The following is a 57,671-nucleotide window of genomic DNA, read 5'->3' as shown; positions in this document are numbered from 1 at the left end:
CTTCGCGCGACTTCGCCGAGGGGCACCGCACTATCCGGATCTTCACCTGCGAGAAGGCGATCGAGCTCGGGGGGCAAGCGGACAGACTTCGCCGACACGGCGGAGCTAGACACCTACCTCGGGGACAAATTGTCCCGATGCGAGGTCGTCCTGGAAGAGCTGGCGGACGTCGCGCAGGCCCGGGCCTTCGTCACCTGCAGCTACCAGACGAGCAACTCACGCACCGTGGTCTACGCGAAGGAGGTGGAAACATGGGATTCGCGCCCTTCGGAATAGGGCTCCTCATGGGGCTCCTCACACCCACGGCCTACGCCTGCTGCGCAGCCGGCGACGACCGGGGCTGAGCACGGCGCAAACAACAAGCAGCAACCGAACACAGCGCTCAAAGCCCCTCACAACGCAGCAACATCCATGCTTGTTGGCGTCCATAAGATGCCAACACCCTCTGTCTGGTATGCGCCCGTCGCATACGGTGGGATAATTGCAAATGAAACAGATTCCACACGAGAATTGCATCCCCTATAGAGAATGCAGCTCTCGAAACCAGGAGGAGAAGATGGATGACAAAACAGTCGATTCGGGCCACACGAAGAATAGCGGCCTTTTAGGCAGGTTGGCAGCTGGTGTTGCAGATGCCGCGGATGCGGGCGCAAAAGCCATGAACGCCGGCGCCGAGGCAATCAAGGCCGGAGCAAAAAGGACCCACCAGGCATTCGGAGGCGAATACGGAGAGACATTCGAGGGGAACCTTGTCGCCGAGGACGGCTCGTACATCATGCCGGATCCCGTACTCGACGAGCGAGAGTTCAACGAGATTGAAACCCTCGCGAAACGCTACGAGAAGCTCACCTCGCCCGGTGCCCTCGCGAAGGCCGGTAAGCAGATTGGCGAGGCGGTGCCCACGCCCGTGAAGGACCTCGTCAATAAGGCCGGGAAGGCCGCGAAGGACACCCTCAACGGGTTGACCGAGCAAGAGCTTATGGCAAACGCCATCAAGGTGGCAGCGGAGGGATTCGGGGAACTCGAGAAGCAGGCGGCGAAGGCGAGCGTCAGCAGGGAGTACGTCATTTCCCGCATCAACGAGGGCAAGCAGGAGGAGAAGGTCTCCTCGCTCTCCGAGATATGCCTGCTGCGCGCCTACGACGTCGCCGCAGTGACTGCGAACGAAAGGCTGCACCACATGGGCATAGCCCTCGCCGAAGGCGGAGGCACGGGCGCCGCGGGCTTCTGGGGCCTGCCCGCCAACCTCGCCCTCAGCATGCTTATCTACTTCAGGGCTGTCCAATCGGTCGCCATGTTCTACGGCTACGACGTTAAGGACGACCCGTCCGAGCTCGTCGTCGCGAGCGAGGTGTTCCAGAGCGCCCTCGCTCCCAGGGCCAAAGTTGACGCCACAAGCGAGTACATCGGCAAGGTCCTCGTCTACGCGGAAGCAGCCGCTGTCAAGCAGACCGCGAAGAAGGGCTGGTCGGCGATGGTCGAGCAGGGCGGCGGCGCCCTCGCGATAGCCCAGATCCGCGCGCTTGCCAACGGCGCTGCCCGCAAGGCAGTCGAGAACGGCGGCAAGAAGGCGCTCGAGGCCGGAGTCTTCAAGAAGGCGCTCACCCAGATTGGGCAGAAGATGACGCTCGAGACCGTCGGGAAGATGGTCCCCGTCATCGGCGCGGGCTTCGGGGCGCTGTTCGACACTGCGCAAATGAAGAGAATCCTGGACTTCGCGGATCTTTTCTACCACAAACGCTTCATCATCGAGAAAAATCAGCGCGCCCGCGACCTAGTGGAAAGGAAACCCGAGCCGCTAGCGTCCGAGGACCCCGCGGAGATGGAAGACGTCGACGAACACTAGGGTCCCGTCCTCGTCCACCGCCACGAAGTCGATCCCGTCGAGCGCAATGCCATCAAGGAACTCGTCCGACTCACCGTACACACGCTCGACCTCAAGGCAATCGTCGTCTACGGCGTCTGCTCGACCAATGACGCCGTAGACGACATCTTCTCCTACGCGAAAGAGAAGGGCATCGAGATAGCCGTCCCGGCGAACGCCCTCAAGGAGCGCAACGTCGCGCGGAGGAGGGCCATGCGAAGCAGCAACGGCAGGCTCGCCTACGGCACAAGCGGCAATCCCCAGACTCACATCATGCAGGAGACCTACGCCGCCAAAGTGGCCGAGAACGAGGCGAAGCTCAAGGCTGAAGCCAATGCCGCACCTTTAACCGATAAGTCCCATCTTGCCGAACTGGAGGCAAATAGCGTCAGGTTCACGCGCGAGGACGTGATATTGAGATTCGACCGGGCAAATCGTCTGGTTGGAAAAAGGAGCAGGGCTGCAGGATATGCCCATTCGGAATCGAGGGGCCATGTGGGGCAAATCGCCAAGAAGTCCAGCCTCTCCGAGTCCGAAGTGCCGAGACTCCTGCGCAACATAATCCGGGATGGACGCATCGTATCGAACAAGATCAGGGAAACCAACGGCGGAAAGGGCTACGAGCGGATTTACGAATACGATAACGAGCGTATTCTTCTTACGGGCATAGGCATAAACGGCTTCATAGTCAGCGCCTACCCATTGAAGAGTAGAACGGCAAAATAATGAAAACTCTCAAGATTTCACTCGACTTCCCGGCCGGCCCTTTGTGGAAGGACGAGTTCATCGACGGCGAGCTCCGAACCGGCATTCCCGCGATTGATAATGACAAGGCTTTGCAAACCCTCAACGACCAAATTTGCGAGCTGTACTCGTCTTGCTACGAGTTCGACTCGCACGACCAGCCCTGCTGGTTCAACGAGGAAAAGGAAAAGGCCGACAAGCCTCGCATGCTCGAGCTCTTGGGCAAACTCAACACCCGCATCGCAGAGCTGAACGACGGCTCCTTCGTCGTGGACGACTAGGAAACGCCGCGCGTTAAGGCGTTGTAGCCGGCGAGCAAGACAACGTTATCAAGGCCAGCGCCCCGTTTGGAGCGCTGGCCTTTTCCAGCTCCCACATCAAGTTGCCGTCTTGTTCTCCTCATTCAGACGGCCCTTTTCGTTAGCTTCAATGAATAGCAAATATGCTGAGAAATGACGATACGCAGTACCCGAGATTCCCGCCTTGCCCTCGGGGACAAAAACCGAGTGCCTACTCACTCGGGATAGATCCTTACTCCCATTCCTCCGAACACCGCCTTGTGCCTTGTTGTCTCGAAAACACGGGAGTAAATAGCGAAATCGCATGTGAACGGGTTGTAAAACGACGAAGTAAAAGCCTCCGTTCCAGCATGGTAACGGAGGCTTGATAATCGGGTTTACTCACCAATGTCGCTGGTGGCTTTGCCGTGAGTCACATACGAAACGAAACTCAGCGGCACAGCGCGGCACTCAAAAGTGCAGGTTAGAACCCTGTCGGCCTATTCCCACTCAATAATCACTCTACCTCTATTAACAGCGGTTTTCTTACCATTTTGAGTATTTGCAACTCATTCTTACAACTCTCCAAGAGAGAAAGGAAACGGCTGTGAGCACGAGCGGCTACGAACGGCTCAACCATACCATCCAAGAGTGCCAAGACGGACTTGCGCGGGATATGACGGAGTTCAGTGAGCGCTGCACGTTTCTTGGCTTTGCCTTCGAACCATAGGACACAATCCAAGAATACAGGAGCTTATGCAGCTTTGTTCATCGAGCGCACGCCGGTAGTTGACACAGCCCCCATTAACGCATGACAAGCGCCTAGGGTAACGAATGGCGGCATTGAATAAACTTGATAAACTCCTATCAGAGATACCTTCAAGAAAGGATGGGGCCATGCCGCGAAAGAACGCAGAGAACGAGAAGACCTACGCTGAACTCACCGCAGACAACCTTGCTACTCTTGAGGGGCTTTGCCGCAAGCTGAAAGACTTTGACTTGTTTGAAGCCTTGTGCGGCAGGGACATCACCGAACGAAAGATGTATGAGATTCTCTGGGGCGTGTACCAGAGTTACGCCAAGAACGACAAGACTGAAGTTTCCACCGACAAGCGCTCAACTCTCTCCACCCGCTGCAAGCAAAACTTCCAACGTTGGAAGCAGCTCACAAATTGGACAGACACAGACACCAATTCTAAGTATGCAAACTTCTGGGCACAGGAGAAGGAGATGTTGGAGTGGTATCTAACTGAATCTCTTGTGGACATCTTTACTGACATTGCCTCTGAAGAAGAGTAGCCGCGTACCGTACACCTGATTTGTTAGGGCGCTCCCCCAACGGGGAGCGCTTTTTTCATCCCGACCTAATACAATTTACTTGCCACACTGCCGCCCGGCAACGGGTGGTGTCTACAACAGATTCGTAAGCAGTTAGTCAGGGGGAGTCTTCTCCCTCCCTGAGACTGCTTGCGCATACGTAGGCACCGAAGGCAGTGTGGCAACTGTGGGCGGAGACTCCCCCTCACTACCTTTTGCGGGGCTTCTTCCACAGTACCTATTGGGCTGCGCCGGAAAGGAACCTCGATGAGCAGCAAAGGCATAACACGCAAAAGCTTTATCTACTCGTGCGCCCTTGGAGCGATTGGCGTTCTTGGCCTTTCCGGATGCTCTGTTTCAATTGAGACAGAGCAGGAACAGAAGGATGAAAAGTCCAATAGCAACGCCTTTTCATTGCTCGGGACTTTTTTAGTTGAGCCGACGGATGAGCTTACACAACTCGGCGTTGACTTCTCAGCCATTCCCGACACCCGTAAACTACTCATTTGCTTATTCGATATAACAAACTCAACGAAACAGAACTGGGATGCTCACCCGCAGTGTTCCATCTCATATGATTCTGGGAATCAATATGAAATTGACGGCTACAGCCTTCCCGCTCAGGTCCAAACTTTTATTGCGTATTCAGGCTATCTACTTGCCAGCAAGAACCTTGTAATTGATGCGGGGGGCGCAGCGCAGCGCGCAATCGCCCCATTCCTCGTCAACACAACCGACCTCGAGGAAAAGGGCACCCTCAAGATTGACATTCCCGGATGCGCCAGCACTGAGATTGGAATCGAGCCTGACGCAATCGAATCCGTCGCAATCCCGGATGCCATTTTCAAGGTTGAAGAGAACCCGGACGGATACCAGCTTGCGCATTCAGTTTCTGCTCGGGCAAATCTCGCATACACTCTCACTGATACAGCCGCGCAATCATCACGGGCGGGAGATAACGCCAGCGCGGCTGCCGGTCTTGTGGCGGCTTCAGCCTTGTTTTCGCAAGATACGGTCTGGGGAGTTTCTCTTATGTCGGGCCAATCGATTATGGATTCAACGCTCATCTCAACAGAACTCTGTCCCAAAATGGACTTCTCTAAGATTGCGTCGATTGACCAACAACTAGCATCAGACGTTGAGCAAATCGGCCAATACCTAACGGCTATGGGCTCAGCATTCGATAACCAAGATTACTCAACACTCAGCACAAACGCGAATTCTTTATCTTCGCTTCTTGCCAAATACGTCGCAAGCGCATCTATCTGATTTAGAGCGATTAGAAAGGAGTGTTATTGAAATGGCTCTTATCAAATGCCCCGAGTGCGGCAAAGAGGTGTCAAGCGAATCTAAGACGTGCCCAAACTGCGGCAAGCAGCTAAAACGTCCTGTTGCCCCAACCGTACTGACAGTTCTCTCTGTCCTGATGTCCGTCTGGCTGGTATACGTTGCTCTTGTACCGGCTGTAAACTTTTATGTAAACGTTTATTTTCAGCCTCACGGCGTCCGTGATCTTTCAAGCGAAAGATATATTTGGATGTTCTTTCCGGTTGTGGGTACCGCCTTGGTGTCAGGCGTACTTTTGCTGATCAATTCTCGGATTGATTCCAAGCGCCTGAACACCATAGGAATTGTCCTGTCTATAGCTTCTCTCGCAATCTATGTCATATTCTTTGGGCTCGACCCCGCGCGGTCGACACTCTTTCCCCTCTTCATCACCCCGCCAATCCTCAGTCTTGTAGCAGGGTTCAAGCTTCGCAAGTAAACAAAACACGGGCACCTACCTTGCGGCGGGTGCCCGTTTCGTTATGGAAGGCCCGTATCAATAGAAGCGTTATTCTAAAAGGAGTAAATATGACAAACCTAACCCGCAGAGACTTTCTCCTTGGCTCTCTTGGAGTCGCCAGCACGTTTAGCATCGCAGGATGCAACAATGACACAAACAGCCAGGATTCTAATACCCAAGAGTCTACAGAAGAATCACAAGAGCAAGCGGAGGTAACCAAATACGTCATTGGGGATACCGTTGAAACTGATTTGGTGAGACTCACCCTCAACAATGCTGCCCTTACCATTGCCCTCAACAATTCCCTTCGAGCTGGGACGGGATTCAGCATCGACAACGACTACTTCTGCCCCAAAGAATACGACGCAAAAGAGGACTCTAACAACCCATTTGTCGCGCCGAAAGGTAGCACGCTTGTTTTCTACGAATTGCTGCTTGAAAACCTAGATAGAGATTTCTTGGAGCTTGACCCCGTTGGCAAAAGTGATTTTGTTTCAGTCACCTACAACGGCACGACTTATACCGGAAACGACTTTGAAGAGAAAGAATATGGTTGGATTATTAAGGACGTTGAAGGGGAGCAAGACTGGAATAGCGAGCCGCAAGATTATATCTACCTAGGAGTTGGAGTCAAAGAACTTTACAGGGGATACGTCGAAGCTCCGTTTGAACCGGAATCACTCACCGATCCTTTTGAGATTACGTTCCAACTTCCCAAGTTGGGAGATACAACTGAATCCTTCACATTTGTAGTAGGCCAGTAACGATTGCTGGGAAAGAAGGGATTCTATGCCAGAGTACGTTGGTTCAAAATTGAAGTCAGAGGAGTGGGGCGTAGACCAAAGCAAAATCAGCAAATGGTGCCGAGAGGGAAAGATTCCGGGAGCAAATCAAGATAAGAAGGGCAGCCCTTGGAGAATACCAGTGAATGCCAAAAAACCTGAGTAGCCTACGGGATTACCCTCCACTGGTTCACTTTGACCAAACCGACGAAAGGGAAATGGATGATTTCACGGAGAAGCTTTTTGCTTGCCACATCCTTCAGTCTCATTGGATTGCTGGGACTTACTTCCTGCGATGGAGCATCGCAGAGCTATGTCAAAATCAATGGAGAGGAGCTGTCCCTGGATAAACTCGGTGAGATAATTAAGGACAACGAGCTTACCGCAAGGAAAGACTACGTTGGCAAAGATATTGAAGTTTGTGCTCCTTTGGTCTCTGTTTCCAGCCCCGGCAACATCTCGGTAGAACTTGATTCGTCAAGCTACTATTCCCACGATTGTCCCTACGGCTGGGTTTCAATAGGGACGAAAACAACGCGCTATCTTGTGGAGCTTGAGGAGTCAGATGTTGAGATTGCGGCAGGGTTCGCCGATGGAGACACTATACGCGCCACCGGCGTATTCAGCGGATTTAACGCCCTTGGCTACATTACAGAGATATGCCTCTTTACCACCAGCTCGACACAGTTTGATGGTGGACCCGTGAATGGGGCAGCTACCCATCTGGAAAAGCTAGACTGACGCTTATGCTCTCAGAGAGAGTAGACCAGCTTCAAAGTACGAATAGAAAAGCCATCGAGAGCGGGCACCCGCCACTAAGGTAGGTGCCCGTTTCGTTAATCCTGAACGCATTTGTATTCCTTCGATTACTCTACGAAACCGCTTGAATAATGAGGCTTGTTACGCCGTTATAGGTACGAAAAACCTCTAGCACCTACCAAGCAGAGAGTTGCCCAATTTCATTGCTTTATCGGGCTAAAGCAATCATATTTTTCGGGCTAAAGCCGCAACTTTACGTTCACCTTCTCAGGCACCTTCTTTAGCTCGTCCTGTATTGCGTCTAGCAGCAATGTATCCTCGAACTGCTCTTGGGTTATCGGTGCGTCCCAATCAGAGCGTATCTGCTCGCTGCAAGCTTGGTGTACCTTCTCTATCTGCTTATCCCCTACGTAGTCTGCTTGCATCGCCATATCATCTGTTTGCTGTCTTAGCTGCCTTGTCTTCTTGCTTAGCCTGTTGTCAAAGTCCATCGCATTCAGAAGATACTCCGCCATCTGCTTGCTTGTCGCGTGTTCGTAGCCGTCTATCATTATCTGCCGCTGGGCGTCCTTTAGCAGCGTGTGCGTATTCCAGACCCTGTACCAGAGGAAGTATTCATTTACCAAGCTCATGCACTTTACCTTTCTTCTTGGGAGCGTGTGTTTGTCCGGGGCGAAAAGATTTTGAATGCCGCTTCTGTCGAAATCCCAAAACTACCCTCCCCTATCGATGCTGGAGGTATTTGCGGGCTATCTGCTCGTCCGTCATATCGCGGTCTTCCGCCTCGTACTGTCTGAGGTATTCGCTTTCCTCTCCGTATGTGTCAGCCCAGCAGCGAGCGCAGAACAGTTCTGCACTGCGGTGTTGCTCGATAACCATTGAGAAGAACTCCTCTTCCGTCATCTTGTCTATTGGCTTTGAGGATGCGGGTCTTGATTTGATCAAAAACGTCTCAGTGCCAAGGTGAACCTCTCTGGAGTTACCGCCATCGAACGCAACCTTTCTGACGATATTCTCTGGATGTTCTGGTTGCTCGTCCTCTGACCAAAGTCCGCCGACCTCTTGGCTCTTCTGTTTGTTGAGCTTCTTCTGTACCTGAGCGCGGAAACTGTCGGTGAACATAAGGCCGAAACCATACTTTGACCAATCCTCTTTGCTCTTAATATTGAGCGCGGTTTCGAGCCATTCCCAACTTGTACCGTTCTGGCGCAACTCCTTGATAGCTGTCTCCCCGATGAAGCGTGTTTCGTTCGGTAGGCTCTCGATGAAATCTCTTACATTACTCATTGCTGACATACTTACTCCAATCACTTCTTGGGACATTAAAAATGGCTGTCACGCCTAATGGCGTAACAGCCGACAAGAGAGATTGGAGAAGAGCAGGCGGAGTTATCCCTTCTGCTCTTCTCTTCCCTCTCTTTTCTTCGCTTGGTTTTGGTTACCACCAAACCAAACGTCTTCTATCTCTCTCTTCTCTTTTCTGCCTCTACTATCTATGAAAGTTGTGGATGTGTATTTACAATCATTTGCCCATGCTTTTTTGTATCTTTCCATCAACGCAACTAGAGATATAGCGTGACAGATTCATGCCGCTGTTGGCTGCTGCTTCAGTCCATTCGGCCTTTTTTGACGGTTCGATTCGTAGAATTACATTGTCGGTTTTAAGTTCTCTTGATTCCATTAGGAAGCTCCATTTCATTCTTTCTGTTAACTTAACTTTATGTTGTCAAAAGTACACTTTTGGCAATGATTTCTACCATCCAATGGAGAGTAGTAAATGCGCAGGATATTTCTTCATTGTGATTGTCAAAACTATTGCCAAAACCTACTCTTTGTCATAACATCTCTACAGCACCTTTTGATAACGTTTAGAAAGGCGGCGTGACTTATGGCAACGTTCGGGTATGCGCGAGTGAGTACCAAGAGTCAGGAACTTGCTAGACAGATTGATGCTCTGAGGGCGGCGGGCGTAGAGGATAAGTATCTCTATGCGGACAAGGTAAGCGGTGCCAAGGCTTCTCGTCCCGCTCTCGATGAAATGCTCGGCAAACTCCGCGAGGGTGATACGGTTGTTATCGCTTCTCTTGATAGGCTCGCACGCTCAACCAAACAGCTTCTAGACCTTGCGGAAAAGTTCAACGCCGAAGGTGTCTCTCTTGTGAGTCTCCATGAACAACTAGATACCAGAACGCCACAAGGCAAGTTTATGTACACCGTCCTTGCCGCTATGGCGGAAATGGAACGCTCTCTTATTCGCGAGCGCCAACGAGAAGGTATAGAAGCGGCAAAAGCACGCGGTGAAACTGGCGGCAGACCACGTGCCAACAAGAACGCGGTTAGAAAGGCTTTGGCACTCTACAAAAGCGGGCAATATAGCGTTTCTCAGGTAGCAGCTGAGTCCGGGATTTCAATAAGCACACTCTACCGCTATCTCAGGATTGAAAAGAGCCAGGTCTTCTCGATCGAACCGCTCGCGAAAAGAAAGGGCGTTTCCGTCCCCCTCTCTCACAACTTGTAGCATTCGTCTTGTGACTCCAAAAGCCTAACCAACTTCCGCATATCCTCTGGTATCTCCTCGCCGCTCTCGTTGAGCCTGTCTATGTAGTCCATAGCGTCAAAGAACAAGTCCTGAAAGCCCTCAGCATTTAAGACACGATAGAACTCCGTCTCAAACGTCTTTTGGAGTACAGCGCCCTCAACCTCCTCGGGGTTTTTCTCCTTGATGAACCGCATACGTTCGGGAAATCCGTACTTGAACAGAACCATCAACAGGGCTTGCCCCAGTTCCGATTCTAGGAACTCGTCGTAGTTCTCCGGCGTAGGCGTGAAGTACGTAACGAGTGCGGCCTGAACGTCCATCGTAGGGTTGTCTAGATAGTCCCTTATGTCTTCCACTTGCTCTTGGAATACCTCGTCTCTAATGTCCTCCAAGTCCATCACACGCTTCTTCCAAGGCTTCACCAAGAGATAGCAAAGCATCTCCCCACTCAGCATGTACTTCATCCTGAACTTGCCGTCTCCATCGAACAGAGTGTCATGGAGCTGGTTGTAAGTGTCTATAACCCAAGCGTCGAACTTCCGCCTTGTCTCGTTAATCATCGCGCTCAGTCCTCTGCTTGAATGCCTTGCCTATCTCCTGCATACCCTGATACTTCAAGTCATCGTCACCAACGCCCGTGTACGTATCGAGAACCATCGAAACCGTGTCCCCGAGGATGGAGGCGAGCGTTTTTACATCTATCGCCTTGGACTGAACCGCAACGGTGGCGAAAGTATGCCTAAGTCCGTGCATAGTGAGGTAAGTCCCGTCGCTTGCCTTCACGTTGTTGCGGCGGCAGAACCTACCGAAGTTCTGGGTAACCCATTGGGGCTTTCTAAACTTGTCCTTGTCCCCCACCACATACCAGTTCGGCTCAGGTTCCTCTATCCTGCCGTTCATCCAGCAAACCTTGTCGCACCATTCCTCCAACTTGGGGCGAAGCTCGCTCATTATGGGAATAGTGCGCTCGCTGTTCTCAGTCTTGGGGCCTTTGGCGTACGGCTCGTTGCCGTTGCGGGCAATGACATTGCGGATGATTATCTTGTTCTGCGCAAAGTACACGTCACGCCATCTCAACCCACATATCTCCTGTCCCCGCATACCCGTATACAAGGCGAGGTAGTAGCACAACGCGTGTACGTCACCATGCTCCTTGTTCCATCGCTTCTCAAGGGCTTCTGTAAGCCTACGAAGGGATTCGTCCGTGGCAAAAGCCTTCTCCCTCTTGTTCGCTTTCGGGGACTTCAAGAATCGGAACGGCGTGTCCTCAATTCTTCCGTGCTCAATGTCGAAGTTATATATGCGTCGAAGTAGCGAGTAAGAGTTCGTCATAGTGGAGTTGGCTATGCCCCTAGCCCTCAAGCCGTCCTCCCACCCCTCTATGTCTCTCTTGGAGAGTTTGGAGTAGGGAATGTCCGCTATCGGCTCCTTGAGCAAGTAAAGTTCAGCGTTCTGGGCCTTCGCGGTGAGAGTTGACTGTTCCATGTGTCCCGCCGCAACTTCAGTCTCAAGGTACTTGAGGTATTCCCGCACCCTCTCGCCCACGCTCTTTCTGTTCGGCTCTTGGACAAGCTCAACCGGGTTGGTGAGCCTTGCCTTGCGGTTCAGCTCGTGCTTCCATTCCTCGAACTGCTCTTGGGACTCGCGCTTCTTGGTTGTGAACAGCTTCGTCTTCTGGTGCCGCTTGCCGTTCTCGTCGTACCAGAAGAGAATCCCCTGATATTTCTTGGCGTTGTCGCGCCAAGTGACGCTCGTTCCCCTATAGAAGTCCTTAGCCACGAGAAACCCCTTTCGTCGCTGTTGCAACTCCCACTCGATGCCTCGGAGTTTACAACATTCTTGCGATAAAAGGGGTTTGAAATCTGTCTATGTTGCAACAACACTTCTGCAAAACAGCTGGTAGTTAGTGGTGGAGTTCTGGTATCCGTCACTCCCACTCGATCGTTGCGGGCGGCTTCGGGGTGATGTCGTAGACGACGCGGTTCACGCCGTCGACTTCGTCGACAATGCGGCTCGAGATCTTTCCGAGCACATCGTAGGGAAGCTTTGCCCAGTCTGCCGTCATTGCGTCTGTGGACTCCACGGCACGGACGATGATCGGACGCTGGTAGGTGCGCTCGTCGCCCATGACGCCGACGGACTTGATGTCGGGAAGCACAGCGAAGTACTGCCAGCAGGCATGCTCGGAGTTCCTGTCTCCTGTCTCCTCGAAGAGGCGCTCATTGTAGGCATCGAGCTCCTCGCGCACGATGGCGTCTGCCTCCTTCAAGATGGCAAGCTTCTCCGGCGTGACCTCGCCGATGATGCGGATAGCAAGGCCGGGACCCGGGAAGGGCTGGCGCCAGACGAGCTTTGCCGGAAGACCGAGCGCAATGCCGAGCTCGCGCACCTCGTCCTTGAAGAAGTGGTCGAGCGGCTCGATGAGGTCGAAGTGGACCCCCTCGGGGAACGGGATCAGGTTGTGGTGGCTCTTGATCGTCGAAGCCTTGCCGCCGGTCTTTCTAGCGCCGGACTCGATGATGTCGGGATAGATCGTGCCCTGGGCAAGGTACTCGATGCCGTCGAGGTCCTGGGCGATGGAGAAGAACTCCTTCCAGAACTGCGTGCCGATGAGACGGCGCTTCTTCTCGGGGTCCGTCACGCCAGCAAGGAGCTCCTCATAGCGCTTCTCTGCATGGTCGTGGATCAGCGGCACATTGAACTGCTTGCGGAAGACCTCTTCGACCATCTCGGGCTCGCCGCGGCGCAGCATGCCGTGGTTCACGAAGACGCAGGTGAGCTGGTCGCCGATGGCACGGTGCACGAGCGCTGCCGTGACAGAGGAGTCGACGCCGCCGGAAAGTGCGAGGATGACCTTCCTGTCCCCTACCTCGGCACGAATCTCCTCCACCTTCTGGTCGATGATGTTGTCCATCGTCCAGGTGGCGGAGAGTCCTGCGATATCGAAGAGGAAGTGTTCGAGCATCTTCTTGCCATACTGCGTATGGCGGACCTCAGGATGGAACTGCGTCGCGAAGAGGCGGCGAGAAGCGCACTCCATGGAGGCGACGGGGCAGGTGTCGGTCACCGATGTGACGACAAAGCCTTCCGGCACTTCCTTCACGGCATCCCTGTGGCTCATCCACACGGTCTGCTCCTCGGGCGTGCCATCGAGAAGCTCAGAGTCTCCCGTGCGCTTGAGCTGCGCCGGGCCATACTCGCCCTTCTCGGTGTGGCCGACCTTGCCGCCAAGCTTTGCTGCCATGATCTGCTGGCCATAGCAGAAGCCAAGGACCGGAAGGCCAAGCTCGAAGACATCTGCATCCATGTCGGGCGCATCATCTGCATAGACAGAGGCCGGACCGCCCGAAAGGATGATGGCCGAAGGGGCCATGGCCTTGAGCTCCTCTGCCGAGATGTCGCAGGGGACAATCTCGGAATAGACATGGAGATCGCGGACACGCCTTGCAATCAGCTGCCCATACTGGGCGCCGAAGTCCAAGACGACGACGAACTGCTTTGGCCGAGCACTCTGCATTGCTGCCTCCGATAAGCGAGAGGTTCTTCTTGTCCACGTTCCATGATACGGCAAATGGAGACACCTCGCGTGCCGTGTATGGATGCCAAGCTTTTCTGCATACCGCTGCCCCGAATACACGGATGCCGCTCACCGCCAAAATGTTACCATTCAGGATATCCGCAGGTAGGGGCATTTGATGAACTTCAGTGCCTATTCAGTAAGCCGGTGGGTGACATGTCTAAGATGTAAGATTGCACAATGCCAAACGGTGGTGCATCCACCCCTACAAGGGAGACTTCTTTTGGCACACAGGAACAGAGGGCAGCTGGAACCTACAGCCGGTGCCCTGTCGCGCGATAACGGTCCGAGCCACTACGTGGCAAAGCGGGCCACGAAGAAGAAGCATTTCATTCTCCGCACGGTCCTCATCTGTGTGGTGGCAGTCATTGCCGTTGCAGGCGTCGCGTTCGCGAAGTTCTACAGCGATATCAACAGCAAGATCAAGGCGAACATCACGCCTGAGCTCGAGGCGCAGCTTACGGACTCCAAGGAAGTGTCGGAGCCGTTCTACATGCTGCTGCTCGGCGTGGACAAGAGCCAGGAGCGCGCCGATGAATGGGGCGACGATTCGTCGAACTTCAGGTCCGACACGATAATCCTCGCGCGCATCGATCCGAAGGACATGAAGGTCACGCTTGTCTCCATCGCCCGCGACACGATGGTGGACATGGGCGACTATGGCATGCAGAAGATCAACGCAGCCTATGCCCTGGGCGGCCCGAGCTATACGGTCCAGGTCGTCGAGAAATATGCCGGCGTCGATATCTCCCACTACGCAGAGGTGGACTTCGAGGCCCTGACAGCAATAGTCGATGGAATCGGCGGCATCGAGGTCACCGTACCGACCGACGTCGTGGACCCGCTCGCCAATGCGAACATCCAGGCAGGAACGCAAACCCTGAACGGCGAGCAGGCGCTTGCCCTCTGCCGCTCGAGGCATGCCTACGATGATTACGGTGCCGGCGACTTCTACCGCGCTGCAAACCAGCGTGCCGTCATCACCGCCATCATCAAGAAGGTTCTCTCCTCAGACCCGCTCACCATTGCCAACACCATCTCCAACCTCGCTGACGGTGTCTCGACCGATCTCGACGCCTCCCAGATCATCTCCCTTGCCCTCCAGATGAAGGACCTCGACGTGGACAACAACGTCTACTCCGGCCTGAATCCGACGGAGGGCGAGATGATTGACGGCATCTCCTACCAGGTCACCATCGAAGACGAATGGGAAGAGATGATGGAGCGCGTCGATAGCGGCGAGTCCCCCTACAAGAATGCCTCGGACGATCCGACAACAGGCGTCGCTGCAAGCGCAGGCGATGGCACGACGACCACGACGACGTCGACCGGCTCTGCAATGGACGACGTGGATGCCGTCCACAAGGGCGATATCGAAGTGCTGAACGGCTCTGGCGCGAATGGCGCTGCTGCCGCAGCCGCGAACCTGCTCGAGAAGGCAGGCTACACGGCGACGACCGGCGTCGCCGATTCCTCTGACTACCAGGAGATCACAATCGTCTACCGCGGCGACGACAGCATGGCCATTGCCAAGGGCGTCGGCGAGACGCTCTCCTCGCTCGGCACGATCAACTACGTGAACGACTCTTCGCACACCTACTCGTATACGGGAGACGTCCTCGTGATTCTCGGCAGCGACTAGCACCGAGACGCAGAGCGTCGACACACAAGAGGCTCCGGCATGATGCCGGAGCCTCTTTTCGTGGCTAGCAGGCCAATCTCAGCCCATCTCAGCTGCCCAGCTCCTTCATACGAATGAGGGGCCACACCCTGCGATGCAGCCCCTCAGAAAGTCTCTGAACCGTCTCTAGACGTTGAAGCGGAAGTGCATGACATCGCCGTCCTGGACGACGTAGTCCTTGCCCTCCATGCGCAGACGTCCTGCCTCGCGGGCCCCTGCCTCGCCGCCGAGCGTGACGTAGTCCTCATAGGAGATCGTCTCGGCCTTGATGAAGCCCTTCTCGAAGTCGGAGTGGATGACGCCTGCCGCCTCGGGAGCCTTGGCGCCGATGCGCACTGTCCAGGCCTTGACCTCCATCTCGCCGGCCGTGAAGAAGCTCTGAAGGCCCAGCAGATGGTAGGCAGCCTGCGCAAGCGTCTCGAGGCCGCTCTTCTCGAGGCCCAGAGACTCGAGATACTCCTTCGCCTCGGCAGGATCGAGCTCGGCAAGCTCTGCCTCGACCTCTGCGCAGATAGGGATGGGCTCCTGCCCGTCGATGGGCGCAAGCTTCTCTCCGAGCTGGTCCTCGTCGACATTTGCGACATAGAGGATCGGCTTCATCGAAAGAAGGAAGAGGTCATGTGCAGCCTTCTTCTCGTCCTCTGTCATATCGAGGTCGGCGGCACGCTTGCCTTCGTTGAGCCAGTCCTGGAGGCGCTTTGCGATAGCGAGCTTCGGGGCATTCTCCTTGTCGCGCTTGGCCTCCTTCTCGAGCTTCGGGATGGCACGCTCGAGCGTGCCGAGGTCGGCGAGGATGAGCTCCGTTGAGATCGTGTCCACGTCTGCTGCCGGATCGACGAACTCGCCGACACGCCCGGTCTCGCGCATGACATTGGGATCGGTGAAGTAGCGCACGACTTCGCAGATGGCATCGCAGTTGCGGATGTTTGCGAGGAACTGGTTGCCGAGGCCTTCGCCTTCGTTTGCGCCCTTTACGAGTCCTGCGATATCCACGAACTCGACGGTTGCCGGCACGATGCGGCCCGGATGCACGATGTCTGCGAGCTTCTGGAGACGCTCGTCAGGCACGTCGACGATACCGACATTTGGGTCGATCGTCGCGAACGGATAGTTGGCGGCAAGTCCGCCCTTCTTCGTGAGGGCAGTGAACAGTGTGGACTTGCCGACGTTCGGCAGGCCGACGATTCCGATGGACAGAGACACGTTCTATCTTCTCCTTCTTCTGGGGATGGCTTTGTGCGTGTTTGCTACTTCTTCGAGGAGGAATCCTCGCCGAAGGTATCGCCCAGGGCCTTGAGCGAACTGTCGAGGACCTTCTTGCCCTGCTGCTTGAGTTTCCTCACTTCGGCACGTTCGCGCTCGATCTCCTCTGCATGCGGATCGGGCACGACGAGGGCGGAGCCATCGGTGGGATGCATCTCGAGGGCGCCTTCCTTGCAGACCCTCGCGCAGACGCCGCAGCCGACGCAGTAGGCAGGCTCGATCTGGATCTTGCCGTCACGGTCGAGCTCGATCGCATGGAGGACGCAGGCCTCCGTGCAGTCGCCGCACATCGTGCACTTCGACATGTCGCAGGTCGGAAGCTCGCTCTTCATCTGCTTGGCAGGCTCGGGCCACTTCTGCAGCGCTGCCATGACAAGCTCGCGGCGCTGGGTGAGCATGCGGCGGTGGTGCTGGCTGTTCTGGACGCCGACTGCCTGCTCGAGCGAGCGGGTAAGCTCGTTCACGCGCTTCGTGTGGTTCTGAATCCTCTGCGCGACCGCCTGGGCACCATTGATTGCGGCATTGTGGCCGGCAACGAGGCTCGTGCCGGTGCGTGCGACCTGGCCCAGGAACTGGCTTCTCTTGTAGGCACGGGAGTACTCGTGGTCGAGCGCCTTCTCGTCCACCTCGAGGCCGCAGGCAGCGCCTGTGAGCTCCTCGGCGTAGGAGATAGCGTCGGTATAGGCCTCCTCGCCTGTCGTCGTGCGACAGCGGTCGCAGACACCGAGCGGCAGGTACACGGAGATGTTGTCATACTCCATGAAGAGGGAGAACCACAGCTCCTTCGAGAGTGCGCCGACGCACGGCAGGACGATCTCGTTTTCCTTCGGGATGCGCCCCAGAGCACGCGTGCAGGTGATATAGACATGGTCATGCGATGCTGCCTGCTTCGCGATGCTGTTGTAGAGCGTCTTCGGCATGAGCTTCTGGATCAGGAAGGCCTCGGTCGGGCACACAGCCGCGCAGAGTCCGCACTTCCTGCAGGACTCGTTCACGGTGAGCGCCGTCTCCGTGATCGAGATGGCATTGACCGGGCAGACATCCTGGCACTTCGTGCAGGCCTTCGGATCCTTGGATGCAACAGAGAGGCAGCGCACGGAGTTCGGACGCGGACGCTCCTTGTACTTCGACGGATCCCACTGCGGAGCCGTCTCCGGATCGAACGATATCCCGTTCATGACGGTCTCGACAGGCTTCGAGACAGCGCCCCAGTTGTTCGTGATATCGATGATGTCGTCCAGAAGATCGTGCTTCTCTGCCATGTATCCCCCTCTACGCATGAACCTGCTTATTGTACCGCGGAGGATGCCCGTTCTGCCGCTGCATTCACGAGCGCCCCTGCAAAGCGGGAAAAGAGCAGGAACGTCCCCCCTAACATGGGAAAAGGCTCCGGACGCCTTGTGGCATCCGGAGCCTTCCGAGTCAGATAGAGCTGTTCTGGCTGCAGCTATTAGTACATGCCGCCGCCCTGGCCGCCCTGAGCTGCTGCTGCAGAGATGGCCTCTTCGATCGTCGTGTCCTTCGGCACATCCGTGACCGTAGCCTCGGTGATGAGGATGAGGGAAGCGACAGATGCTGCGTTCTGCAGCGTGACACGGGTGACCTTGACAGGATCGAGGACGCCCATATCGATCATGTTGCCCCACTCGCCGGTTGCGGAGTTCAGGCCCTCGCCCTCAGGCAGGCCCTTGATCTTCTCGACGACGACAGAGCCTTCAAAGCCAGCGTTGGATGCGATGGTCTTGACAGGAGCCTCGAGAGCCTTGCGGACGATATCGACACCGATCTTCTCGTCGGCATCGGCGCACTCGACATCATCGAGCGCAGAGGCTGCCTCGAGGAATGCGACGCCGCCGCCGGCGACAATGCCCTCCTCGACTGCTGCACGGGTTGCCTGAAGAGCATCCTCGATGCGGTGCTTGATCTCCTTGAGCTCGACCTCGGTAGCAGCGCCGACCTTGATGACTGCAACGCCGCCAGCGAGCTTTGCCAGACGCTCCTGGAGCTTCTCCTTGTCGAAGTCAGAGGTCGTGTTCTCGATCTCGTTCTTGATCTGTGCGACACGCTCGTGGATAGCATCCTTCGAGCCATAGCCGCCGACGATCGTGGTATTGTCCTTCGTGATCTTGACGGACTTTGCACGGCCGAGCATCTCGGCGGTGACATCGGAGAGGTTGACGCCGAGCTCCTTCATGGCAACCTGGCCGCCGGTCACGATTGCGATGTCCTCGAGCATCCTCTTGCGGCGGTCGCCGTAGCCAGGAGCCTTGACGGCAGCGATGTTCAGCGTGCCACGGAGCTTGTTGAGGATGAGCGTGGCCAGAGCCTCGCCGTCGACGTCCTCAGCGATGATGAGCAGCGGAGCGCCCTGCTTCGAGACAGCCTCGAGGATCGGCAGGATGTCCTGGATGTTCGAGATCTTCTGGTCGGTCATGAGGATGTAGGGATCCTTGAGCTCGGCCGTCATGTTCTCGTTGTCCGTTGCGAAGTACGGGGAGATGTAGCCCTTGTCGAACTGCATGCCCTCGACGGTGTCGATGTCGATGCCGAAGGTCTGGGACTCGTCGACCGTGATGACGCCGTCCTTGCCGACGATCTCCATTGCATCAGCGATCTTCTCGCCGATCTCAGGGTCGGCAGCAGAGATGGTGCCGACAGCAGCGATCTGCTTCTTCGTGGAGATGGTGGTTGCGGAGGCGACCATCTTCTTCACGACAGCGTCGACTGCCTTGTCGATGCCGCGGCGCATTGCAATCGGGTTTGCACCAGCTGCGACGTTGCGGAGACCCTCGTTGACGAGGACCTGGGCAAGAAGCGTAGCGGTCGTGGTGCCGTCGCCGACCGTATCATTGGTCTTCGTGGCGACTTCCTTCACGAGCTGGGCGCCCATGTTCTCGACAGGGTCCTTGAGCTCGATCTCCTTGGCGACGGAGACGCCGTCGTTCGTGATGGTCGGAGCGCCATAGGAGCGCTGAAGCGCCACATAGCGGCCCTTCGGGCCCATCGTCGTGGTCACTGCGTCAGCCAGGGTGTTGACGCCCTTGGCAAGGCGGGCACGTGCATCCGTACCGAAGTTAATGTCCTTTGCTGCCATTTGTATCTCCTTGAAACCGGATAGCGTCCGCTATCCCTTTATCCTTCTGGATACGAAGCCTTAGGCCTCGATGATTGCGTAGATGTCCTCAGCACGGAGCAGCAGGTAATCCTCGCCGTCGAGCTTGACCTCGTTGCCGCCGAACTTGCCGTAGTAGACCTCATCGCCCGGCTTGACCTCAGGAACGATGCGCTCGCCCTTCATGTCGATCTTGCCAGAGCCGACAGCAACGACAGTGCCGCGCTGCGGCTTCTCCTGTGCACCGCTGGAGATGTACAGGCCGGAGGCCGTCTTCTCCTCCTTCGGTGCGGGCTTGACGAGTACACGATCTCCCAAAGGCTTCAAAGTCATGATGTTTGAACCTCCTCTATCGACGTCTTCATCAGACGTTGGAGGGTGTTCGGCCCTCCCTTTGCGAACGTCTAGAATCATACCCACATGCACGAAGTTATACCTTCAAAGAAGAAAAAATCTTCTATACGGCGCTTAGATTTTATGCCCCATAGATACTGACGCCCCACTGATTGCATATCCAGACATGGAGAAAGGGGCCTCGCGGTCCCCTTCTCCATTCCTTCAATGCATGGAAACTAGGCTTCTGCCTCTTCGAGCTCGGCAATCTGGCGCTCCCAGAGCGTCCAGACAGCATCCGAGGGCATGCGCAGGTCTCCTCTGGGCGATACGGCGACGGTGCCGACCTTCGGTCCATCCGGCAGGCAGCTGCGCTTGAACTGCTGCGCGAAGAAGCGGCGGCAGAAGATGCGCAGCCACTTCAGAATTGTCTTCTCGTCGTAGACGTCACCGAGTGCATAGACAGCAAGCCTGAACACCTTCTTCGGTGCAAAGCCGCATCTCAGCATCTGGTAGAGGAAGAAGTCATGGAGCTCATAGGGTCCGACAAGGTCCTCTGTCTTCTGGCTGATTGTGCCATGCGCCGTAGCGGGCAGAAGCTCGGGCGAGACCGGCGTTGCGAGCACATCGAGAAGCACTGCCGACTCCGTCTCGTTTCCGCAGGTATCTGCCACATAGCGCACGAGGTGGCGGACAAGCGTCTTCGGGACCGAGGCGTTGACGCCGTACATCGACATGTGGTCGCCGTTGTAGGTGGCCCAGCCCAGTGCCAGCTCTGAGAGGTCGCCCGTTCCGATCACGAGGCCGCCCTCCTGGTTTGCGATGTCCATCAGGATCTGCGTGCGCTCGCGGGCCTGCGAGTTCTCATAAGTCACATCCTGGACGCGCTCATCGTGGCCGATATCGGCGAAGTGCTGGCGCACCGCCGCATCGATCGAGACTTCCTTCAAGGTGGCACCCAGAGACTTCGTGAGCTCCGTCGCATTGGAATGCGTGCGCTTCGTCGTGCCGAAGCCCGGCATCGTGACCGCGATGATGCCTTTATGGTCGAGACCCAGGATATCGAAGGCACGGGCCATGACAAGAAGGGCAAGGGTGGAGTCGAGGCCGCCCGAGACGCCGACGACGGCGCACTTCGAATGCGTGTGGAAGAGCCTCTTCGCAAGACCCATGCTCTGGATCTGGAAGATGTCCTCGCAGCGCTCTGCACGCGTCGCCTCGTCGTCCGGCACGAACGGATGCGGATCGACGGCACGCGTGAGGCGTACTTCCGTCTTCTCGAGCGAGAAGCGCACCTGCCTGTATCCCGAAAGGGCCGGCAGCGAGCAGCTGAAGCTCGACATGCGCTGGCGCTCCTCTGCGATGAACTGGCAGTCGATCTCGCTCAGGCAGAAGCCGTCACCGAACGGCTTTGCCTCTGCGAGGATGTGTCCATCCTCGCAGATGAGGTTGTGGGCAGAGAACACGAGGTCCTGCGTCGACTCTCCCCAGCCGGCATTTGCATAGACATAGCCGCAGATGAGGCGGGCACTCTGGCCGGAGACGAGGCTGCGTCTGTAGGCAGCCTTGCCGACGATTGCATTCGAGCAGGAGAGATTGCAGATGAGGGTGGCGCCTGCCTGGGCATGGGCCACAGAAGGCGGCTCCGGCACCCAGAGGTCCTCGCAGATCTCTGCTGCGACGACGAGCTCGGGCATGGTCTCGCAGGAGAAGAGCTGCCGCGTGCCGAAGGGCACATTCACGAATCCCGCCACATCGATGGGTGTGACCTCTTCGGGGCCTGGCACGAAGTGCCTTCCCTCATAGAACTCGTTGTAGGTCGGAAGGAAGCGCTTCGGAACGATGCCGAGAAGATTGCCTGAATTCATGGCGCAGGCACAGTTGTAGAGCTTGCCCGAAATCCTGAGTGGCGCTCCACAGAAGATGAGGGCATCGAAATCTGCCGTCTTCTCCACGAGCTCTCTGAGCCCTGCCTCTGCCCCTTCGAGGAGCGCCTGCTGCAGGAACAGGTCTTCGCAGGTATAGGCCGTAAGGCATAGCTCGGGCAGGACGATGACCTTGGCGCCGGCAGAAGCGGCGCGCTCCACCGCCTCGAGGCACGAGCTTACATTGAACGGGACATCCGCCACGCGCACTTCGGGCGTCACGGCAGCTACCGGGACAAAGCCATCGGTCATGGTCATCCTCTCTCTTGGATGCCTAGCATCCTAGCATGAGAGCGCCTGGCATGGCACGCAGCCTCGATATCTTCCGTCAGAGGCCTGCTGCAGCTGCCCGAAAGCCATCGGCATGCAGCGGAGCCTCCCCGTACGGCACAAGACAGCCTCATGCAATCGTCTGCACGGCAGCTATGCGGCATCCTGCCAGATTCGCTTCCGTTATTTCTCTCTTATTGAAGTGAAGTGCGATTCGCTTCAATAAGAGCAACACCACGCACAAGAAGAAGGCAGCCCGGAGGCTGCCTTCTCGATGCTGCATATAGGTCTGTGCCGCTACTCGGAGAGATAGCGTGCGAGGAACTCGCGCGTTCGTGGCATCTTCGGATGCGTGAACATGTCCTCAGGCTTGCCCTGCTCGGCGATGACGCCCTGGTCCATGAAGACGACCTTGTCGGAGACGTTGCGCGCGAAGTCCATCTCGTGCGTCACGACGACCATCGTCATTCCTCCCTTGGCAAGGTCGCGCATGACGTTCAGGACCTCGCCGACGATCTCAGGGTCGAGAGCCGAGGTCGGCTCGTCGAAGAGCATAAGGTCCGGCTTCATGCAGAGGGCGCGCGCAATTGCGACACGCTGCTTCTGGCCGCCGGAAAGAGACACCACAGGAGCCTTCGCGAAGTCGGCAAGACCGACAGCCTCGAGGTTCTTCATGGCCTCCTTCTCGGCATCTGCCTTCGTGGCCTTCTTGAGCGTCACAGGCGCGAGCGTGCAGTTGTCGAGCACATTGAGGTTCGCGAACAGGTTGAAGCCCTGGAACACCATGCCGATCTTCTCGCGCAGGCGGTTCACGTTCACATGCTCTGCCGTCAGGTCCTCGCCGCGGAACCACACATGGCCCTCATCCGGCGTCTCGAGCAGGTTGATGCAGCGCAGGAGCGTCGACTTGCCGGAGCCCGAAGCGCCGATGATCGTGACGACCTCGCCGGGCATGACATCGAAGTCGATGCCCTTGAGCACCTCATGCTCGCCGAAGCTCTTGCGGAGCCCCTCGACGCGCACGACAGGCTGCGTCTTCTCTTCGCTCACTTCTCATCGCCTCCCTGGGCCTTGGCAACAGGCACATCGGACGTGCCGAGCACGACACGCTCGCCCTTGGCATCGAAGTGCTCGCCGAACTTGTTCAGGAGCTTCGTCGCGATCATCGTCAGGATCAGGTAGACGACGGCAGCAGCGATGTAGGGCTCCATCTGCTTGAAGTAGACGCCTGCAATCGTGCGGACAGCAAACGTGAGCTCGAGAACACCGATTGCCATGAGCACCGAGGAGTCCTTGATGTTGATGACAAGCTCGTTCGAGAGGGCAGGAATCGCATTCTTGATGCCCTGCGGGAAGACGACCTTGCGCATGGCCTGCCACTGGGACATGCCGAGCGAGCGTGCTGCCTCGGTCTGGCCCGGATCGACCGCCATGATGCCGCTCCTCAAGACCTCCATCATGTAGGCCGTGGAGTTCAGAGACACCGTCACGAGGCCGGCATTGAAGGGCGACCAGACTGCGAGGATCTGCGTCGGCGTCATGCCCTGTCCCGTCAGGAGTCCTGTTCCTGCATAGTAGATGATGAGGCCCTGGATCATCATCGGCGTGCCGCGCATGACGGCCGAATAGACCTTTGCGAAGCCGACGCCCACGACCTTCCAGAAGCGGACGAAATCGTTGTCGGAACGGTCGATCTCCATGAGCCGGAGGAACACGAGGCCAAGGGACAGGAAGAAGGCGACGACGGTGCCGATGACGGCAATCTCGATCGTGCCGAGGATGCCCTGGATGAACGTATCCCTCATCTGGTAGAGCATGTAGAACATCGACGCGAGGAAGTCCGTCGGATTCGAGTCCGATGAGATCGAGCTGCTCAGCAGATCGGAGAGGCCGATGATGCCACGGTCGACGAAGAAGATGCCCACAATCGCCCAGACGATGTAGGAGCAGATGCGCTCTGCCTTCTTGGCTTCAGGCTTCGTGAAGGGCGAGGTCTCGGCGTAGGCCGTCCCCTTCCACTTCGCAAGCTTGTTCACAAGTGCCACAGCCGACACGGCAAGCCATGCCAGAAGCACGTAGTAGAGGATGGATTCGACCGCGTAGGACCTGAGCAGGAAGCTCGATGGGGAATGGGGCTGGTTTGCCAGCGCCAGGCCCACGCAGGCGATGGCGGAAGTGCCGAGGAAGACATAGCGGTGGTCTTCCTGCACGAACCGCGCGAATCCGCGTTTTTTGGCCATTGAGAGTACGCTCCTTTGCCGCAAAGGCATCCCCTGCAGAGAATGTGCAGAGGATGCCTGCCTTGTTGGTATCTTGTGGTCTTCCTACTCCGGAAGGCGTGCCTGCACGTCGTCCCAGACCTTCTGGCGCTCGTCCTGGGAGACGCCGTCGATGAGGTCATTGATCGTGGCAAGCGTGTCGTCGTTGCCCTTGGCGATGCCGGCGTTGATCGGTGCATCCTCCTGGAAGAGAATCTTGGAGCCGTTGATCTGGACAGCGACAAGGCCCGGGTTCGAAGCGAGGATGCCCTTCTCGTTCTCGACGTCGAACGTGATGGCGTCGCAGGCGCCGGAGTTCAGGCTCGAGATCTGGGCAGGGACGGAGTCGACCGGCGTCAGGTGATTCACGCCGTCGATCTCGTCGATGACATCATCCAGCAGCGTATCGCGCTGGCCGAGGACGGCGGCACCGGCGAAGTCGGAGAGGCTCGTCGCGTTCTGGTACTTCGAGCCCTCCTTCACGAGCAGGCCGTAGTGGCCGGTCCAGTAGGCATCGGAGAAGTCGATGGACTGGCGGCGCTCATCCGTTGCCGTCATGCCGGCGCAGATGAGGTCGATCTGGCCGTTCTTCAGGGCCTCGACGAGGCCGGAGAACTCCATCTTGACTGCGACAGGCTCGAGATCGAGCTTGTCTGCGATGAGCTTCGCGAAGTAGATGTCATAGCCGTCAGCATAGGCACCGGACTGTCCCTCGACGGGAATCGTGTTGTCCGTGGCCTCGGAGACCTGCCAGTTGAACGGAGGATAGGCGACTTCCATGCCGACACGCATCGTGCCGTTGTCGCCGAAGCTTGCCTTGGACGAGCTGGAATCGGAGCTTGAAGAGCTCGTCGTGGCGGTCGACGGGCCGCAGGCAGTCAGAAACGTTGCGCCACCGAGAGAGATGGCGGTAAGGCCAGAGGCCTTGAGGAAATTGCGGCGCGTGAATGCATGGCTTTCGAACATGGCAGATCCTCCTGTGGTAGATATATCCCTTCTGTACACGCAACCGGAGGGGACCCATTCCCCTCCCCCTTGCAACTGAATGCGAGAAAGCTACGGGTACCAGGCTCAAAGGATACAGCCCTTTTCAGGATGCGCCCAAAAAACTTTGATGAGGGAAACAACGCTGTAACTGCCTGCACAGAAAAGGGGCTGTCTTCCTGCGCAAAGAGGGGACCTCCCGCTTTCCGCCGGAAGTCCCCTCCATAAAAACCATCACATTCCTGATATATGTGCGCTGCTTCTGCGCTACTTCTTGGCCTTGAGCCACGCCTGCTCGCCCTGCCAGACGACCGGGTGCTCCGGGCTTGACCAGTCGCCGAGCTTCGAGTTGGGGTGCGCATCGAGCGAAAGGTCGCCGAAGGCGCCTGCCTTATAGGAGCGCAGCGCCACAAGCGCGATCATCGCGCCATTGTCGCCGCAGGCACGAAGGGGCGGCACCGTGACGCGCACGCCCATGCGCCCGAACGTCTTTTTGTAGGCCTCGCGCAGCTGCGGGTTCGCAGCGACGCCGCCGCCGACGCAGAAGTCGGAGACGCCGGTCTCCTCCACAGCCTGCTTTGCCTTTGCGACCTGCACATCGATGACGGCAGCCTCGAAGGAGGCAGCAAGATCGGGCAGGTTGATGGCGCGGCCTGCCTTGTTCTCGCCCTCGATGTAGGTGATGACGGAGGTCTTGAGGCCGGAGAGGCTGAAGGCATAGTCGCCCGAGTGCATCATCGCACGTGGGAAGTGAATGGCACGGGGGTTGCCCCCTGCCGCAAGGCGGCTGATGACAGGGCCGCCCGGATATCCCAGGCCCAGGGCCTTGGCAACCTTGTCGAAGGCCTCGCCCACGGCGTCGTCGATCGTCTGGCCGAGCACCTCATAGTCTCCCCAAGCCTTCACGTGCACAAGCATCGTGTTGCCGCCGGAGACAAGGGAGGCCACGAACGGAGGCTCCAAGTCGGGCGTCTCGAAGAGGTTTGCAAAGAGATGCCCCTCGAGGTGGTTCACGGGAATGATCGGCAGGCCGCAGGCAGCGCAGAGGCCCTTCGCGAAGGCGACGCCGACGACAAGGGCTCCGACCAGGCCTGGTCCCGACGTCACGCCGACCGCAGCCAGATCTGACGGAGCAAGCGTATCTGCGCCGTAGTGCGCACCGGCGCGGGCAAGCGCCTCCTCGTAAACGCCGACCAAGGCCTCGACGTGCTTCCTGCTTGCGATCTCCGGCACGACGCCGCCGAAGCGGGAGTGGAAGTCGACAGATGTTGCCACGACGTTCGAGATGATCTGTCCCTCGTGGTCGATGACGGCCATGGCGGTCTCATCGCAGGAGGACTCGATCGAAAGGATCAGAGGGGATGCGGCCTTGATGGCTGCTGCCACATCTTCCGTCCTCGGCGCGACCTGGATCGGCCACGGGCGGATCGATGCAGCCGGCACGGGTGCCTTCCCCATGCCTTCGGGGTCTGCTGCAAGCGGGAGCGCCACCTTCAGGATCAGTGCTGCCGTATCAGGCCCATAGTAGCCAGGACGCCTGCCTGCCTCCTTGAAGCCAAGCTTCGCATAGCAGGCACGTGCAGCCTCATTTGCCTCGTCGACCTCGAGCGATGCGGTCTCGGCGCCGAGCATCTCGCCGTCGTAGACGACACGCGACACCAGACGCGACGCGATGCCTTCATGGCGACGATCCTTCGCTACCGCCACATCCTCGATCTCGAAGTCGGCACCGGCAAGCACGCCTCCGGCATAGCCGATGATCTTCTCCTGGTCATGGGCCACCCACCAGCTCCTGCCAGGCTGCGAGATCTCCTCGAAGAAGGCATGCTCGCTCCAGGGCGTGTGGGAAGATCCTCCAAAGATCTCTGCCTCGAGTGCCGCCACAGCGCCGCAGTCGTTTACCGTCATCGGACGCAGCTGCGTATGGATGGAGCCGAGCATATCGTCGACGCCCGTGATATCCACGGATGCCGGCTTCTTGAGGCCGAGCCGCTTGCGCTCGTTCTCCTCTGCATCGGAAAGCCTTGTATAGAGCGGAAGCACGAGGGCAGGATCGCCATCGCCGCGGGCGGCACCTTCCGCCGCTGCTGCCGACATGAGGCCCTCCCCCGTCGGGAACCAGAGTGCCTCGTCGACGAAGCGGGCAAATCCTGCCTTCTCGAAGAGGCCCTTGTACTTGATGAGGCCGTTTCCTGTGAGCTGAAGCTCGTCCTTGCCGGCAAGCCCTGCCCAGGCATCTGCTGCCGCATCGGCCTTGAGGACGGTCTCGCGCACGAACGTGCGCTTCACGCCTGCCTCGGTAAGCTCATAGATGCCAGGGTAGACCTCATGGCGCATCGCATCGTTCACGACGCCGAGCATGCCACGGACTCCTGCGTGCCAGGCAGCCCAGGCTGTCGCATCGAGCGTCGAGGCACCCCAGAGGGCGCACCCAAGCCCCGAAGCGATGCCCTTAGCCGTGGCGATGCCGATGCGGACGCCCGTGAAGGAGCCAGGACCGCGTCCAACGATCACGGCGTCGACATCTTCCATCGCAGCGCCCGCCTCGGCCAGGACATCGAGCAGGGTCTGCACCAGCTCGACATTGGCCTGGCGGCGGCACATATGGTCACCTGTGGCAAGAAGCTGGGCCTGAGGCGTCTTCCCAGGCTCCTCCTTCCAGGCAGCCGCTGCTGCGGCGAGCATGTCCGTCGATGTATCGAGCGCCAGCACAAGGCGCCCTTCTGTCTTCTCGTACCTCATGAAGAAGCTCTCTTCTGTCTCGTTCTATTCTGTGCGGGCACAGGCATCTTGAAGCTCGCTCACGAGCTCGTCTGCACGCGTGCCATGCGGCGCGAATGTGATGCGCCTTGGGGGCTCCACGCCTTCTGCCACCTCATCGTCGAGGCGCTCTATCGTCACATCGAGCCTCTCGTCGCCGAGTTCGCTCTCGAACTGCTCGCCCCATTCGATGAGGCAGGGGCCGTCGCCGCCGAGCACATCGAAGAGGCCCGTATCCTCGAGCTCGCCTGCATCATCGAGGCGGTAGAGGTCAAAGTGGTAGAGCGGAAGCTCTTTTCCCTCGTAGACCATCTCGATCGTGAAGGTCGGGCTCGTGACGTCGTCCTCAATCCCCATGCCCCGGGCTACGCCCTTCGTGAGCTGGGTCTTGCCAGCGCCGAGGTCTCCCGTGAGCACGAGCACGTCTCCCGCCCGGAGCAGATGTCCGAGCACCTCGCCCAGCCCCTGGGTCTCCTCGGCAGAGGCGCTCTTATAGGTCTTCTCATCTATCGTCTGAGGCAGCATCGCTAGCCCCTTCCTATTTCCTGCTTCTCGGGGCTTGCCGGATGCTCGCGCAGCCACTGTCCGAGATAGGCGAAATCCTCGTCGAGATACTGCTGCCACTCGCGGTGGTAGAGCGCCGCTGCCGGATGGAAGACCGGCAGCACGTTGAAGTGCCCGGTCTGATGCATGCGGCCGCGGAGGCTCGATATGCCCTCCTCGGTCCTGAGCACGAAATGCGCTGCGAAATTGCCGAGGCAGACGATCACATCAGGCCAGATCGAACGGATCTGCTCGCGCAGGAACGGCGAGCAGGCAACGATCTCTTCCGGCTTCGGATTGCGGTTCGAAGGCGGCCTGCATTTGAGGACATTGGCGATATAGACGTCCTCGCGCCTGAGCCCTGCCAGAGAGAGCAGATCGTCGAGGTTGTGTCCGGCAGCGCCGACGAACGGCTCTCCCTGGAGGTCTTCATTCCTGCCAGGGGCCTCGCCTATGAACATGACGCGGGCATTGGGATTGCCGACACCGAAGACGATGTTCGTCCTCGTCTGGCCCAAGGGACACCGCTCGCAGTCTCCGAGCACGGCCTCGATCTCCTCGAGCCGCACCTCGCGGGGCTTCTGATGCTCATGCCCCGGAATCTGCATGATTGCCATCCTGCTCTCCCCATCCAAAAGGCTGGGGCGCGGCTTCTTCGCACGGGTGCGCCGTGCCTGGGGCCGTGCCTCAGACATACAGCTTTTCCAGACGCAGGCCGAAGTCGCAGGTGACCTCGTAGTTGATCGTGTGGCGCCTGTCTGCCATCTCGTCTGCTGTGATCTCTTCCTGGCCGTCGCGGCCAAGCACGGTCACGACGTCGCCTTCAGAGAGCGGCACAGCATTGCCGAGCGTATGGGCACCCGGCGCGTCTGCTGCGAACATGAACTGGTCCATGCAGATCTTGCCAACCTGCGCACACCTCTTCCCATGCACGAGCACGTCCATGTTGTTCGAGAGCAGGCGCGAGAGGCCATCGGCGTAGCCGATGTTCACAGTCGCGATCTGCGTGCCCTTGTACGGGATGCGGTAGGTCATGCCGTAGCCGACACCCTCGCCGACCTCAGGCATCGTAACGCGCGTGATGCGAGCCTTCACGGACATGACAGGCTCGAGCGAGATATAGGGTGCCGTCGACTCTGCCGGCTGCATGCCGTAGAGGCCGACGCCGACACGGCACATGTCCATCTGCAGTTCCTTGTGGAGGATCGTGCCGGGCGTATTGTCGCAGTGCACAAGGCCGCAGGAGAAGCCTGCTGCCTTGAGTGCATGCACGGTATCGGAGAACCTGCGCGCCTGGAGCACGAAGTCCCAGTCATCCGGCACATCGGCCGTGGCGAAGTGCGTGAACGTGCCTGCGCACTCAAGGCCGCGATGGAAGTCGATCGAGCGGCGGAACTCGACGGCATCCTCCGGACGCACGCCGATGCGGTTCATGCCGGAATCGATCGCGAGGTGGTACTTGCCTACCTTGCCAGCAGCAGCTGCTGCCTCGCCAAAGGCAAGCGCGAAATCGGAGGTATAGACAGAGGGCATGATATCGTAGCCGACAAGCGTGTCCACGGCCGTCACCGGGGGCTGCGCAAGCATGAGGATAGGCTCCTCGATGCCGGCGCGCCTGAGCTCGACGCCTTCCTTCACGGTTGCGACGGCGAACTGCTGGGCTCCTGCCTTTGTCATCTCCTTCGCGCACCTCACGGCGCCGTGGCCATAGGCATCGGCCTTCACGACGCACATCATGCGCACGCGCGGGTCTATCTGGGCGCGGAAGGCACGGACATTCTTCTTGAGGGCCGAAAGGTCGATCTCGACCCAGGCCCACCGGTCATCGGGACACGCAATCTCTGTCATAGCGAAGGCTCCTGGTCCTCGGCGGCACCAGCGACAAGCGAGGAGACATGGTCCTCGAGCTCGTCGACAGCCAGGCCGACTTCGTCTGCAATATCTCCTGCCATCACGCCGCGGCTGCCATAGCGCTTTGCGGCACGGCTGCCGGCAACGGCGTGGACCTCGCAGCCAAACGCTGCGATAAGGGGCAGATCCTCGATGTCATCCGGCATGCGGGCAAGAAGCGCGCAGATGATGCCGCCAAGCACATCGCCCGAACCTGCCGTTGCAAGGCTTGCTGTGCCCGGCTCAGGCAGAAGCGCTGCCTCGACGCCGACACAGGCTGTCGCTGTGCCCTTTGCGACGACGCAGAGTTCAGATCCGCCATCTGCCCAGACGATGCGGCGTGCCGCCTCGAGGGCAGCAGTCAGCGAGTCAGGCGGCGTATCGGCAAGGCCGACAAGGCGTCCGAGCTCGCGGCGGTGCGGCGTGAGCACAAGCGGGGCGTCTCGCCTCGTGACCTCCGGGAACTCATCGAGATGCCCATTCGTGAGGCGTGCGAGGCAGTTGAGGCCGTCGGCGTCGACGACAAGCGGCGCCTTGGAATTGATGAGGGCGGAGACGACCGCAACCGTGCCGCCCGTGACACGCATGCCAGGGCCCACGAGCGTGGCAGAGCTGCGCTCTGCGAGCTTCAGGATCACCGGGCGTGCTGCTGCGGAGAATGTGCCATCCTGCTCTGCTGCGACGCCGACGACCGGCACCTCGGGGAGCTGCATCTGGATCAAGGGTGCGATCGTCACCGGCACGGCAAGCGTCACGTAGCCAGCACCGGCACGGGCTGCTGCCTTTGCTGCCATGACGGCAGCACCGGGATAGCGGGAAGATCCTGCAACCACAAGTACGGATCCCCTGCTGTATTTGTCCACATTGTTCGTATGGGGGGCAACGACATCTGCGTAGTCGGCGGGCTCGACACGCCAGGCCGTGGGGTCATTGTCGAGAACCGTGCGCTCTGTCTGCTCTGCGAGTGGCGCCACGATGATGCCGCCTGTGACATCCCTTCCCTCATCGGAGATGAGGCCCGGCTTGAGGCACAGCATCGTCACGGTCTCGTCTGCCACGATGCAGGCGCCGGGTGCATGCCCGGTCTGTGCAGAGAGGCCAGATGGCACATCGATCGAGACGACTGGCACGCCGGCGGCGTTCACGGTGTCGATCCAGATATCGAAAGGCGGCTTCGGCTCCCCGTGGAAGCCCGTGCCGAGCATGGCATCAAGGACAAGGTCGGACGAGGAGAGGATCTCCATGAGGTCCTCGCGCGGAGGCCCGACGACGATCTCGACGCCGGCATCTTCTGCGCTCTTGGCGACGAGGCGGGCAAGATCGCTCTTGATCTCTTCGGGCTCGACAGGAGAGACGACCGTCACGCTGTAGCCATGGCTCTGGAGCACCTGCGATGCCACCCAGCCGTCCCCGCCATTGTTGCCGAAGCCGACAAGGATCGCGACCGCACGGACGTCTTCGAGACGCATGACCTCTTCGGCAGCGGCTCCTCCCGCACGGCGCATGAGCTCCGATATGCTCACGCCCTGTTCCGAAAGCCCATTCTCGACGGCCTTCACGTCCTCCACGTTCAGGACTGGTTGCACGATGATCCTCCTTAGCCCAGGCAAGGCGGGCGCCTCGCTGGTCAAAGATTTTAGTGCATATAGGCCTATCTGTCCTGAACCTTCGTCTCCTCGCCAGAATTGGCAGCGCCTTGGGCCTCCACAGCGTCGAGCTCATCGAGGACGCTTCTGGCCTTCCTGAAGGATTCCGCAAGATCGCGCTGCGGATCGGGCGTCTCCTCCTTCTTGGGACGCACGGCCTCGGTCACAGCCACGGCATTCGCAACCGCAAGCTCGCGCGTGAACGAGAGCGAGAGCGCGACCTCCTGAATGCCCTGCTTCTCTGCAATCTCCCTGGCACGTCCAGCAAGGATGCACTTCGGACGCCCCGCTGCATCGCGTGCGACCGAGACGTCCGCATATCCTATGCCCTGGGAAAAACCAGTTCCCAGGGCCTTGAGCACAGCCTCGCGTGCAGCGAAGCGTGCAGCATAGTGCTCGGCAGGGCGGGCCGACGAGTCGCAGTAGTCGCGCTCTTCCTTCGTGAAGAGCCTTGTCCTCATGGACGGCGTGCGCTCGAGCGCCCGTGCCATCCTCGGAATCTCTACGATATCGACGCCGATCCCCGCCAGTGCCATATGCCTACTCCACTGTCACCGATTTTGCCAGGTTGCGCGGCTTGTCCACATCGCAGCCGCGATCGAGCGCGACATAGCGGGCAAGCATCTGCAGGTGCACGACAGCAACGAGCGGCACGAGGAACTCCTCGGGCACCGGAGGCACCCAGAGCACGTTCGAGCACAGCGGCACGACGTCCTCGTCGCCGTCTGTCGCGACCCCTATTACAGTAGCACCGCGGGCGATGCATTCCTGGATATTGGATATGGTCTTGTCGTGGACATGGTCGGCAGGCACGATCGCGACGACCGGGAAGCCGGGCTCGAGAAGGGCGATCGGGCCATGCTTCATCTCTCCTGCCGCATAGGCCTCGGCGTGGAGGTAGCTGATCTCCTTGAGCTTCAGGGCTCCTTCTGCGGCGGTCGTGGAGTTCACGCCACGGCCCAGGAAGAGGGCCGAGTGGGCGCGTCTGAAGACGCGGGCGGCCTCCTTGTCCTGCCAGCTGCGCTTGAGCACGGTCTCCATGAGGCTGGGCACGCACTCGAGGTCATGGAACTTCTTCTCGACCTCTTCGGCAGAAAGGGCGCCCCGTGCCTGTGCAAGGCGAAGTGCCAGGAAGGCCGCACCCACCATCTGTGCCGTATAGGCCTTCGTCGAGGCGACGCAGACCTCAGGGCCCGCCTGGATATAGAGCGTGCCGTCAGACTCGCGCGCAGCGGTCGAGCCCAGCACGTTCGTGATTGCAAAGATCTTGCAGCCAAGGCCCCTGAGCCGGCGCGCTGCCGTCAGGGTATCTGCCGTCTCACCCGACTGGGTGATGATGACACAGAGAGTATGGTCGGTCACGAGGACCGTGTCCTTGTAGTTGAGCTCAGAGGCCTGCTCGACGACGACCGGAATCTTTGCCCAGTTCTCGATGAAGTCGCGGGTGATGAGGCCGACATGGTAGGACGTGCCGCAGGCGACGACGTAGACCTTGTCGATCTGGGAGAGCTCCTCGCTCGTGAGCGTCAGCTCGTCGAGCTCGATGCCATGCTTGCCGAGACGGTCCTTGAGAAGGCGGCGGATTGCCTCAGGCTGCTCTGCGATCTCCTTTGCCATGAAGTCCGGGTATCCGCCAAGCGTGGCTGCAGAGGCATCCCAGTCGACCGCAAGCTTCGTCGGTTCTGGCACCGGCGTGCCCTCCGCATCGATCACATCGCAGGTGCCATCCTCGTGCAGGCGTGCAAGCTGCCCATCCTCGAGCTGGATGACCTCCTTCGCCTTGCCGGCAAGCGCTGTGATGTCAGAGGCCGCATAGCAGCCGTCAGGCGTCTCGGCGATGACAAGAGGAGAGCGGCGGCGTGCGCAGACAATCTCTCCCGGCGCCTCTGCCGAGATGACAGCAACCGCCCAGGAGCCTTCAAGGCGCGAGACTGCGATGCGGGCGGCCTCGAGGAGGTCATGCCCCGCAGGTCCTGCCAGGGACTCCTCGACGAGGTGCGCTATGACCTCGGAGTCGGTATCGCTCTTGAACTCATGGCCCGAAGCGATGAGCTGCGCCCTGAGCTCACGGAAGTTCTCGATGATGCCGTTATGGACGATAGCGGTACGGCCAGTGCAGTCCACATGCGGATGGGCATTGCGGTCGGACGGCGCCCCGTGCGTTGCCCACCTTGTATGGGCAATGCCCGACGTGCCGACGAGATTTGCGCACTCTGTGCGCTGGGCGAGCGTCGCGACGCGTCCTGCGCACTTGACGCCGTGGAGCTCTCCATCAGGAGAGAGCACCTCGACGCCTGCCGAATCGTATCCACGGTACTCGAGGGACGCGAGTCCCTTGAGGAGAAATGGTCTTGCCTGCTTGGTGCCGACGTAGCCGACGATGCCGCACATGGAGAGCCTCCTTGCTGACAGTGCATGCTCATTTGGTATGAAGTCTAACTTGCAGACAGACCAATTCTAGCAGAGCAGCTGCTGCGTTCCCATATGGTATGAAGCTTTCATGCAAGACATACCAATTCTAGCCCTTCGGCACGCTATCAATCGCTTCAGGCGTTTCTGCCCGCGAAGAGCTCATGCGCCTTCGCGACGGCGGTCTCGGCCATCTCTTCGACCGTCTCCGCCATGCAGAACGCCATGTGCTGCACGAGCACGGTATTCGGGAACTGCCTGAGGCATGCCATGTCACGGTTCGTCCCCCGAACGGTTGAAGTGGCAGATTCCCTGCTCCCCCTCGAAGACATCCATCGCATGGGCGCCGATCTTGCCCGATCCGATGCCTCCTGCAAGGGCAGAGACATCCATGAATCGGGGTGGGCTATATTCACGAGCATCACCCCATCCTCCATCTCGGCAAGCGATTCACGGGACACCAGCTGGTGGTTTGCAGGCGTTGCCGGCACATGGAAGGAGATCGCGTCGGACGCACGGAAGAGCTCATCCTGCGATACATAGGCAGCGCGCTTCGCGACTTCAGGGTTCACATGATGGCCTGTGGCCCGAATCTCGCAGCCAAAGCCGGAGAGCCTCTGCACGACGGCAGCGCCGATGGCGCCGGTACCGACGACGCCCACGGCAAGAGAGGAGAGCGTCCTGCCTTCGAGCCCTCTGAGCGAATAGTCGTTCACGTTCTGCTGGCAGACCGCAGCCTTGTGGTGCCTGAGGGCCACGAGCATGGGCATGAGCGTGAAGTCAGCGACAGAATCAGGCGCATAGTGCGCATTGCCGACCGCAATGCCGAGACGTGCAGCAGCATCGAGGTCGATATGGTCCATGCCGATGGTGCGGGTGACAAGCACATGCACGCCACGGCCTGCAATCTTGGAGAGGAGCTCCTCGCCGTAGCGGCACTTGTCCCAAGACCAGCGCTGCATCGGCCCCATCGAGCACGTCCAGATGGTCTGGCAGAAGGCCGCACTCGAGCGTGAGCGCATCCACAAAGGGAAGCTTCTCCACACGCTGGAATGCCTCGGCCTCGTCCGGTCTGGCCTCGAATGCCGCAATCTTCATGTCTCCCCATTCTCATGCTATTCCGAAGCATACGAAAAGAGCCCGCCTCCAGGTGGAGACGGACTCTTGAATGGAGCAAGCCAGAAAGCTTTAGCGCTTCGAGAACTGCGGGCGCTTGCGTGCCTTCTTCAGGCCGTACTTCTTGCGCTCGACAGCACGTGCATCGCGCGTGAGGTAGCCAGCCTTCTTGAGGTCAGCGCGGTACTCGCCAGCCGTGAGAAGTGCGCGGGCGATGCCCAGGCGCAGTGCGCCGGACTGGCCATTGATGCCGCCGCCATCGCAGAGAGCGATAACGTCGAAGTGGCCCTCGGTGTCCGTCACGCGGAACGGTGCCAGTGCGTTGTCGACGAGCTGCTGGCGGCCGAAGTAGTTGAGTGCGTCACGGCCATTGACGGTGACCTTGCCGGTACCCGGAACAAGGCGGACGCGGGCGGTTGCCTCCTTGCGGCGACCGGTGCCGGTGTAAACAGCGGTGTTGTCAGCCATCGGTTAGGCCCTCCAATCGATCTTCACAGGGTTCTGAGCGGTGTGCGGATGCTCAGGACCAGCGTAGACCTTGAGCTTCATGGCCTGCTGGTGACCAAGGGTCGACTTCGGGAGCATGCCCTGAACCGCGTGCTCAATGACACGCTCGGGGTGCTTCTCCATAGCCTCCTTGAAGCTTTCGGTCTTGAGGCCGCCCAGCCAGCCGGAGTAGCGCCAGTAGGACTTCTTGTCTGCCTTGTTGCCGGTAAGCTGGACCTTAGCGGCATTGATCACGACAACGAAGTCTCCCGTGTCTACATTCGGGGTGTACTGCGGCTTGTTCTTGCCACGGAGCACATTGGCTGCCGTCGTAGCAAGACGACCAAGGGTCGCACCGTCGGCGTCGATGAGCACCCACTTGCGCTCGACTTCGCCGGCCTTGGCGTAATGAGTCGACTTCTTCACTTGACTCCTCCATGTACCTGTAACGAAATGCTTATCCTATGAGATTACGGGGCTCAGTGGAAAGCCTTCAAAGTATACAACGGCTCCACATGACCTGCAAAGATTCTTTTGTTCCCACAGCTCGTCCACATAGATCCGACACTGCTAGAAGCGGCCGGGATGCGCAGGCTGCCAGGTGCTCTCAGGCACGAATGCGCAGATCTCATCCAGATGTCTGATGGCCTCCTGTCTGCCCTCGATATAGAGGTCGAGGAGCTTTCCGCCATCCGACTCGTTGACGCCGACATCGACAGGCTCAGGCGGTGCGATCACGAGGCAAGAACCCTCCTTCTCGCGGCGCCACAGGTCTTCGCGCTCACCGTTGTACATGTAGCGGCGATCCTCGAGCGCCTTTATGAAGTAGGGGTAGTCATCGTAGCGGTGGGAGCGCAAGACAAGGCCTTCGTTGCCAAGGCCCTTCACATAGCCGCGGTCGCGCGTGAGGACGACAAGGACCTTTTCCGCCGGCTTGAAGTCCTCGATGTAGGGAAGCTCCTTCTCCCCCAGAGCTGCTGCGAAGGGGATCGAGTCCGTCGTGCCGCCGTCGAGCATCTCGTGGCCTCTGACCTTCACGGTATGCGAGAAGAGCGGAAGCGACGAGGAGGCACGGATGGCTTCGATATCCTCTGGGAGCTCCTTCACCTCGAGATAGGCAGGCGTGCCGAAGATTGCGTCAGAGGCGACGCAGTACATGCGCATCGGGTTGTCCTTGAACGTCTCGTTGTCGAAGGGATCGAGCTCGTTCTGCACCTTGTCGTAGAGGAAGTCCTCGGCCGCGATATTGCCGGTCTTCACATACGACCACCAGGACATGCAGCGAGGATCGTCTCGGTAGGCAAGCATGATGCGCATCGCACGGCCGATCTGGCGGCTCTTGTAGGTCGCTGCATTCATGGCGCCAGCAGAGACGCCCCAGACAGCGCTGAACCCATAGATGCCATGCTCCATCAGGACATCCGTCACGCCCGCCGTGAACATGTCGCGGAATCCGCCGCCTTCGAGCACCAGTGCCACGCCTGCCATATATCCTCCTCCGTTATCCATTGAGATGGTTATACCCATCATTGGGCACTTGAGCCCTAGCTGAGATAGCGCCAATGCCTGTCCGTGAGGATGCGGGCAGCAGCCAGGCCTATCGGCAGGAACACGACAATCAGGGCTGCCCTCACCATCCACGTGAGCGAGTCGGCGATGTTGTAGGACGCAAGATAGAAGATTGCGCGATACATGTAGAGACCAGGGACCATGATCACGATGGAAGGCACGGTAAGCGAGATCCTCGGGAACGTGAGCTTTTTCCTCACGGCCGAGGCGATGAGGCCTGCCGCAAGGGCTCCCAGGAAGGCCGCTGCCTCGGGCGGCACGGCAGCGAGATCGACGAGCTCGAGCCTGAGCGTATTGGCAACAGCGCCGATCGCCCCTGCCGTGGCTGCCATGGGCACCGGACTCGAAAACATGATCGAGAAGCCGAAGACGCCGCAGAAGCTCATGGCTGCCCTCATGAGCGCCAGAGGCGCCGGCGCTATTCCCAGGGGCGCGAAATCATCCGGCGCAAGATGGACAATGCTTGCAACAAGCCAGCCGAAGAGCGTCGCGACAAGGATGACCGTAAGCGCATAGCACAGGCGCTCGATGCCGCTCTTGAAATCCATCTTCGCGATATCGAGCCCGCTTGTGATCAGCGGAAAGCCGGGGATGACAAAGAGCATGGCACCGATGTAGCCCGCTTCGTGCGAAAGCGCCGCAGAATCGAAGATTCCTAGGGCCATAAGCGCCAGAAGATAGCTGACGCAGGCACAGGACACGGCAACCGCGACGCAGGCAAAATGCGTGATGCGCCGCGCCCCCATGATGCGGCGCACATACTGGCCAACGCCTGCCCCGACGAAGGCGCACAGCATCTCCGGCGCGCCTCCCCCAAGCAGGAACACGAAGGCGGAGCAGGCAAGCGCCGATGCAAGTGCCGACTGCAGCGGCGTATAGCCGCCTTTCGTCTCATGCTCGATCTGGTCCATGAGGCGATGGCACTCCTTGACCGTGAGGTCTGCCCCGCAGGCCTCGAGATCCTTCATGAACGTCTCCATGCGCCAGATGCGCTTCGTGTTCACGCCGCAAGACGGCAGCGAGACGATGAAGGTTTCGCGCTCCGTCCCATCGACGCAGGTGCACTCGATCGTGAGCAGGCTCACGTCGGCCGAGCAGACGACGCCGAGCGTCTGGGCCACACGGTTCATGGCCTCGCGCACGCGCCAGCCTCCCGTGCCGCCCGAAAGCGTCAGGAGCCCGACACGGGCAATGATGGCGCAGCGGTCCTCGAGACAGGCATCGCGTGCGATCGCATCCGGCTCGTGGATCGTGTCATGCCACCTCAAAGGCATATGGTGGGGATGCGTAAACGATGTGGACGAGACGAGCTCCTCGAGCTCTGTCCACTCTTCCTCTGTTGCCGGCACATCCTGCATGGGAAAGACCACTTCCAAAAGACCAGTTTCGCTCTCAGCGCAGACGGCCCCCAGTCTAGCAGCAGCCCGGCTGCGGCATGAAAAAAGCGGGCCACGTGCACATGCACGCAGCCCGCATCGCTTTTGGTGGAGGTGCGGAGAATCGAACTCCGGTCCAAAACAAACCCCTGACAGGTGTCTCCAGGCTCAGCCAGTGCTTGAATCTCGGATGCCTTGCACGCGCCGGCCTGCGCTCGGCATCCCAGCCGGTTCAGTCTTGGCTTCCGGCATACCCGCTACGTCCGGAAGTGCAGCTCCCTCAAATGACGCCGCACCGCAGTCGGGAGCATGCTGCGGATTGACGGCTGCTAGCTAAAAGTTAAGCAGCGAGGGCGTAAGAGCCCTGATAAGAGTTGTCGTCAATTCAATTTGACGGTACCCCTGTTTAACGTGGCGAGGAGACCACGGCCTGCTGCCCATCTCAGGTCTGCCCTGTCGAAACCAGTCACCCCCGGTTCGATAAGCAGATCGCTCTGCTGTTTTCAAAGTGCCCCGCCTGCGCGGCCTCATAAGTATACCCACCTGGGAGCATTTCTGACAGAGGCGCTATGCCTTCAGGGAAGCTTCCTCCTCTTCCATCCTGTGCTCTCGGTCCCAGAACATGAGGCAGAAGGCAGCCGTCAGAAGGATGGAGCTCGCGGCGATAGCATGGAGGCCGAAGGCGGAAAGCAGGCGCGAGCCGATGATGGCACCGATGATGAAGGTGAGGATCGTGCCGTAGTAGAGAAGGGCCGACTCCAGGTGCTCACTCTCTCGTGTGTGGATGAAATCCATAAGGTTATGGGTGCCGCTCCTGAGATTGCCGATGCACATCGTCGTCGCGAATCCCCGTCCATGGAGCTTGCGGAAGGCCTGGACCTGCATGCCGCAGGCAAGAGACGTCAGGCTGTTTGCCAGAAGGTCGAAATCCTGGGGCACAAAGGAGACAGCCGCAAGAAGGGCCGCCTCGACGAGAAGCGACGTCTGCCGCCAATGCAGGTGGTGCTCATGGCTCACATGCTTCACGGTGTGTGCGAGGGCGATGCCGAAGGCGAAGGCCAGGACCGGCAATGCGTAGTGGGCGGCCTGGTGCCAGTCGCCGTCTGCGATGTTCACGCCGAGCAGCAGCATGTTGCCCGTCTGCGCGTTCGCGAAGACCTTCCCACGTCCCAGATAGGAGTAGGCATCCATAAGGCCGCCCGAAAGCGCCAGAAGGGCGGCAAGCTCGATGGATTCTGATGTCTGCCGTGCACGCTGCATAAGATGAAATCCGCTCTTGTCGAAGCCAGTACCGGCCTTTCATTCTATGCGCTCATGCACGGGGGCTGAAAAAAGGCGCAACAGCAGCACGTGGCCGCCATTGCGCCTGCACATCTGTCGCAAGAGACAGCGTTTCTGTCTGGTGCTAGTCCTCGACGCGCTCGAACATGTCGGGGCCCACGCCGCAGACGGGGCATACATAGTCATCGGGGAGCTCGGGGGTGTCGACCTCGACCTCGTAGCCGCAGACGGTGCACACGAACTTGTAGGTCTTCTTCTCTTCGTCGGCCATGGTGCTTCCTCTCCTAAAAGGTTTCTGCTTCATGAAGGGGCCCTTCCCCTCCATGGCATGTAACTTTAGCCTATTTCGGGGACAAAGGAAGAGGCGCGGGCAGGCGTCTTTCCCTTGAGCTCCGAGTGGTACCAGCCGTAGTCGAGAAGAGGAGCGTCACTCAGCACTTCGGCGTCCTCGACCTTGCCGACAAACACCATATGCGTGCCCACATCCATGGTCTGGACGACTTTGCAGGCAATGACGGCAGCCGCATTCTGCTTCACATACGGATCGCCGAACATCGTGCGGAACGTATCGTCTCCTGCATACTTCGCGAAGTTCGCGCCGGTCCTGAAGCCGAAGCGTCCGATGAACGGCATGTCCGCCTCGCGTGTGAGCGGCACGAGCGCAAAGTGTCCTGCCGCCTCGATGATGCCTTCCGTATAGTTCTGCTTGTTCACGGCCACCATGACCTGGAGCGGCTCAGAGGTGAGCTGGAGCCCCGTGTTCACGACGCAGCCGCTCTCGCGGGTGCCGTCGGACGCCGAGACCACATAGAGGCCAGAGGTGAACTTGAAGAGCGCACGTGTATCCATTGAAATCCCCTCTCCGAAGCCGCTTGGAGGCTAGCGGCTCCTCGCCTTGAGCGCGCGCTGGATCTCGCGCTCGGTATCCCGTTTTGCCATGTCTGCACGCTTGTCGTAGAGCTTCTTGCCCCGGGCAAGCGCGATTGTGAGCTTTACGCGGTTGTGCTCGTCGAAATACATCTGGAGCGGCACGATGGCTGTGCCCTTCTGGCGGAGCTTCTGGTCGAGGTAGAAGATCTGCCTCTTGTGGAGAAGGAGCTTCCTTCTCCGGTCGGGATCCCTGTTCCAGACGCCACCGTTCACGTACGGGTGGATATGCATGCCATTGAGCCATACCTCGCCGCCACGGATCAGCACGAACGTGTCCGTGAGCTGGGCCGGCCTGTCGCGCAGGCTCTTCACCTCGGAGCCCGCAAGCTCGATGCCTGCCTCGAACGTCTCGTCGATGAAGTAGTTGTGGGAGGCAGAGCGGTTCCTCGAGATGATCTTGATGTTCGGCTTTCCCTGCTTGCCCATCACGCCTCCCCCTCGTCCTTCTCATCCTTCTCGTCATCCGCATGGATGAGCTCGAGGAGGGCCTTGCAGGCATCGGTGCCGACAAGGTCGCGGGCACGGATCGTGAGCTCCGTCGCAAGGTTCCTGTTGCCGAAGTCGGCTGCATCGGAGGCACAGAAGAGAAGGCAGACCGCGATGTCGGCATTTGCGCCGTCAGGCAGCCCTTCCTTGCCCAGAAGCTCGCTGCATTCCGAATCGTCTACCTCATCCGGATCGTGGTCCGTACCCTTAGCGTCGGCGAGCATCTGCGTGAGCTTCCCGTCGTCTCCCATATCGAGGCGGCGCGCAGCGCGCAGGGACGCTGCCTGCGTCCGGGGCTTGCCGATCGCTCCGAAGTACTCGGAGAAGTTTGCAAACGCACGCGCGAGATGGCGGGCATCGCTTGCGCGCTCGAAGACGGAATACGTGAGTGCCAGATATTCCTGGCTGTCGCCCTGGGCACGGAAGAGCTCGGCGAGGTCGAGCCTTGCTCCGCAGTCCATGGGATTCCAGCGTATGCACTGCTTCAGCGCCTCGATGGCTTCCTGGGCATCCCCCATCCTCACGCAGGCAAGCGCAAGGTCGGAATAGAGCCTCGAGAGCGGCTCTCCCACATCCTCGAGCGTGCGCGGATCCTTCTCGACACGGCGGTAGGCCAGGCGCTCGAAGAGCGTCGGAAAGGCGAACCACTGCATATCCTCTGTCGTCTGGCAGTTCGCATCGACGTATTCCTCGGCGTCCTCGGCAAGTGCCGCCAGACGCTTCTTTGCTGCCTCATCCTGCCCGTCGACCATGAGCGATTCTGCCGCGACGAGCTCATCCTGAAGATTGCTAGTTCCCATATCGTTCCTGTCATGCGTGCAGAAGCCCTGCTTCTGCCGTCTGTTCTCTATCTATGCGTTCCTACCCGTCTCGGCCCTTCTTGATGCAGGTGCCTGGTTCGCCACAAGCGCAAAGCCGATGCGTCCCCGCATCGTGTCCACATCATGCACGGTGACCGCAACCCGCTGGCCCAGACGGTATCTCTTTCCTGACTGCTCGCCCGTGAGCGTCATGCGCGTCTCGTCGTAGTCGAAATACTCGTCGCCGAGAGACCGTATCGGCACAAGCCCTTCTGCCATCGTGTCGTCGAGCACGACGAAGATGCCGAAGCGCTCGACGCCGTCGACGATGCCCGAGAACGCTTCGCCGACATGGCCCTCGAAGAGCTCTGCCATCTTCACGTCCTGCGAGGCATGCGCCGCAGCATCGGCTACGCGCTCCTTGTCGGAGCAGTCGCGGCAGAGCTGGGGCAGCGCATGCGCCCCTTCGGCGAGCTTCGGGAGCTTCCCCTCGAGATAGGCCTTGAGCGCCCTGTGTACGGTGTCATCCGGATAGCGGCGGATCGGCGAGGTGAAGTGGCAGTAGGCCGCCGTCCCGAGCGCGAAGTGCCCCTCGTTGTGGTCGAGATAGATGGCTCGCTTCTGCGCACGGAGGAGCATCGTCGAGACGAGGTAGGCAGAAGGCGTCTTTTCCGAGCGTGCCAGCACAGCCTGCATCGCATGGGGATTGCCGGTCTCGAAGGCAAGCGTCTCGTCTGAGCTCCCGAAGAGGTCGAGCTCCTTGAATATGGGGACAAGCGCCTCGAGATTCTCCTCGGAGGGTGCCTCATGCACACGGTAGGCGCAGGGTGCCTCGCGGTCGGAGAGAATCTTGGCGACCGACTCATTTGCAAGAAGCATCGCTTCCTCGACAAGCGAGGTCGCCCGCGTCTTCTCGCGGATCAGGACACCGGTCGGCGTGCCGTCCTTGTCGAGTGCCACCTTCGCCTCGCGCGACGGGAAATCGAGCGCGCCCCTCTTCTCGCGAATCTTGATGCGGAGACGCGCCACCTCGTCGAGCGCGGTCAGGCTCTCCTTCACCGCCTCGCGCGAGATGGCCTCGCAGGAAAGCTCCTCTCCCGTCTCCAAGAAGCACTCGACCTCGTCGTAGGAGAAGCGTGCACAGCTTCTGATGGCAGCCTTCATGGGCGTGGCCGAGACGACCTCGCCCTTGCTCGTGAGCTCCATCTTCACAGCCATCGCAAGCCGGTCCTCGTGGGGCACAAGCGAGCAGACGCCGTTCGAGATGGCCTCAGGAAGCATCGGGATCACGCGGTCCGCCAGATAGACCGAGCAGGTGCGCTGCTGCGCCTCGTTGTCGAGGGAAGAGTCCGGACGCACATAGTGCGTGACGTCGGCGATTGCGACGAGGAGCTCGAAGCCCTGCCCTGTCCTTCTGCCGAAGACCGCATCATCGAAGTCCTTTGCATCGGCAGGATCGATCGTGACAAGCGGGATATCCCTCAGATCCTTGCGGTATCTGTCCTGTGCAAGCGCCTCTGCAACGCCCGGCACGAGGCCCTCCGCTTCCTTGAGCACCGGAGCGGGGAACTCGTCCGGCAGGTCAAAGGAGGCAAGGACCGACTCCATGCCCATATCGAGGCCTGCGGGAGAGCCTATCCTGCGTTCGATTGTCGCCGTGCCGGAGACGCCACGAGACGGATATTCGAGGATGCGCACACGCACGATGTCCCCGTCATGCACGCCGAGCTTTCGGTCCGAGCGGTCCTCAGGGACCATGAAGAAGTCATGGCTCACGCGGATGTCGAGCGGCACGAGGGCACGGAGCGGCCCCGCCTCCTCATAGCGCGCAAGGAGCGTCTTCGTCCCGCGCTCGAGCACGCTCCTCACAATGGCCTGGCGCTCGCCACCCTTTGCCGGCACGAGCGAGACGGCCACCTTGTCGCCGTTCATCGCCTCATGGAGGCCTCCATGGGCGACACGGAATGTCCCTTCCTGGCAGACGACGCGGGCCCTTCCCCCTTCATGGATATGCAGGGTGCCTGTCGCTGTGGGCTGGGGCTTGTGCCCCCTGTCGCGTCCGTATCTCCTGCCTTTCTTCGGCCTGCGCTTTGCGTGCGACATGAGTCCTCCTCGAGACAAGAGCATGGGGGCAGCACGCTCATGCGTGCCACCCCCATACTAGACCAACAAAATGCTTTGCGCCTGGCGCTAGACGTTCAGGTAGCGCCTCATTGCGATAGCGGAGCCGAAGAGGCCGATTGCCACGCCGACGATGATGAGCAGGCCATAGGTCTGCGCAATGACGGCAGGCTGCAGGTTGAACGAGAGGAACGCCACCTGCTCCTGGAGACGCGGCAAGACGTTCGTGATGACGGCCTGGAGCGCACAGATTGCGAGCAGGGCGCCGATGAGTGCCTCGATGGCGCCCTCGGCGACGAAGGGCCCACGGATGAAGCCGTTCGAGGCGCCGACGAGGCGCTCGATGCCGATCTCGCGGCGGCGTGCCGAGATGGAGAGGCGGATCGTGTTGTTGATGAAGACGAAGGCGACAAACGTCAGCAGCACGACAAGCACGATTGCGATGATGCGGATGTAGGACGTGACCGTGAACAGGCGCTCGACCGTCTCGCGTCCATACTGGACCGAGTTGGCCGGATCGGAATCGTCAGCGACAGAGGCGAAGTCGGAATCGTCGATGAGCTTGTTCGCGACGTTCTCGACCTCCTGCGGATCGTTGAGCTTGATCACAAGCGATGCAGGAACCGGGTTCGTGCCGTCGAGTGCCGCAACAGCGTCCTCGGCGTTCTTGTTCGACATCGTGGCTTTGTATTCCTCGAGAGCCTCGTCCTTGCTCTTGTAGGTGACAGACTCGACGTTGTCCCAGCCCTCGATCTTCGTCTGGAGGGCATCGATGGCGTCCTGGGATGCGTCATCTGCGAGGTAGGCCTGGATCGTGACCTTGTCCTCGACGTTGCCGACCATGTTGTCGACAAGGGCAGACAGGAACACGAACGTGCCGATGATGAACAGCGACAGGAAGATCGTGACGATAGCGCCGAACGTGGTGCCGAAGTTGCGCTTGAAGTGGTGCATGGCCTCACGCAGCGAATAGCCGATATTAGATGGTGCCATAGTTGCCATAGCCTCCTCTCTCCTGGTCGCGCACGACGTGGCCGCCCTCGAGGGCGATGACGCGGCGGCGCATGGAGTCCACCATCTCGCGGTCATGGGTGGCCATGACAACGGTGGTGCCGGTGCGGTTGATGCGGTCGAGCAGCTTCATGATGCCAAGCGAGATGGCCGGATCGAGGTTGCCGGTCGGCTCGTCGCAGACAAGCAGCGGCGGCCTGTTGACCATGGCGCGGGCGACAGCGACACGCTGCTGCTCGCCGCCGGAAAGCTGGTCCGGATAGTTGTCCATCTTGTCCTGGAGACCCACCAGGCGCAGCACCTCAGGCACCTGGGCCTTGATGACGGACTTGGGCTTGCCGATGGCCTCGAGAGCGAAGGCGACATTCTCGTAGGTCGTCTTGTCCGGCAGCAGCTTGAAGTCCTGGAAGACGCAGCCAATCTGGCGGCGCAGGTACGGGACCTTCCAGTTGCGCATCGTCGTGAGGTCCTGGCCTGCGACCATGACCTTGCCCTTCGTTGCCTTGAGCTCGCGGGTAATGAGCTTGATGAACGTGGACTTGCCCGATCCGGAGTGTCCGACGATGAAGACGAACTCGCCCGGATAGATGTCGACGCTCACATCCTCCAGGGCCGGCTTGTTCGGCTGGGCCTTGTAGATGAGCGTGACATTGCGGTAGGAGATTGTCGGCGTTCCCTCATGCGGGACCTGGGGCATGCCATTCGAGGAAAGGCCTGCGTAGGACGTGATGCCGTCGTCGTCAGCATCAGAGGACTGCACGATGCCAGCGCTCTGCTGCGTCGGATGCTCGACGGAAGGGACGGCGAAGACAGACGTCGAGGATGGCTGCGCCTGCGGCGCGGGCGCTGCCTCGGGTGCAGGGGCGGCAGTCCTTGCCGGTGCCGGTTCGTCGAGATCGTCGATAGCGCCCGGGATATCGAGGCCGTCGAGATCGTCGTCGATGTCTGCCGGCGCAGCTGCCTCATCCTGTGCCTGCGGTGCAGCTGCTGCCTTCTCGGCGACGCTTGCATAGATGGACTGCATGACGGAGGACTCTTCGTCGAGAGGCTCTCCATTGTCTGCGTCTTGCGATGTCACATCCTGATATGTGCCCGCAGAAGCGGGCTCGTCTTCTGGTGTAGGAGCGCTCGTCTGCAGGGCGCCGGTGTCTTCCAGCTCTTCATTCCCCTGCCGCTCCCGACTGCGAAAGTGATTGGCCACAGAAGCTCCTTCTCTTTCCTGTATGCACGAATCAGCGGACAGATTGATTCGAAAATCATAGCAAGCATAGCGTCTGCAGCAGGCTGCAGACGCCATGGGCCCTGAAAAACGCACGATTAGCTCAGGACGCTGAAGCAGGACTCAAAGCAAAGCCCTGCTTCTATCAGAGATGTTGCAAAGACCTAACGGCCGAGCGCCTTCTTCACCTCTTGCGCAATGCCCTCTCCGTCGAGGCCGAAGTGATGGAGCAGCACATCGCCGTTTGCCGAGGTGCCGAAGGTTTTCATGCCGACGCGCTGGCAGGGCACCGGCAGCTTCTCGCCGAGGAGCTCTGCTATGGCCGAGCCGACGCCTCCATAGACCGAGTGCTCTTCGCAGGTTACGACATGACCCGTCTTGGAGGCGGAAGCGAGGATCGTCTCCTCGTCGAGCGGCTTCACGGAGAAGATGTCGAGGACCTCTGCCGAGATGCCATCCTGCTCGAGGAGGTCTGCCGCAGCGAGTGCCTGCGAGACCTCGACGCCGGCAGCAGCAATCGTCACATCGGTGCCTTCGCGCACGACGCCTGCGAAGGGAAGGCCGCCTACGAACGTCTCATCGTAGACGAGGGGCACCTTGTGGCGGCCGAGGCGCACATAGACCGGACCCGGCGTCTTCGCGGCAAGGCGCAGCGCTGCCTTTGCAGCCCAGTAGTCTGCCGGCACGAGCACGCGCATGTTCGGAAGGACGCGCATGAGCGTGATGTCCTCGAGCATCTGGTGTGTCGCGCCATCCTCGCCGACCGTGATGCCGGCGTGCGTCGGGCAGATCTTCACGTCGAGGTTCGAATCGCAGACCGTGTTCCTGATCTGGTCGTAGCAGCGTCCGGTGCCGAAGACGGCAAAGGAGCCGGTGAAGACCGTGCGGCCGGTAAGCGCGAGGCCTGCCGCCACATCGATCATGTCCTGCTCGGCGATGCCCACATCGACAAGGCGGTCAGGGTCGTAGGCACCGAGCTGGGCAGTCTTTGTCGAGCCTGCCAGGTCGGCGTCGACCGCCATCACATCGAGGCCTTCCTTCACAAGCTCGATGAGCGTCTCTCCGAATGCCTCGCGGGTCGCTCTTCTAGTCATTTGCGGCCTCCTTCAGAAGCTCGGCGCGTGCAGCCTCGAGCTCAGCCAGGGCCTGGGCCCCCTGCTCGGCGCTCGGCGCATTGCCATGCCAGCCTACCTGGTTCTCCATGTAGGAGACGCCCTTGCCCTTGATCGTGTGGCAGATGATGACAGAAGGCTGGTCCTCGACGGCAAGCGCGTTCTTCACAGCTGCCTCGAGCGCCTCGATATCGTGTCCGTCTGCCTCCTGCACATGCCAGCCGAAGGCACGGAACTTCGCCGGCACATCGCCGAGCGTGCAGACCGTGTCGACAGGGCCATCGATCTGAAGGCCATTGAGGTCGACGAAGACGCAGAGGTTTCCGAGCTTCCTGTGGGCAGCAAACATCGCTGCCTCCCAGTTCTGGCCCTCCTGGAGCTCGCCGTCGCCGGTGAGCGCGAAGACATGGCGAAGAGGGGCACCCTTCTTCTCGGCGTCAAGCCTGAAGCCAAGGGCAGCACCCGATGCGACCGACATGCCCTGGCCGAGAGATCCTGTGCAGACCTCGATGCCCGGGCAGAGCTTCGAATCGGGATGTCCCTGCAGGATGCTTCCAAGCTTCCTGATCGAGAGCATCTCGTCATCCGTAATCCAGCCAAGCTGGTGGATGATGCCGTAAAGGGCAGGGGCTGCGTGGCCCTTCGAAAGGATGAAGAAGTCGCGGCCGTCCCACTTCGGGTCCTTCGGGTCATAGTTCATGAGGCCCGAGAAATAGAGGACCGAGAGGATATCCGTTGCGGAGAGCGATCCTCCCGGATGTCCCGACCCGGCCTCGGTCAGCATCTGTACGATATCGTGGCGGACTGCATTCGCCACGAGCTCTATCTCGTGCGTCGAGCAGTGCGGCGCCCTGCTCTCGCATTCCTTCGTCATAGCGCTCCCGTCTTTAGGCTTCCTCTGCCCGTTGGGCAGTCCCTTTCATCATATACGCAGGATGCGCAGGATGTGTCCATAAGCAAGGAGAGCATGGGTAAAACCCATGCTCTCCTGCGTACCGGAAACAGACCTTTAACACACTCAGGCTTCGAGGCTGCGGAATCCCTCGCCGAATACCTCGTGGACCTCTGCAATCACGACAATGGCATCGGGATCGAGCTCTGCCACGATATCCTTGAGCTTCGTCGTTTCCGAGCGCCCCATGACGCACATGAGCATGGGCCGCGTCTCGCCGCTATAGGATCCCTTGGCAGAAATCTCGGTGCAGCCACGGTTGAGCTCGAAGAGGATAGCCTTCGAGATCGCCTCATAGCGGTTCGAGATGATATAGGCCGCACGGGCGGAGCGCGGACCATCGACGACCGCATCGATCGCCTTGCCGCAGATGAACATCGAGATGGCCGCATAGAGCGCGTTCTCGACAGAGAAGACAGGCGCAGAGGCCGCGACGATCGCACCATCCACGACAATCATCATCGTGCCTATCGCGATGTCCGTCTTCTTCGAGATGAGCTGGACGATGATGTCAGTGCCGCCGGTGTTGCCGCCCGCCATGAAGACAAGGCCCAGGCCCACGCCCGTGACGACACCGCCCCAGAGAGCGCAGAGCAGGAGCTCCCCTTCGCCGAGCACGGGCACGATGGGCTGCAGGAGGTCCGTGAAGAAGCCGGAGAGCAGGATTCCTGCCACGGTCTTTGCAAGATAGCGCTTCGAGCCCTGCTTCACGACGAGCGAGAGCAGAAGGATGTTCATCGCAATGGTCTGGACACCGACCGGGATATAGATGCCAGCCCTCTGTCCGAGCGCAAACACGATTGTCGCTATGCCTGTGACGCCGCCTGCAGCAAGGCCATTCGGCAGCTGGAAGGAGTCGAAGCCAAACGCGAAGATGGCGGACCCCACAGCAATCAGAACGACATCGCGTACGATCTCCGCCATCTTCTCGCGCCTGCTCATACCTTCTGTTCCTCCCCTGTCACCCAGCGGTGATAGCCGATGATGAAGGGATCGAGGTCTCCATCATCGAGCACCGATGAAACGTTTCCTGTCTCGACGCCTGTGCGCAGATCCTTCACGAGCTGATAGGGATAGAGCACATAGCTCCTGATCTGGTTGCCGAAGCCGATATCGTGCTTCGGGCCCCTGAGCTCGTCGATCTGCTGCTCCCGCTTCTGGAGCTCGAGCTCGTAGAGGCGGCTCTTCAGGATCTTCATCGCGAAGGCCTTGTTCTGGAGCTGGCTGCGCTCGTTCTGGCACGTGACGACCGTGCCGGTCGGGATATGCGTGATGCGGACTGCAGAGTCCGTCGTGTTGACGCCCTGGCCACCGTGTCCCGTGGCGTGGTAGACATCGATGCGCAGGTCTCCCGGATCGATGTTCACCTCGATATCGTCAGGAAGGACCGGCAGCACCTCGACGCCCGCAAAGGTCGTCTGGCGCCTCTTCTTCTCGTCTGTCGGCGAGATGCGCACGAGACGGTGCACGCCCTGCTCGGCACGCAGCATCCCGTAGGCGTTCTTGCCGCTCACCGTGAACGTCGCGCGGTCGATGCCGATGACCTCGGCCTGGGGCGCATCGTTGACCGTGACCTTCCAGCCGCGGCGGTCGCAGTAGCGCAGATACATCTTGAAGAGCATCTCGCACCAGTCCTGCGCTTCGAGGCCACCCTGGCCTGGCATGATCGTGACGATTGCATCGCCGTGATCGAGATCGTCCGTGAACCAGCTCGAGAGCTCGAGCTCGGAAAGCTCGGATTTCAGCTCTTCTGCAGCAGACGTCGCCTCCTGGCGGAGCTCATCGTCGTCCGTCTCGTCAGCAAGCTCGAGCGCGGCACGTGCATCGCCGAGCTTCTCTGTCGCCGCATCGATGCCCTTGACGTCCTCCTGTGCAGAAGAGAGCTCAGCCATCGTCTTCTGGGCAGCTGCTGCATCGTCCCAGAAGCCGGGCTCGGCGCTCTTGTGCTGGAGCGCCTCGACGAGCTCGCGCTTCTGCGCGACATGGAGATAGCCCTCCACCTCGTGCAGGCGCTCCTCGAGGGCATCAAGCCCCTCAGCGGTGATCGGAGCCTCGTCTGCCATTAGCGGTTCCTGCCATGGCAGTTCTTGAACTTCTTGCCGCTGCCGCAGGGGCAGGGGTCGTTCCTGCCGACATTCGCGTAAGGATCGGGGTCCTCTGCCTTGCGGTAGGTCTTCGGCTTCTCATCTGCCGGCACGGACTCACGTGCGGTCCTCCTCTGGGCGATGCCCGAAGAGGAGATGTTCCGGTGATGGTCGCCGTCGACATCTGCCGGACCCGAATAGCGGGCACCCTTGAGCTCTGCGCCCTCCTGGGCAGGCTGCGGCTGCGCCACGACCTGGATCCTCAGGATGATGCGCAGGAAGTCCTCGTACATGGTGTTGACGAGCTCGGTGAAGGCAGAATAGGCCTCGGTCTTGTATTCGACAAGCGGGTCCCTCTGGCCATAGCCACGAAGGCCGATGCCGGTCTTGAGGTAGTCCATCTCCTGCAGGTATGCCATCCACCTCGTGTCGATGACGCGGAGCATGACGCGCATGGAGAGGTCGTTCATCGGGTCGTGCTCGGAAGGTGCAGGCTCGCCGTTATCCAGTGCCGCCTTCGCATCCTGCTGCTGGAGGCCACGTCCGATTCCGCGGATGAACTCTGCCTTCTCGGCGTAGCGGCCATCGACGAAGTCGTCGATCGTCTCGACGATATCCGCCTCTTCCATATCGTGTGTGAGCTCGGGGAGCTCCTTGGTGCCTGTGAGGTCGGCAAGCCACTTGCCGAGGCCCTCGAGATCCCAGTCCTCTGCTTCCGTATCGGCAGGGCAGAAGTTTGCAACCTCGCGCTCGACCGTGTCGTGCGTGACCTCAGCGACATGCGCCGTCAGGTCCTTGCCGTCGAGAATCTTGTTGCGCTCCTCGTAGATGACCTGGCGCTGCTTGTTCATGACATCATCGTAGTCGAGGACGTTCTTGCGCATCGCGAAGTTGATCTCCTCGACCTTGCGCTGGGCACCTTCGACCGCCTTCGTGACCATCTTCGCCTGAATCGGCATGTCATCCGGCATATCTGCCTTCTTCATCATGGCAGCGATGCGGTCCATGCGGTCGCCGCCGAAGAGGCGCATGAGATCGTCTTCGAGCGAGAGGTAGAACTGCGTCTCGCCCGGGTCGCCCTGACGGCCGGAACGGCCGCGGAGCTGGTTGTCGATACGGCGGGATTCATGGCGCTCGGTGCCGATGACGCAGAGGCCGCCCGTTTCGAGCACCTTCTCCTTCTCTGCTGCACAGATGGCATCTGCCTTGGCACGGTACTTCGGCATTATGGAGTCGACGTAGGCGCGCTTCTGCTTCGCATCTGCGACCGATGCCGGATCTTCCGGATTCATGCTCTTCTCCGGCTGCGGATCGATGCCGTCGTCGCGCATGAGGTCCAGCGCCATGAACTGCGGGTTGCCGCCGAGCAGGATATCCGTACCACGGCCAGCCATGTTCGTGGCGATCGTGACGGCGCCGAAGCGGCCTGCCTGTGCGATGATGGCAGCCTCGCGCTCGTGGTACTTTGCGTTCAGGATCTGCGGATGGATGCCGCGCTTCTCGAGAATGCGCATGAGCTTCTCGGAGTTCTCGATCGAGACCGTGCCGACAAGGACTGGCTGGCCCTTGGCATGGCGCTCGACGACGTCGTCTGCGACGGCATTGAACTTTGCCTCGATTGTGCGGTAGACGAGGTCGTCGTGGTCCTTGCGGATGACGGGCTTGTTGGGCGGGATGACCTGCACGGGCAGGTTGTAGATCTGGCGGAACTCGGCATCCTCGGTCATGGCGGTACCGGTCATGCCGGAGAGCTTGTCGTAGAGGCGGAAGTAGTTCTGGAGCGTGATCGTGGCAAGCGTCTGGTTCTCTTCGCGGATCGCGACGCCTTCCTTTGCCTCGATGGCCTGGTGGAGGCCCTCCGAGTAGCGCCTGCCCTCCATGATGCGGCCCGTGAACTCGTCGACGATCTTGACCTCGCCGTCAAGCACGACGTACTGCTGGTCGCGGTGGAACATGTACTCAGCCTTGAGAGCCTGCTGGAGATGGTTCACGAGCTGGCCGGAGACATCGGAGTAGATGTCGGCGATGCCGAGGGCATGCTCGATCTTGCTCAGGCCTTCATCGGTTGCGGCAATCGTATGCTTTGCCTCGTCCATCTCGTAGTCCACGTCGCGCGTAAGGCCACGGACTGCACGGGCGAAGTCCTTGTAGGTGCTTGCAGACTTCGTGCCGGCACCGGAGATGATGAGCGGCGTCCTTGCCTCGTCGATGAGGATGGAGTCGACCTCGTCGACGATTGCGAAGTGATGGCCGCGCTGCACGCGCATCTCGGGGCGCGTGACCATGTTGTCGCGCAGGTAGTCGAAGCCGAACTCGGAATTCGTGCCGTACGTGACATCTGCTGCATAGGCAGGCGTCTTCATGTTGAGGCGCATGCCGTTCTGGATGAGGCCGACATTCATGCCGAGGAAGCGGTAGATCTGGCCCATCCACTCAGAGTCGCGCTTGGCGAGGTAGTCGTTGACCGTGACGATATGGACGCCCTGGCCGTCAAGTGCATTGAGGTAGCCGGCAAGCGTCGAGACAAGCGTCTTGCCTTCGCCGGTCTTCATCTCTGCAATCATGCCGCGGTGCAGCGCAATGCCGCCGATGAGCTGGACATCGAAGTGGCGCATGCCGAGCGTGCGCTTCGATGCCTCGCGGACCGTTGCGAAGGCCTCGGGCAGAAGGTCGTCGAGCGTTTCGCCGTTCGCAAGGCGCTCACGGAAGAGCACCGTCTGATGCGCAAGCTCTGCGTCATCCATCTTGTCGGGAGCGTAGTTCGGCTCGAGCTCGTCGATATGTCCGGCAATCTGCCGGAACTCCTTGAGCTGCTTGTCCGCTCCCATGGAGAGCAGCCTGGAGAAGAAGTTGGCCATAGCATTCCTTAAGGGTAAAGCGCATTCGCCACCGGCGGCGTATGCGCAGCATGCACACGACCAACACTGTATCCGATATCAGGACAACTCTTTCCCGCCATCCACCATATCATCAAAAGTGCACTGCCTTTCAGTCGCTTTCCAGAGATGGCTGTCTGCCCCTGTCTGCACCTTGCGCCCCTGCCTCCCGCAGGGCATCGTCCATGAGGGCACGCATGCGGCCGGAAGGGTAGATGCCGGAGTCGTCCATGAGCTGCTGCGAGAAGCTCTGGTAGGCTTCCCAGGCATCTGCCGTGCGCCCCTGCCTGAGATAGACCCTGATGAGCACGATGGCGGCATCCTCGCGGGTCGGAAGCTCCCGGCAAGCGGAGCGCGCATAGAGTGCAGCGGCACTCAGGGAGCTCTCGTCGAGGGCGATCTGCGCTGCCTTCGAGAGCGCATCGACATACTCCTGCCTGAGCTCCTCTGCCCTTCTCACCATCATCCCCGAGCTGTCCTGCGATGCGACGATCATCTCTCCCTGATAGATATCCAGGATCTCGTCTGCCGCCTCGAGCGCACGCTCGGTACCCGTGGCTTCCGCAAGCACCTCCTTCACGAGGGCCTCGAAAGCATCCACATCGCAGATGACAGAAGCGGGATTGAGCGAGATGAGGCCGTCTCCTCCGACGATGAAGCGGGCACCTGTTCCTTTCTGGTGCACGACCTCGCGCAGCGTGCTCACAGCCGAATAGATCTTCGGGCGCCCCTCGACGTAGTTCGATTCCGGCCAGAGCGCCGCCAGCACATCTGCTCTCCTCATCGTGTGCCCCCGCTTGGCTGCAAGCATCTGGAGGAGCGCCTTCGAAGAGCGCCTTGGCCAGCGGTTCAGGAGGATGGGCTCGCCGTCTACCTTCGCCTCGAAGCGGCCGAGGAGGCTTATCTCGAGAAGGCCTGGCACATCGCCTGCAAGAGGCACAGGCTCGACCCCCAGAGGCTCTTCCCGTCTCTCCTCCCTCTTCTTCGGATGCGCTACCTCCTGCCACAGCGCCACATCGCGCTTCCAGCCTTCTGGCACAGCATCGCCGATCTGGGACGAGAAGCTCTGGGGCATGCCCAGAAGAAGCGCCAGAATCCAGCGGAGCTGGAGCGGCAGGTCCTGGTCTTCGAGCTTCGTGCCCTGCGCTGCGCATCGCACGGCACGGGCCATGAGCCTTCCTTCAGCGCTCTTCGCCTTGCCGAGCCTTCGTGCGACGCTGCGTGCGGTCATGCCGCCGATCTCTGTCGCCTGGAGGAGATGTATCTCGTCGAGAAGCGGCGTGCTCGAAAGCTCCTCTGCGGCACGTTCTGCGTGCGCCAGAAAGACATGGGCATGCGCTGCAGATCCCTGCCTGAGCGCAGCTGCACCTCCCGCAATGCCCGAAACAAGCTGCGGCAGCGCATCTTCCCTCTCGCTCCAGTACGAGGCGAGGCGTCCAAGCTCGCCGGGGCCAGACGCTGCAGGACCCATAGCAAGAGCAGCAGCCTGAAGCGTCCGTACCCAGAGCGCACCTATATCCAGCCTGCTGTCCGCAACACGGGGCCAGATGCTTCGCTTCCCCAGCAGCACTTCCCGGAAGAACGCTACATCTGCCTCAGCCACCTCAGATAGAAGCCCCGTTTCCCTGGGAAGCGCGGCTGAAGGGATATCAAGTGCCTCTCCTTCGAGGAGTGCCTTCCAGAGAGCGCAGTGTAGCGCAAAGCCATCATCGCTTCCAACTGCCAGCTCCTGGAGCCTGCCTGCCCTATCTCCGAGGCTCTGCCGGATGCGCCATATCCCTTCATAGGCAGAAAGCGACGTATCCTTTGTCCTCTTCTGCACACCCACCCTCTGCCGCCAGGTCTGGAGAGCCTTTGTGCGCGGTTCTGAGACAAGCTTGAGCCCGCATGCAGCCGAGAGCCCTTCCTTCTTGTTGCGCGTGGCTCCAGCCTCCCGAAGCGCTTTCTCGACGGCCTTTGCTTCGCCTGCATCGAGATAGCGCGCACCTTCGAGCACGATATGCGCTGCTGCCTGCCTTCCAAGCTTCATGTGTGCAGCCAGGATGGCCGCACGCTGGAAAAGCGAGCGCTTCTCGAGCGCCAGAATGCAGAGCAGCCCCTCCTGCTGATCCATCACATCGAGCGTGCCAAGGAAGCGGTCCATATGGGCAAGGACGCGGACGTCCTGCGTGCATCCGCAGGTCCAGCTGTCACCTTCGAGCGCGACAAGCGGAATGTATGAAGAGACCCGTACAGCAGCAGCCCCTGCATCGTCGCCGAGGATGCCTTCGAGCTCCTTGAGCGTGCCGGTCCCGAAGAGCAGCATGCAGGAAAACGCTTCGCGTGCTTCCTTTGAGAGCGCCGATGCTTCTGTCATGACCGCGGCATCAGCCTCATGCGCAAAGCACAGCGCATCGCTGTCAGAGAGCAGCCCATCGGGTTCTGCATGGAAGGTCCAGAGCGCCCGCATGAGGGAAGGCGTGCCTGCCGATATCCTGAGCGCCTCATCGAAGGCGATGCCGCCCTTCCAGCTCTTCCGCTCATATGCAGCGAAGCAGGCATCATGAGCATCCTCCCAGGAAACGTCCTCGCCGAGGCCTGAAGGTTCTACTCCCTCTTCCCTGAATGCGCAGACGACCTTTCCGCCATGCCTGACAAAGAGGCGAAATGCCTTTCCAAAGCGTATGGATTCTGTCTCTGTGAAGGCAGGAAGGCAGTCAAGGATCAGGACGGTGGTGGCAGCAAGTCCGCCCACTGGCATCTTCAGGTCCACTTTGGTGATCTCTCCTGCACAGGACCTGGAGGTGCGCCCCTGAAACGTCCTATAGATGACATGGAAGCCTTGATCGGGACCGGTATCCTTGAGGAGCTTCAGGGCAGGCGTCAGACCACATCCCGGGTTTGCCCGAATGCAGAGGGCATCGCTATGCCGAAGAGCGGATGCTATTGCATTTGCCACGCGCTCGCGATGCGCGTCGAGCATGCCTTCGAGCTCTTCTGCATCGCTTGCAGATTCTGTTTCCGATTGCTGTACATCTCCGGATTCCATGTCTGTCCCCTCTGATTGCTTGTTGAACGCTTTCTGAATGTTCATTTCTCGAACTTTAAGGTTCAGCAAGATTCGATGGGACAGGAGCGGGGTCCGAAGGTCATTTGCTCTGTCAGATTATTAACGTATAGATGTTTTCGTGCTGGTCGCAACCATGCTTCATATTGATTCAGCTAGCTGCCCATTCAAAAGATCCATGTGACCAGCATCAACTCGGATATCTATCAAGCTGCATATAACGATTGTTTCTTGCAACACATAGGAAATAGCATGCAGAAAAAGCCGCAGATACGCGCCTATCGCCAGATGCATATAGAAGCAGCTGAGCAATGCTTACAGGAAAGTACAGCATGCTCTGCGAGTATGACTCAAGGTCTCTGTATGGCAGAGGGAGGGAAGCGCGGATGCGCTCCCCTCCCTCTCCGGCACGAATGCCCTCTGCTGGCCAGCGGCGTCCTGCTCTCCCACGGACTCACTCCGCAGTACCATCGGCGCTCGGGGGCT

50 protein-coding genes and 1 other RNA gene are annotated in these 57,671 nt (G+C 59.7%); 10 read left to right on the top strand and 41 right to left on the bottom strand.

What is annotated here, in order from left to right:
- Window positions 1-556: 556 nt before the first annotated feature.
- On the top strand, window positions 557-1,846 hold the full coding sequence (locus VXJ24_RS08735) for an EcsC family protein (RefSeq protein ID WP_330972548.1): 1,290 nt from the start codon (window positions 557-559) through the stop codon (window positions 1,844-1,846).
- Here the strand turns inward: VXJ24_RS08735 and VXJ24_RS08730 are convergent.
- Window positions 1,799-1,927 (bottom strand): hypothetical protein, encoded by a 129-nt coding sequence (locus VXJ24_RS08730; protein WP_330972547.1) that lies wholly within the window; start codon window positions 1,925-1,927, stop codon window positions 1,799-1,801. The two genes, VXJ24_RS08735 and VXJ24_RS08730, sit on opposite strands and share 48 nt — an antisense overlap.
- A 150-nt stretch (window positions 1,928-2,077) precedes the next feature.
- On the opposite strand from VXJ24_RS08730, the gene VXJ24_RS08725 reads away from it, so the two are divergent.
- The 7 genes from VXJ24_RS08725 (at window position 2,078) to VXJ24_RS08695 (ending at window position 7,512) form a co-directional block, all read left to right on the top strand.
- On the top strand, window positions 2,078-2,590 hold the full coding sequence (locus VXJ24_RS08725) for a hypothetical protein (RefSeq protein WP_330972546.1): 513 nt from the start codon (window positions 2,078-2,080) through the stop codon (window positions 2,588-2,590).
- Window positions 2,590-2,889, top strand: a complete 300-nt coding sequence (locus VXJ24_RS08720) for a hypothetical protein (RefSeq protein ID WP_330972545.1) — start codon at window positions 2,590-2,592, stop codon at window positions 2,887-2,889. Before VXJ24_RS08725 ends, VXJ24_RS08720 begins: the two co-directional genes overlap by 1 nt.
- 894 nt (window positions 2,890-3,783) lie before the next feature.
- Complete coding sequence (locus VXJ24_RS08715; protein ID WP_330972544.1) at window positions 3,784-4,185, top strand: hypothetical protein; 402 nt, start codon at window positions 3,784-3,786, stop codon at window positions 4,183-4,185.
- Between the two features lie 285 nt (window positions 4,186-4,470).
- A complete protein-coding gene (locus VXJ24_RS08710; protein ID WP_330972543.1) occupies window positions 4,471-5,472 on the top strand; it encodes a hypothetical protein in 1,002 nt (333 codons plus the stop codon).
- A gap of 31 nt (window positions 5,473-5,503) precedes the next feature.
- Window positions 5,504-5,968 carry a zinc ribbon domain-containing protein gene (locus VXJ24_RS08705; RefSeq protein ID WP_330972542.1) on the top strand — a complete coding sequence of 155 codons (465 nt, stop codon included), beginning with the start codon at window positions 5,504-5,506 and terminating at the stop codon, window positions 5,966-5,968.
- An 89-nt stretch (window positions 5,969-6,057) separates the two neighbouring features.
- Entirely contained in the window at window positions 6,058-6,753 is a 696-nt protein-coding gene (locus tag VXJ24_RS08700; protein WP_330972541.1) for a hypothetical protein, read from the top strand.
- Between the two features lie 240 nt (window positions 6,754-6,993).
- A complete protein-coding gene (locus VXJ24_RS08695) occupies window positions 6,994-7,512 on the top strand; it encodes a hypothetical protein (RefSeq protein ID WP_330972540.1) in 519 nt (172 codons plus the stop codon).
- 257 nt (window positions 7,513-7,769) lie between these two features.
- Here VXJ24_RS08695 and VXJ24_RS08690 read toward each other — a convergent pair whose 3' ends face one another.
- The gene (locus VXJ24_RS08690) at window positions 7,770-8,162 is read right to left on the bottom strand and encodes a hypothetical protein (protein WP_330972539.1); all 393 of its coding nucleotides are present in this window, start codon (window positions 8,160-8,162) and stop codon (window positions 7,770-7,772) included.
- A 91-nt stretch (window positions 8,163-8,253) separates the two neighbouring features.
- The gene (locus VXJ24_RS08685) at window positions 8,254-8,853 is read right to left on the bottom strand and encodes a hypothetical protein (RefSeq protein WP_330972538.1); all 600 of its coding nucleotides are present in this window, start codon (window positions 8,851-8,853) and stop codon (window positions 8,254-8,256) included.
- A 565-nt stretch (window positions 8,854-9,418) separates the two neighbouring features.
- Between VXJ24_RS08685 and VXJ24_RS08680 the strand changes: the two genes are divergently transcribed.
- Entirely contained in the window at window positions 9,419-10,048 is a 630-nt protein-coding gene (locus VXJ24_RS08680) for a recombinase family protein (protein WP_330972537.1), read from the top strand.
- Here the strand turns inward: VXJ24_RS08680 and VXJ24_RS08675 are convergent.
- The 3 genes from VXJ24_RS08675 to guaA all read right to left on the bottom strand — a co-directional run bounded on the left by VXJ24_RS08675 (window position 10,036) and on the right by guaA (window position 13,586).
- Entirely contained in the window at window positions 10,036-10,629 is a 594-nt protein-coding gene (locus tag VXJ24_RS08675) for a hypothetical protein (RefSeq protein WP_330972536.1), read from the bottom strand. The two genes, VXJ24_RS08680 and VXJ24_RS08675, sit on opposite strands and share 13 nt — an antisense overlap.
- Window positions 10,622-11,848 carry a tyrosine-type recombinase/integrase gene (locus tag VXJ24_RS08670; RefSeq protein WP_330972535.1) on the bottom strand — a complete coding sequence of 409 codons (1,227 nt, stop codon included), beginning with the start codon at window positions 11,846-11,848 and terminating at the stop codon, window positions 10,622-10,624. The genes VXJ24_RS08675 and VXJ24_RS08670 overlap by 8 nt, the downstream gene beginning before the upstream one ends.
- Before the next feature lie 148 nt (window positions 11,849-11,996).
- Window positions 11,997-13,586 carry a glutamine-hydrolyzing GMP synthase gene (gene guaA, locus VXJ24_RS08665; RefSeq protein WP_330972534.1) on the bottom strand — a complete coding sequence of 530 codons (1,590 nt, stop codon included), beginning with the start codon at window positions 13,584-13,586 and terminating at the stop codon, window positions 11,997-11,999.
- A 283-nt stretch (window positions 13,587-13,869) separates the two neighbouring features.
- Here guaA and VXJ24_RS08660 point away from each other — a divergent pair, with 283 nt between their 5' ends.
- Entirely contained in the window at window positions 13,870-15,288 is a 1,419-nt protein-coding gene (locus VXJ24_RS08660; protein WP_330972533.1) for an LCP family protein, read from the top strand.
- Between the two features lie 165 nt (window positions 15,289-15,453).
- Here the strand turns inward: VXJ24_RS08660 and ychF are convergent, their stop codons facing one another.
- The 35 genes from ychF to VXJ24_RS08485 form a co-directional block, all read right to left on the bottom strand.
- Window positions 15,454-16,530: a redox-regulated ATPase YchF gene (gene ychF / locus VXJ24_RS08655; RefSeq protein ID WP_330972532.1), complete on the bottom strand. Its 1,077-nt coding sequence runs from the start codon at window positions 16,528-16,530 to the stop codon at window positions 15,454-15,456.
- 44 nt (window positions 16,531-16,574) lie between these two features.
- The gene (locus VXJ24_RS08650; protein ID WP_330972531.1) at window positions 16,575-17,852 is read right to left on the bottom strand and encodes a 4Fe-4S binding protein; all 1,278 of its coding nucleotides are present in this window, start codon (window positions 17,850-17,852) and stop codon (window positions 16,575-16,577) included.
- Between the two features lie 188 nt (window positions 17,853-18,040).
- Window positions 18,041-19,684, bottom strand: a complete 1,644-nt coding sequence (gene groL, locus VXJ24_RS08645; RefSeq protein ID WP_330972530.1) for a chaperonin GroEL — start codon at window positions 19,682-19,684, stop codon at window positions 18,041-18,043.
- 60 nt (window positions 19,685-19,744) lie between these two features.
- Window positions 19,745-20,035 carry a co-chaperone GroES gene (locus tag VXJ24_RS08640; protein ID WP_330972529.1) on the bottom strand — a complete coding sequence of 97 codons (291 nt, stop codon included), beginning with the start codon at window positions 20,033-20,035 and terminating at the stop codon, window positions 19,745-19,747.
- Between the two features lie 239 nt (window positions 20,036-20,274).
- Window positions 20,275-22,212, bottom strand: coding sequence for an NAD(+) synthase (locus VXJ24_RS08635; protein ID WP_330972551.1), 1,938 nt, complete (start codon window positions 22,210-22,212; stop codon window positions 20,275-20,277).
- 315 nt (window positions 22,213-22,527) lie between these two features.
- The gene (locus tag VXJ24_RS08630) at window positions 22,528-23,280 is read right to left on the bottom strand and encodes an amino acid ABC transporter ATP-binding protein (protein ID WP_330972528.1); all 753 of its coding nucleotides are present in this window, start codon (window positions 23,278-23,280) and stop codon (window positions 22,528-22,530) included.
- Window positions 23,277-24,470, bottom strand: coding sequence for an amino acid ABC transporter permease (locus VXJ24_RS08625; RefSeq protein WP_330972527.1), 1,194 nt, complete (start codon window positions 24,468-24,470; stop codon window positions 23,277-23,279). The genes VXJ24_RS08630 and VXJ24_RS08625 overlap by 4 nt, the downstream gene beginning before the upstream one ends.
- An 84-nt stretch (window positions 24,471-24,554) precedes the next feature.
- Window positions 24,555-25,454, bottom strand: a complete 900-nt coding sequence (locus VXJ24_RS08620) for a transporter substrate-binding domain-containing protein (RefSeq protein ID WP_330972526.1) — start codon at window positions 25,452-25,454, stop codon at window positions 24,555-24,557.
- A gap of 285 nt (window positions 25,455-25,739) precedes the next feature.
- On the bottom strand, window positions 25,740-28,214 hold the full coding sequence (gene tsaD, locus VXJ24_RS08615; protein WP_330972525.1) for a tRNA (adenosine(37)-N6)-threonylcarbamoyltransferase complex transferase subunit TsaD: 2,475 nt from the start codon (window positions 28,212-28,214) through the stop codon (window positions 25,740-25,742).
- A 24-nt stretch (window positions 28,215-28,238) separates the two neighbouring features.
- Window positions 28,239-28,757 (bottom strand): tRNA (adenosine(37)-N6)-threonylcarbamoyltransferase complex ATPase subunit type 1 TsaE, encoded by a 519-nt coding sequence (gene tsaE / locus VXJ24_RS08610; RefSeq protein WP_330972524.1) that lies wholly within the window; start codon window positions 28,755-28,757, stop codon window positions 28,239-28,241.
- Window positions 28,758-28,759: 2 nt separating this feature from the next.
- Window positions 28,760-29,392, bottom strand: coding sequence for a uracil-DNA glycosylase (locus VXJ24_RS08605; RefSeq protein ID WP_330972523.1), 633 nt, complete (start codon window positions 29,390-29,392; stop codon window positions 28,760-28,762).
- Window positions 29,393-29,462: 70 nt separating this feature from the next.
- Window positions 29,463-30,623, bottom strand: coding sequence for an alanine racemase (alr, locus tag VXJ24_RS08600; RefSeq protein WP_330972522.1), 1,161 nt, complete (start codon window positions 30,621-30,623; stop codon window positions 29,463-29,465).
- On the bottom strand, window positions 30,620-32,251 hold the full coding sequence (locus VXJ24_RS08595) for an NAD(P)H-hydrate dehydratase (RefSeq protein WP_330972521.1): 1,632 nt from the start codon (window positions 32,249-32,251) through the stop codon (window positions 30,620-30,622). The genes alr and VXJ24_RS08595 overlap by 4 nt, the downstream gene beginning before the upstream one ends.
- 65 nt (window positions 32,252-32,316) lie before the next feature.
- Window positions 32,317-32,847, bottom strand: coding sequence for a holo-ACP synthase (gene acpS / locus VXJ24_RS08590; protein WP_330972520.1), 531 nt, complete (start codon window positions 32,845-32,847; stop codon window positions 32,317-32,319).
- 4 nt (window positions 32,848-32,851) lie between these two features.
- The gene (glmS, locus tag VXJ24_RS08585; RefSeq protein WP_330972519.1) at window positions 32,852-34,702 is read right to left on the bottom strand and encodes a glutamine--fructose-6-phosphate transaminase (isomerizing); all 1,851 of its coding nucleotides are present in this window, start codon (window positions 34,700-34,702) and stop codon (window positions 32,852-32,854) included.
- A gap of 155 nt (window positions 34,703-34,857) precedes the next feature.
- Complete coding sequence (locus VXJ24_RS08580) at window positions 34,858-35,742, bottom strand: NAD(P)-dependent oxidoreductase (protein ID WP_330972518.1); 885 nt, start codon at window positions 35,740-35,742, stop codon at window positions 34,858-34,860.
- Between the two features lie 166 nt (window positions 35,743-35,908).
- Window positions 35,909-36,304: a 30S ribosomal protein S9 gene (gene rpsI / locus VXJ24_RS08575; RefSeq protein ID WP_330972517.1), complete on the bottom strand. Its 396-nt coding sequence runs from the start codon at window positions 36,302-36,304 to the stop codon at window positions 35,909-35,911.
- 3 nt (window positions 36,305-36,307) lie between these two features.
- Window positions 36,308-36,748, bottom strand: a complete 441-nt coding sequence (gene rplM, locus VXJ24_RS08570; protein WP_330972516.1) for a 50S ribosomal protein L13 — start codon at window positions 36,746-36,748, stop codon at window positions 36,308-36,310.
- Window positions 36,749-36,892: 144 nt separating this feature from the next.
- Window positions 36,893-37,810, bottom strand: coding sequence for a patatin-like phospholipase family protein (locus tag VXJ24_RS08565; protein WP_330972515.1), 918 nt, complete (start codon window positions 37,808-37,810; stop codon window positions 36,893-36,895).
- Between the two features lie 56 nt (window positions 37,811-37,866).
- A complete protein-coding gene (locus VXJ24_RS08560; protein WP_330972514.1) occupies window positions 37,867-39,249 on the bottom strand; it encodes a threonine/serine exporter family protein in 1,383 nt (460 codons plus the stop codon).
- Window positions 39,250-39,373: 124 nt separating this feature from the next.
- Window positions 39,374-39,741, bottom strand: a transfer-messenger RNA (tmRNA) gene (gene ssrA, locus VXJ24_RS08555).
- Window positions 39,742-39,834: 93 nt separating this feature from the next.
- Complete coding sequence (locus tag VXJ24_RS08550; RefSeq protein WP_330972513.1) at window positions 39,835-40,527, bottom strand: YoaK family protein; 693 nt, start codon at window positions 40,525-40,527, stop codon at window positions 39,835-39,837.
- Window positions 40,528-40,672: 145 nt separating this feature from the next.
- Window positions 40,673-40,819: a rubredoxin-like domain-containing protein gene (locus VXJ24_RS08545; RefSeq protein WP_330972512.1), complete on the bottom strand. Its 147-nt coding sequence runs from the start codon at window positions 40,817-40,819 to the stop codon at window positions 40,673-40,675.
- Between the two features lie 65 nt (window positions 40,820-40,884).
- Window positions 40,885-41,397 carry a flavin reductase family protein gene (locus tag VXJ24_RS08540; protein ID WP_330972511.1) on the bottom strand — a complete coding sequence of 171 codons (513 nt, stop codon included), beginning with the start codon at window positions 41,395-41,397 and terminating at the stop codon, window positions 40,885-40,887.
- A 30-nt stretch (window positions 41,398-41,427) separates the two neighbouring features.
- Complete coding sequence (gene smpB, locus VXJ24_RS08535) at window positions 41,428-41,904, bottom strand: SsrA-binding protein SmpB (protein ID WP_330972510.1); 477 nt, start codon at window positions 41,902-41,904, stop codon at window positions 41,428-41,430.
- Window positions 41,904-42,764 (bottom strand): tetratricopeptide repeat protein, encoded by an 861-nt coding sequence (locus VXJ24_RS08530; RefSeq protein ID WP_330972509.1) that lies wholly within the window; start codon window positions 42,762-42,764, stop codon window positions 41,904-41,906. The genes smpB and VXJ24_RS08530 overlap by 1 nt, the downstream gene beginning before the upstream one ends.
- A 51-nt stretch (window positions 42,765-42,815) precedes the next feature.
- On the bottom strand, window positions 42,816-44,867 hold the full coding sequence (rnr, locus tag VXJ24_RS08525) for a ribonuclease R (RefSeq protein WP_330972508.1): 2,052 nt from the start codon (window positions 44,865-44,867) through the stop codon (window positions 42,816-42,818).
- An 87-nt stretch (window positions 44,868-44,954) separates the two neighbouring features.
- Window positions 44,955-45,878 carry a permease-like cell division protein FtsX gene (gene ftsX / locus VXJ24_RS08520; RefSeq protein ID WP_330972550.1) on the bottom strand — a complete coding sequence of 308 codons (924 nt, stop codon included), beginning with the start codon at window positions 45,876-45,878 and terminating at the stop codon, window positions 44,955-44,957.
- Complete coding sequence (gene ftsE / locus VXJ24_RS08515) at window positions 45,865-46,920, bottom strand: cell division ATP-binding protein FtsE (protein WP_330972507.1); 1,056 nt, start codon at window positions 46,918-46,920, stop codon at window positions 45,865-45,867. Before ftsE ends, ftsX begins: the two co-directional genes overlap by 14 nt.
- A 359-nt stretch (window positions 46,921-47,279) precedes the next feature.
- On the bottom strand, window positions 47,280-48,209 hold the full coding sequence (locus VXJ24_RS08510) for a transketolase family protein (protein WP_330972506.1): 930 nt from the start codon (window positions 48,207-48,209) through the stop codon (window positions 47,280-47,282).
- Complete coding sequence (locus VXJ24_RS08505; RefSeq protein WP_330972505.1) at window positions 48,202-49,101, bottom strand: transketolase; 900 nt, start codon at window positions 49,099-49,101, stop codon at window positions 48,202-48,204. The genes VXJ24_RS08510 and VXJ24_RS08505 overlap by 8 nt, the downstream gene beginning before the upstream one ends.
- 144 nt (window positions 49,102-49,245) lie before the next feature.
- Window positions 49,246-50,121, bottom strand: coding sequence for a YitT family protein (locus VXJ24_RS08500; protein ID WP_330972504.1), 876 nt, complete (start codon window positions 50,119-50,121; stop codon window positions 49,246-49,248).
- Window positions 50,118-51,242 (bottom strand): peptide chain release factor 2, encoded by a 1,125-nt coding sequence (gene prfB, locus VXJ24_RS08495; RefSeq protein ID WP_330972503.1) that lies wholly within the window; start codon window positions 51,240-51,242, stop codon window positions 50,118-50,120. Before prfB ends, VXJ24_RS08500 begins: the two co-directional genes overlap by 4 nt.
- Window positions 51,242-54,121: a preprotein translocase subunit SecA gene (gene secA / locus VXJ24_RS08490; protein WP_330972502.1), complete on the bottom strand. Its 2,880-nt coding sequence runs from the start codon at window positions 54,119-54,121 to the stop codon at window positions 51,242-51,244. Before secA ends, prfB begins: the two co-directional genes overlap by 1 nt.
- Before the next feature lie 130 nt (window positions 54,122-54,251).
- Window positions 54,252-57,101 (bottom strand): AfsR/SARP family transcriptional regulator, encoded by a 2,850-nt coding sequence (locus VXJ24_RS08485; protein ID WP_330972501.1) that lies wholly within the window; start codon window positions 57,099-57,101, stop codon window positions 54,252-54,254.
- Window positions 57,102-57,671: the final 570 nt, after the last annotated feature.

This window comes from Olsenella kribbiana, from assembly GCF_036408795.1.
In the GTDB taxonomy this organism is placed as follows: Bacteria; Actinomycetota; Coriobacteriia; order Coriobacteriales; family Atopobiaceae; genus Olsenella_L; species Olsenella_L kribbiana.
This window is presented reverse-complemented; position numbering and strand designations above follow the sequence as displayed.

Coding starts and splice junctions, on each gene's coding strand:
- VXJ24_RS08735 (WP_330972548.1), top strand. CDS start 557: ATGGATGACAAAACAGTCGATTCGGGCCACACGAAGAATAGCGGCCTT.
- VXJ24_RS08725 (WP_330972546.1), top strand. CDS start 2,078: ATGCGAAGCAGCAACGGCAGGCTCGCCTACGGCACAAGCGGCAATCCC.
- VXJ24_RS08720 (WP_330972545.1), top strand. CDS start 2,590: ATGAAAACTCTCAAGATTTCACTCGACTTCCCGGCCGGCCCTTTGTGG.
- VXJ24_RS08715 (WP_330972544.1), top strand. CDS start 3,784: ATGCCGCGAAAGAACGCAGAGAACGAGAAGACCTACGCTGAACTCACC.
- VXJ24_RS08710 (WP_330972543.1), top strand. CDS start 4,471: ATGAGCAGCAAAGGCATAACACGCAAAAGCTTTATCTACTCGTGCGCC.
- VXJ24_RS08705 (WP_330972542.1), top strand. CDS start 5,504: ATGGCTCTTATCAAATGCCCCGAGTGCGGCAAAGAGGTGTCAAGCGAA.
- VXJ24_RS08700 (WP_330972541.1), top strand. CDS start 6,058: ATGACAAACCTAACCCGCAGAGACTTTCTCCTTGGCTCTCTTGGAGTC.
- VXJ24_RS08695 (WP_330972540.1), top strand. CDS start 6,994: ATGATTTCACGGAGAAGCTTTTTGCTTGCCACATCCTTCAGTCTCATT.
- VXJ24_RS08690 (WP_330972539.1), bottom strand. CDS start 8,162: ATGAGCTTGGTAAATGAATACTTCCTCTGGTACAGGGTCTGGAATACG.
- VXJ24_RS08685 (WP_330972538.1), bottom strand. CDS start 8,853: ATGTCCCAAGAAGTGATTGGAGTAAGTATGTCAGCAATGAGTAATGTA.
- VXJ24_RS08680 (WP_330972537.1), top strand. CDS start 9,419: ATGGCAACGTTCGGGTATGCGCGAGTGAGTACCAAGAGTCAGGAACTT.
- VXJ24_RS08675 (WP_330972536.1), bottom strand. CDS start 10,629: ATGATTAACGAGACAAGGCGGAAGTTCGACGCTTGGGTTATAGACACT.
- guaA (WP_330972534.1), bottom strand. CDS start 13,586: ATGCAGAGTGCTCGGCCAAAGCAGTTCGTCGTCGTCTTGGACTTCGGC.
- VXJ24_RS08650 (WP_330972531.1), bottom strand. CDS start 17,852: ATGGCAGAGAAGCACGATCTTCTGGACGACATCATCGATATCACGAAC.
- groL (WP_330972530.1), bottom strand. CDS start 19,684: ATGGCAGCAAAGGACATTAACTTCGGTACGGATGCACGTGCCCGCCTT.
- VXJ24_RS08640 (WP_330972529.1), bottom strand. CDS start 20,035: ATGACTTTGAAGCCTTTGGGAGATCGTGTACTCGTCAAGCCCGCACCG.
- VXJ24_RS08635 (WP_330972551.1), bottom strand. CDS start 22,212: ATGACCGATGGCTTTGTCCCGGTAGCTGCCGTGACGCCCGAAGTGCGC.
- VXJ24_RS08625 (WP_330972527.1), bottom strand. CDS start 24,470: ATGGCCAAAAAACGCGGATTCGCGCGGTTCGTGCAGGAAGACCACCGC.
- VXJ24_RS08620 (WP_330972526.1), bottom strand. CDS start 25,454: ATGTTCGAAAGCCATGCATTCACGCGCCGCAATTTCCTCAAGGCCTCT.
- tsaD (WP_330972525.1), bottom strand. CDS start 28,214: ATGAGGTACGAGAAGACAGAAGGGCGCCTTGTGCTGGCGCTCGATACA.
- tsaE (WP_330972524.1), bottom strand. CDS start 28,757: ATGCTGCCTCAGACGATAGATGAGAAGACCTATAAGAGCGCCTCTGCC.
- VXJ24_RS08605 (WP_330972523.1), bottom strand. CDS start 29,392: ATGGCAATCATGCAGATTCCGGGGCATGAGCATCAGAAGCCCCGCGAG.
- alr (WP_330972522.1), bottom strand. CDS start 30,623: ATGACAGAGATTGCGTGTCCCGATGACCGGTGGGCCTGGGTCGAGATC.
- acpS (WP_330972520.1), bottom strand. CDS start 32,847: ATGGCACTGGCGGGGATCGGCGTCGATATCGTAGAGATTCCGAGGATG.
- glmS (WP_330972519.1), bottom strand. CDS start 34,702: ATGTGCGGCATCGTCGGCTACGTCGGCACCAAGCAGGCAAGACCATTT.
- VXJ24_RS08580 (WP_330972518.1), bottom strand. CDS start 35,742: ATGCGCTCACGCTCGAGTGCGGCCTTCTGCCAGACCATCTGGACGTGC.
- rpsI (WP_330972517.1), bottom strand. CDS start 36,304: ATGGCTGACAACACCGCTGTTTACACCGGCACCGGTCGCCGCAAGGAG.
- VXJ24_RS08565 (WP_330972515.1), bottom strand. CDS start 37,810: ATGGCAGGCGTGGCACTGGTGCTCGAAGGCGGCGGATTCCGCGACATG.
- VXJ24_RS08560 (WP_330972514.1), bottom strand. CDS start 39,249: ATGCAGGATGTGCCGGCAACAGAGGAAGAGTGGACAGAGCTCGAGGAG.
- VXJ24_RS08550 (WP_330972513.1), bottom strand. CDS start 40,527: ATGCAGCGTGCACGGCAGACATCAGAATCCATCGAGCTTGCCGCCCTT.
- VXJ24_RS08545 (WP_330972512.1), bottom strand. CDS start 40,819: ATGGCCGACGAAGAGAAGAAGACCTACAAGTTCGTGTGCACCGTCTGC.
- VXJ24_RS08540 (WP_330972511.1), bottom strand. CDS start 41,397: ATGGATACACGTGCGCTCTTCAAGTTCACCTCTGGCCTCTATGTGGTC.
- smpB (WP_330972510.1), bottom strand. CDS start 41,904: ATGGGCAAGCAGGGAAAGCCGAACATCAAGATCATCTCGAGGAACCGC.
- VXJ24_RS08530 (WP_330972509.1), bottom strand. CDS start 42,764: ATGGGAACTAGCAATCTTCAGGATGAGCTCGTCGCGGCAGAATCGCTC.
- rnr (WP_330972508.1), bottom strand. CDS start 44,867: ATGTCGCACGCAAAGCGCAGGCCGAAGAAAGGCAGGAGATACGGACGC.
- ftsX (WP_330972550.1), bottom strand. CDS start 45,878: ATGGCACCATCTAATATCGGCTATTCGCTGCGTGAGGCCATGCACCAC.
- ftsE (WP_330972507.1), bottom strand. CDS start 46,920: ATGCAGTCCATCTATGCAAGCGTCGCCGAGAAGGCAGCAGCTGCACCG.
- VXJ24_RS08510 (WP_330972506.1), bottom strand. CDS start 48,209: ATGACTAGAAGAGCGACCCGCGAGGCATTCGGAGAGACGCTCATCGAG.
- VXJ24_RS08505 (WP_330972505.1), bottom strand. CDS start 49,101: ATGACGAAGGAATGCGAGAGCAGGGCGCCGCACTGCTCGACGCACGAG.
- VXJ24_RS08500 (WP_330972504.1), bottom strand. CDS start 50,121: ATGAGCAGGCGCGAGAAGATGGCGGAGATCGTACGCGATGTCGTTCTG.
- prfB (WP_330972503.1), bottom strand. CDS start 51,242: ATGGCAGACGAGGCTCCGATCACCGCTGAGGGGCTTGATGCCCTCGAG.
- secA (WP_330972502.1), bottom strand. CDS start 54,121: ATGGCCAACTTCTTCTCCAGGCTGCTCTCCATGGGAGCGGACAAGCAG.
- VXJ24_RS08485 (WP_330972501.1), bottom strand. CDS start 57,101: ATGCTCGACGCGCATCGCGAGCGCGTGGCAAATGCAATAGCATCCGCT.